General features: G+C 69.3%; 54 protein-coding genes, 3 pseudogenes and 1 riboswitch (1 of these 58 running past the window's edge). Of the genes and pseudogenes, 29 read left to right on the top strand and 28 right to left on the bottom strand.

The annotated features are described in order from the left end of the window. The 4 genes from groL to thrC form a co-directional block, all read right to left on the bottom strand. A protein-coding gene (gene groL / locus ACFXKG_RS14040; protein ID WP_384837184.1) for a chaperonin GroEL crosses the window boundary here: on the bottom strand, positions 1–678 show its 5' portion. It extends 948 nt beyond the left edge of the window; 678 of the gene's 1626 nt are visible here — the first part of the coding sequence; it begins with the start codon at positions 676–678; the stop codon falls past the left edge of the window. Between the two features lie 423 nt (positions 679–1101). Next, on the bottom strand, positions 1102–1305 hold the full coding sequence (locus ACFXKG_RS14035; protein ID WP_005315736.1) for a cold-shock protein: 204 nt from the start codon (positions 1303–1305) through the stop codon (positions 1102–1104). 359 nt (positions 1306–1664) lie between these two features. Next, a complete protein-coding gene (locus ACFXKG_RS14030) occupies positions 1665–1940 on the bottom strand; it encodes a MoaD/ThiS family protein (RefSeq protein ID WP_384837181.1) in 276 nt (91 codons plus the stop codon). 90 nt (positions 1941–2030) lie between these two features. Continuing rightward, positions 2031–3323: a threonine synthase gene (gene thrC / locus ACFXKG_RS14025; RefSeq protein ID WP_384837178.1), complete on the bottom strand. Its 1293-nt coding sequence runs from the start codon at positions 3321–3323 to the stop codon at positions 2031–2033. A 17-nt stretch (positions 3324–3340) separates the two neighbouring features. Further along, positions 3341–3468, bottom strand: a riboswitch (SAM riboswitch). Positions 3469–3693: 225 nt separating this feature from the next. Between thrC and ACFXKG_RS14020 the strand changes: the two genes are divergently transcribed. The 3 genes from ACFXKG_RS14020 to ACFXKG_RS14010 all read left to right on the top strand — a co-directional run bounded on the left by ACFXKG_RS14020 (position 3694) and on the right by ACFXKG_RS14010 (position 6516). Further along, complete coding sequence (locus ACFXKG_RS14020; RefSeq protein WP_384837174.1) at positions 3694–4650, top strand: glucosyl-3-phosphoglycerate synthase; 957 nt, start codon at positions 3694–3696, stop codon at positions 4648–4650. Between the two features lie 44 nt (positions 4651–4694). Continuing rightward, positions 4695–4853, top strand: a complete 159-nt coding sequence (locus ACFXKG_RS14015) for a hypothetical protein (protein WP_384837171.1) — start codon at positions 4695–4697, stop codon at positions 4851–4853. A 124-nt stretch (positions 4854–4977) separates the two neighbouring features. Continuing rightward, on the top strand, positions 4978–6516 hold the full coding sequence (locus ACFXKG_RS14010; protein WP_384837169.1) for a trehalose-6-phosphate synthase: 1539 nt from the start codon (positions 4978–4980) through the stop codon (positions 6514–6516). Between the two features lie 50 nt (positions 6517–6566). Here the strand turns inward: ACFXKG_RS14010 and otsB are convergent, their stop codons facing one another. The 3 genes from otsB to ACFXKG_RS13995 all read right to left on the bottom strand — a co-directional run bounded on the left by otsB (position 6567) and on the right by ACFXKG_RS13995 (position 9120). Beyond that, positions 6567–7421, bottom strand: a complete 855-nt coding sequence (gene otsB / locus ACFXKG_RS14005; protein ID WP_384837165.1) for a trehalose-phosphatase — start codon at positions 7419–7421, stop codon at positions 6567–6569. A 67-nt stretch (positions 7422–7488) separates the two neighbouring features. Then, positions 7489–7860, bottom strand: coding sequence for a DUF3263 domain-containing protein (locus ACFXKG_RS14000; protein WP_384837162.1), 372 nt, complete (start codon positions 7858–7860; stop codon positions 7489–7491). Between the two features lie 12 nt (positions 7861–7872). Beyond that, positions 7873–9120, bottom strand: a complete 1248-nt coding sequence (locus ACFXKG_RS13995; RefSeq protein ID WP_384837519.1) for an extracellular solute-binding protein — start codon at positions 9118–9120, stop codon at positions 7873–7875. Positions 9121–9483: 363 nt separating this feature from the next. Between ACFXKG_RS13995 and ACFXKG_RS13990 the strand changes: the two are divergent. The 3 genes and pseudogenes from ACFXKG_RS13990 to ACFXKG_RS13980 all read left to right on the top strand — a co-directional run. Then, positions 9484–10371 (top strand): annotated as a pseudogene (locus ACFXKG_RS13990) (ROK family protein); the annotation flags it as partial. 161 nt (positions 10372–10532) lie between these two features. Further along, complete coding sequence (gene nagA, locus ACFXKG_RS13985; RefSeq protein ID WP_384837159.1) at positions 10533–11705, top strand: N-acetylglucosamine-6-phosphate deacetylase; 1173 nt, start codon at positions 10533–10535, stop codon at positions 11703–11705. A 207-nt stretch (positions 11706–11912) separates the two neighbouring features. After that, on the top strand, positions 11913–12887 hold the full coding sequence (locus tag ACFXKG_RS13980; protein ID WP_384837156.1) for a 1-phosphofructokinase family hexose kinase: 975 nt from the start codon (positions 11913–11915) through the stop codon (positions 12885–12887). A gap of 63 nt (positions 12888–12950) precedes the next feature. Here the strand turns inward: ACFXKG_RS13980 and ACFXKG_RS13975 are convergent, their stop codons facing one another. Next, entirely contained in the window at positions 12951–13973 is a 1023-nt protein-coding gene (locus ACFXKG_RS13975; RefSeq protein WP_384837153.1) for a CBM35 domain-containing protein, read from the bottom strand. 175 nt (positions 13974–14148) lie between these two features. After that, entirely contained in the window at positions 14149–15954 is a 1806-nt protein-coding gene (cdgB, locus tag ACFXKG_RS13970; RefSeq protein ID WP_384837150.1) for a diguanylate cyclase CdgB, read from the bottom strand. Positions 15955–16301: 347 nt separating this feature from the next. Here cdgB and ACFXKG_RS13965 point away from each other — a divergent pair, with 347 nt between their 5' ends. Then, positions 16302–16871 (top strand): flavin reductase family protein, encoded by a 570-nt coding sequence (locus ACFXKG_RS13965; protein ID WP_384837147.1) that lies wholly within the window; start codon positions 16302–16304, stop codon positions 16869–16871. Between the two features lie 52 nt (positions 16872–16923). Here ACFXKG_RS13965 and arfB read toward each other — a convergent pair whose 3' ends face one another. Further along, positions 16924–17352, bottom strand: a complete 429-nt coding sequence (arfB, locus tag ACFXKG_RS13960) for an alternative ribosome rescue aminoacyl-tRNA hydrolase ArfB (protein WP_384837144.1) — start codon at positions 17350–17352, stop codon at positions 16924–16926. 181 nt (positions 17353–17533) lie between these two features. On the opposite strand from arfB, the gene ACFXKG_RS13955 reads away from it, so the two are divergent. Continuing rightward, positions 17534–18109 carry a TerD family protein gene (locus ACFXKG_RS13955; RefSeq protein WP_384837141.1) on the top strand — a complete coding sequence of 192 codons (576 nt, stop codon included), beginning with the start codon at positions 17534–17536 and terminating at the stop codon, positions 18107–18109. 238 nt (positions 18110–18347) lie between these two features. Further along, positions 18348–18845 (top strand): hypothetical protein, encoded by a 498-nt coding sequence (locus tag ACFXKG_RS13950; RefSeq protein WP_365815301.1) that lies wholly within the window; start codon positions 18348–18350, stop codon positions 18843–18845. 286 nt (positions 18846–19131) lie between these two features. Here the strand turns inward: ACFXKG_RS13950 and ACFXKG_RS13945 are convergent, their stop codons facing one another. Beyond that, a complete protein-coding gene (locus ACFXKG_RS13945; RefSeq protein WP_384837138.1) occupies positions 19132–19803 on the bottom strand; it encodes a pentapeptide repeat-containing protein in 672 nt (223 codons plus the stop codon). A 123-nt stretch (positions 19804–19926) separates the two neighbouring features. Here ACFXKG_RS13945 and ACFXKG_RS13940 point away from each other — a divergent pair, with 123 nt between their 5' ends. Continuing rightward, positions 19927–21129: an NAD(P)-binding protein gene (locus tag ACFXKG_RS13940; protein WP_384837135.1), complete on the top strand. Its 1203-nt coding sequence runs from the start codon at positions 19927–19929 to the stop codon at positions 21127–21129. Positions 21130–21213: 84 nt separating this feature from the next. Then, the gene (locus ACFXKG_RS13935; protein WP_384837132.1) at positions 21214–22224 is read left to right on the top strand and encodes a zinc-binding dehydrogenase; all 1011 of its coding nucleotides are present in this window, start codon (positions 21214–21216) and stop codon (positions 22222–22224) included. A 244-nt stretch (positions 22225–22468) separates the two neighbouring features. On the opposite strand, the gene ACFXKG_RS13930 is transcribed toward ACFXKG_RS13935, so the two are convergent. Continuing rightward, complete coding sequence (locus ACFXKG_RS13930) at positions 22469–22663, bottom strand: hypothetical protein (RefSeq protein WP_384837129.1); 195 nt, start codon at positions 22661–22663, stop codon at positions 22469–22471. A 348-nt stretch (positions 22664–23011) separates the two neighbouring features. Here ACFXKG_RS13930 and ACFXKG_RS13925 point away from each other — a divergent pair, with 348 nt between their 5' ends. Next, complete coding sequence (locus ACFXKG_RS13925; protein WP_384837125.1) at positions 23012–24694, top strand: MFS transporter; 1683 nt, start codon at positions 23012–23014, stop codon at positions 24692–24694. Position 24695: 1 nt separating this feature from the next. Here ACFXKG_RS13925 and ACFXKG_RS13920 read toward each other — a convergent pair whose 3' ends face one another. Beyond that, positions 24696–25169, bottom strand: a complete 474-nt coding sequence (locus ACFXKG_RS13920; RefSeq protein ID WP_384837122.1) for a GNAT family N-acetyltransferase — start codon at positions 25167–25169, stop codon at positions 24696–24698. Positions 25170–25194: 25 nt separating this feature from the next. Next, the gene (locus ACFXKG_RS13915; protein WP_384837119.1) at positions 25195–26109 is read right to left on the bottom strand and encodes an aminoglycoside phosphotransferase family protein; all 915 of its coding nucleotides are present in this window, start codon (positions 26107–26109) and stop codon (positions 25195–25197) included. Here ACFXKG_RS13915 and ACFXKG_RS13910 point away from each other — a divergent pair. Next, entirely contained in the window at positions 26108–26866 is a 759-nt protein-coding gene (locus ACFXKG_RS13910) for a rhomboid-like protein (RefSeq protein ID WP_384837116.1), read from the top strand. The genes ACFXKG_RS13915 and ACFXKG_RS13910 overlap by 2 nt on opposite strands. Here the strand turns inward: ACFXKG_RS13910 and ACFXKG_RS13905 are convergent. Continuing rightward, complete coding sequence (locus ACFXKG_RS13905; protein WP_384837113.1) at positions 26838–27008, bottom strand: hypothetical protein; 171 nt, start codon at positions 27006–27008, stop codon at positions 26838–26840. The two genes, ACFXKG_RS13910 and ACFXKG_RS13905, sit on opposite strands and share 29 nt — an antisense overlap. 50 nt (positions 27009–27058) lie before the next feature. On the opposite strand from ACFXKG_RS13905, the gene ACFXKG_RS13900 reads away from it, so the two are divergent. Further along, positions 27059–27688 carry a TetR/AcrR family transcriptional regulator gene (locus ACFXKG_RS13900; protein ID WP_382886625.1) on the top strand — a complete coding sequence of 210 codons (630 nt, stop codon included), beginning with the start codon at positions 27059–27061 and terminating at the stop codon, positions 27686–27688. 124 nt (positions 27689–27812) lie between these two features. After that, the gene (locus ACFXKG_RS13895) at positions 27813–28199 is read left to right on the top strand and encodes a hypothetical protein (protein ID WP_384837109.1); all 387 of its coding nucleotides are present in this window, start codon (positions 27813–27815) and stop codon (positions 28197–28199) included. A 62-nt stretch (positions 28200–28261) separates the two neighbouring features. Here the strand turns inward: ACFXKG_RS13895 and ACFXKG_RS13890 are convergent, their stop codons facing one another. Both ACFXKG_RS13890 and ACFXKG_RS13885 read right to left on the bottom strand, forming a co-directional pair. After that, positions 28262–29119: an SDR family oxidoreductase gene (locus ACFXKG_RS13890; RefSeq protein WP_384837106.1), complete on the bottom strand. Its 858-nt coding sequence runs from the start codon at positions 29117–29119 to the stop codon at positions 28262–28264. Between the two features lie 108 nt (positions 29120–29227). Further along, complete coding sequence (locus ACFXKG_RS13885) at positions 29228–30715, bottom strand: MFS transporter (RefSeq protein ID WP_384837103.1); 1488 nt, start codon at positions 30713–30715, stop codon at positions 29228–29230. Positions 30716–30935: 220 nt separating this feature from the next. Here ACFXKG_RS13885 and ACFXKG_RS13880 point away from each other — a divergent pair, with 220 nt between their 5' ends. From ACFXKG_RS13880 to ACFXKG_RS13860, 5 genes are all read left to right on the top strand, one after another. Then, positions 30936–31469, top strand: coding sequence for a MarR family winged helix-turn-helix transcriptional regulator (locus tag ACFXKG_RS13880; protein WP_384837100.1), 534 nt, complete (start codon positions 30936–30938; stop codon positions 31467–31469). Between the two features lie 125 nt (positions 31470–31594). Continuing rightward, entirely contained in the window at positions 31595–32311 is a 717-nt protein-coding gene (locus ACFXKG_RS13875; protein ID WP_384837097.1) for a response regulator transcription factor, read from the top strand. 100 nt (positions 32312–32411) lie between these two features. Continuing rightward, the gene (locus ACFXKG_RS13870; protein ID WP_365815334.1) at positions 32412–32615 is read left to right on the top strand and encodes an antitoxin; all 204 of its coding nucleotides are present in this window, start codon (positions 32412–32414) and stop codon (positions 32613–32615) included. Between the two features lie 329 nt (positions 32616–32944). Then, positions 32945–33280: a metalloregulator ArsR/SmtB family transcription factor gene (locus tag ACFXKG_RS13865; protein ID WP_365815349.1), complete on the top strand. Its 336-nt coding sequence runs from the start codon at positions 32945–32947 to the stop codon at positions 33278–33280. Then, on the top strand, positions 33277–33726 hold the full coding sequence (locus ACFXKG_RS13860) for an ATP-binding protein (RefSeq protein WP_384837093.1): 450 nt from the start codon (positions 33277–33279) through the stop codon (positions 33724–33726). The genes ACFXKG_RS13865 and ACFXKG_RS13860 overlap by 4 nt, the downstream gene beginning before the upstream one ends. 119 nt (positions 33727–33845) lie before the next feature. Here ACFXKG_RS13860 and ACFXKG_RS13855 read toward each other — a convergent pair whose 3' ends face one another. Further along, the gene (locus ACFXKG_RS13855; RefSeq protein ID WP_384837090.1) at positions 33846–34244 is read right to left on the bottom strand and encodes a pyridoxamine 5'-phosphate oxidase family protein; all 399 of its coding nucleotides are present in this window, start codon (positions 34242–34244) and stop codon (positions 33846–33848) included. A 261-nt stretch (positions 34245–34505) separates the two neighbouring features. On the opposite strand from ACFXKG_RS13855, the gene ACFXKG_RS13850 reads away from it, so the two are divergent. From ACFXKG_RS13850 to ACFXKG_RS13835, 4 genes are all read left to right on the top strand, one after another. Beyond that, positions 34506–35042 (top strand): EF-hand domain-containing protein, encoded by a 537-nt coding sequence (locus ACFXKG_RS13850; RefSeq protein WP_384837087.1) that lies wholly within the window; start codon positions 34506–34508, stop codon positions 35040–35042. A gap of 2 nt (positions 35043–35044) precedes the next feature. Further along, on the top strand, positions 35045–35941 hold the full coding sequence (locus ACFXKG_RS13845) for an SAM-dependent methyltransferase (protein WP_384837084.1): 897 nt from the start codon (positions 35045–35047) through the stop codon (positions 35939–35941). A 95-nt stretch (positions 35942–36036) separates the two neighbouring features. After that, a complete protein-coding gene (locus ACFXKG_RS13840) occupies positions 36037–36741 on the top strand; it encodes a restriction endonuclease (RefSeq protein WP_384837081.1) in 705 nt (234 codons plus the stop codon). Between the two features lie 129 nt (positions 36742–36870). Then, entirely contained in the window at positions 36871–37416 is a 546-nt protein-coding gene (locus ACFXKG_RS13835; protein WP_384837078.1) for a GNAT family N-acetyltransferase, read from the top strand. A 1418-nt stretch (positions 37417–38834) separates the two neighbouring features. Here ACFXKG_RS13835 and ACFXKG_RS13830 read toward each other — a convergent pair. Continuing rightward, complete coding sequence (locus tag ACFXKG_RS13830) at positions 38835–39218, bottom strand: hypothetical protein (RefSeq protein WP_384837075.1); 384 nt, start codon at positions 39216–39218, stop codon at positions 38835–38837. Positions 39219–39889: 671 nt separating this feature from the next. Between ACFXKG_RS13830 and ACFXKG_RS13825 the strand changes: the two are divergent. After that, positions 39890–40093, top strand: a pseudogene (locus tag ACFXKG_RS13825) (transposase); the annotation flags it as partial. A 302-nt stretch (positions 40094–40395) separates the two neighbouring features. Here ACFXKG_RS13825 and ACFXKG_RS13820 read toward each other — a convergent pair. The 4 genes from ACFXKG_RS13820 to ACFXKG_RS13805 form a co-directional block, all read right to left on the bottom strand. Next, positions 40396–40566, bottom strand: a complete 171-nt coding sequence (locus tag ACFXKG_RS13820; RefSeq protein WP_384837072.1) for a hypothetical protein — start codon at positions 40564–40566, stop codon at positions 40396–40398. 54 nt (positions 40567–40620) lie between these two features. Further along, positions 40621–41280, bottom strand: coding sequence for a TfuA-like protein (locus ACFXKG_RS13815; protein WP_384837069.1), 660 nt, complete (start codon positions 41278–41280; stop codon positions 40621–40623). Beyond that, positions 41277–42629 (bottom strand): YcaO-like family protein, encoded by a 1353-nt coding sequence (locus ACFXKG_RS13810; protein ID WP_384837066.1) that lies wholly within the window; start codon positions 42627–42629, stop codon positions 41277–41279. The genes ACFXKG_RS13815 and ACFXKG_RS13810 overlap by 4 nt, the downstream gene beginning before the upstream one ends. Before the next feature lie 329 nt (positions 42630–42958). Next, positions 42959–43528 carry a chorismate--pyruvate lyase family protein gene (locus tag ACFXKG_RS13805; RefSeq protein WP_384837063.1) on the bottom strand — a complete coding sequence of 190 codons (570 nt, stop codon included), beginning with the start codon at positions 43526–43528 and terminating at the stop codon, positions 42959–42961. Between the two features lie 592 nt (positions 43529–44120). Here ACFXKG_RS13805 and ACFXKG_RS13800 point away from each other — a divergent pair. Further along, positions 44121–45110 carry a beta-ribofuranosylaminobenzene 5'-phosphate synthase family protein gene (locus ACFXKG_RS13800; protein WP_384837060.1) on the top strand — a complete coding sequence of 330 codons (990 nt, stop codon included), beginning with the start codon at positions 44121–44123 and terminating at the stop codon, positions 45108–45110. A gap of 69 nt (positions 45111–45179) precedes the next feature. On the opposite strand, the gene ACFXKG_RS13795 is transcribed toward ACFXKG_RS13800, so the two are convergent. From ACFXKG_RS13795 to ACFXKG_RS13785, 3 genes are all read right to left on the bottom strand, one after another. Then, the gene (locus ACFXKG_RS13795; protein WP_384837057.1) at positions 45180–46232 is read right to left on the bottom strand and encodes an iron-containing alcohol dehydrogenase family protein; all 1053 of its coding nucleotides are present in this window, start codon (positions 46230–46232) and stop codon (positions 45180–45182) included. Positions 46233–47063: 831 nt separating this feature from the next. Beyond that, entirely contained in the window at positions 47064–47666 is a 603-nt protein-coding gene (locus tag ACFXKG_RS13790; RefSeq protein WP_384837517.1) for a class I SAM-dependent methyltransferase, read from the bottom strand. A gap of 668 nt (positions 47667–48334) precedes the next feature. Further along, positions 48335–49048: a sulfotransferase family protein gene (locus ACFXKG_RS13785; protein WP_384837054.1), complete on the bottom strand. Its 714-nt coding sequence runs from the start codon at positions 49046–49048 to the stop codon at positions 48335–48337. 699 nt (positions 49049–49747) lie between these two features. On the opposite strand from ACFXKG_RS13785, the gene ACFXKG_RS13780 reads away from it, so the two are divergent. Genes ACFXKG_RS13780 through ACFXKG_RS13770 form a run of 3 tightly spaced genes read left to right on the top strand, consistent with a single transcriptional unit; the run spans position 49748 to position 52723 of the window. Beyond that, a complete protein-coding gene (locus tag ACFXKG_RS13780) occupies positions 49748–51022 on the top strand; it encodes a hypothetical protein (protein WP_384837051.1) in 1275 nt (424 codons plus the stop codon). A gap of 53 nt (positions 51023–51075) precedes the next feature. Beyond that, positions 51076–51669: an adenylyltransferase/cytidyltransferase family protein gene (locus ACFXKG_RS13775; RefSeq protein WP_384837048.1), complete on the top strand. Its 594-nt coding sequence runs from the start codon at positions 51076–51078 to the stop codon at positions 51667–51669. 52 nt (positions 51670–51721) lie between these two features. Continuing rightward, entirely contained in the window at positions 51722–52723 is a 1002-nt protein-coding gene (locus ACFXKG_RS13770; RefSeq protein WP_384837045.1) for a PfkB family carbohydrate kinase, read from the top strand. A gap of 141 nt (positions 52724–52864) precedes the next feature. Here ACFXKG_RS13770 and ACFXKG_RS13765 read toward each other — a convergent pair. After that, a pseudogene (locus tag ACFXKG_RS13765) lies at positions 52865–53567 on the bottom strand (IS3 family transposase); the annotation flags it as partial. A 112-nt stretch (positions 53568–53679) separates the two neighbouring features. Then, a partial coding sequence (locus tag ACFXKG_RS13760; RefSeq protein WP_384837042.1) for an IS701 family transposase occupies positions 53680–54731 on the bottom strand: 1052 nt, incomplete at its 5' end.

Below are 54731 nucleotides of genomic sequence, written 5' to 3'. Positions count from 1 at the left end.
GCCGATCTTGGAGTTGGCGATCAGGATGTACGGGTCGTCGAGCGACGCCTCCATACGCTCCATGTCCGTGGCGAAGTACGCCGAGATGTAGCCCTTGTCGAAGCGCATGCCCTCGGTGAGCTCAAGCTCAAGTCCGAAGGTCTGCGACTCCTCGACGGTGATGACGCCTTCCTTGCCGACCTTGTCCATCGCCTCGGCGATGAGCTCGCCGATCTGCGTGTCAGCGGCGGAGATGGAGGCCGTCGAAGCGATCTGCTCCTTGGTCTCCACGTCCTTGGCCTGCTCCAGCAGGGCGCCGGAGACGGCCTCGACGGCCTTCTCGATGCCGCGCTTGAGGGCCATCGGGTTGGCGCCGGCCGCCACGTTGCGCAGGCCCTCGCGGACGAGCGCCTGGGCGAGGACGGTCGCGGTGGTCGTACCGTCACCGGCGACGTCGTCCGTCTTCTTGGCGACTTCCTTGACCAGCTCGGCGCCGATCTTCTCGTACGGGTCCTCGAGCTCGATCTCCTTGGCGATGGAAACACCATCGTTGGTGATCGTGGGGGCGCCCCACTTCTTCTCGAGGACGACGTTGCGGCCCTTGGGACCAAGGGTGACCTTGACGGCGTCGGCGAGCTGGTTCATCCCGCGCTCGAGACCGCGCCGTGCCTCCTCGTCGAACGCGATGATCTTGGCCATGTGAAGTGGTCCTCCCGGACGGATGGGGTCTCCCCTGCTCGAACGCAGTTGAGAGCTTGGGGAAGGATTGCTCCGGACCGCGCTGGCGCCCGCGACGGACGGCCTGAGAGTCGCTGGTTCCTTGCCCCACCGACTCTTCGGGCCTCACCGACCCGGTCCTTAAGTTGTCACTCTCACTCGCAGAGTGCTAACGCCAATAATTAGCACTCGACCCATGAGAGTGCAAGCGCCTACAGGGGTCATCGAGGGGTGGCGGGTGGGCGCAAGGGCCTGAGGACTTCGCCCCCGGAGCCGACCGGAGCCGAGGGGACACGCATGAGGGGCCCGTATCCCGGTGCGGGATACGGGCCCCTCATGCGTGAGTGGGTGCAGAGTGCGTACTGACTGCGTACGTGAGTGCGTCGGTGGCCGATCGCGCCGGGATCAGACGGCGAGCTTGACCATGTCCGCCTGCGGACCCTTCTGGCCCTGCGAGATCTCGAACTCCACTCGCTGACCTTCTTCAAGGGTGCGGTAACCGTCCATCTGGATCGCGCTGTAGTGGACGAATACATCCGCACCACCGTCGACCGCGATGAAGCCGTAGCCCTTCTCCGCGTTGAACCACTTGACGGTGCCCTGAGCCATGCCAACTCCCCTATTACTGGCCCTTGGACGGGGCCACACTTCGCGCCGGAACGCGTCGACCGCGGCTGAATGTATCTGCCCAACTGCCCTCTGCAACAGGTCAATCGGACGAGAAATCTGGGCATGGCCGAACACGCATAGTGCTGAATCCACTGCGTTCCGGGGCAAGTCGGGCCGGGCAAAGGGTACGTACACCACATACGGCGCCAGGACTTTGCCCTCATGTTGTCGCGTTCTCGCTCGCGTTGGGAGCGGGCGACGGCGGGGCGTTCCCTTACTCTACCGTGCTCAACCATGTAGAACGGCCCCCTCCGCTTCTGTCGCGGAGAGGACCGTTTCCCTTACGGAGCGCGGCTGTGTCAGCCTCCGGCGACCGCCGGGATGATGGAGATGCCCGCGCCCGCCGGGGTGGCCGTCTCCAGGCCCTGCTCGAAGCGGACGTCGTCGTCGTTCACGTACACGTTCACGAAGCGGCGCAGCTTGCCCTCGTCGTCCAGGACGCGCGCGGCGATGCCCGGGTGGCTCGTCTCCAGGGACTGGATGACCTCGGAGAGGTTCGCGCCCTCCGCGGGGACTTCGGCCTGGCCGGCGGTGTAGGTGCGGAGGATGGTGGGGATACGGACCTTGACGCTCATGATGGGACCTTTCTGCGAAGTCGGAGTCGGAGCGGGTGATCGGCCTGACGGATCACTCGGTTCGTCAGCGGGGTCAGCTTGGCCGCGTGATCAGCTCGCGGCAAGACCGGCTTCGCGGAACGCGTCGAGGCTCGGGCGGATCGTCGCCGTCGGACCGGTCGTCGGCGCCACGGCGTCCAGCGTCTTGAGCCCGTCACCGGTGTTGAGGACGACCGTGGTGAGGGCCGGGTCGAGGACGCCGGCCTCGATGAGCTTCTTCGTCACGCCGACGGTCACCCCGCCCGCGGTCTCGGCGAAGATGCCCTCGGTGCGCGCCAGCAGCTTGATCGCGTCGACGATCTGCTCGTCGTTCACGTCCTCCACCGCGCCGCCGGTGCGCCGGGCGATGTCCAGGACGTACGGTCCGTCGGCCGGGTTGCCGATCGCCAGGGACTTGGCGATGGTGTCCGGCTTCTGCGGCCGTACGACGTCGTGCCCGGCCTTGAAGGCGGTGGAGACCGGCGAGCAGCCCTCGGCCTGGGCGCCGAAGATCTTGTAGGGGCGGTCCTCGACGAGCCCCAGCCTGATCAGCTCCTGGAGCCCCTTGTCGATCTTCGTGAGCTGCGATCCGGAGGCGATCGGGATGACGATCTGGTCCGGCAGCCGCCAGCCGAGCTGCTCGCAGATCTCGTACGCGAGGGTCTTGGAGCCCTCTCCGTAGTACGGCCGCAGGTTGACGTTGACGAAGCCCCAGCCCTCGCCCAGCGGGTCGCCGATGAGCTCGGAGCAGAAGCGGTTGACGTCGTCGTAGTTGCCCTCGATGCCGACCAGGTCGCCGCCGTACACCGCGGCCATGACGACCTTGCCCTGCTCCAGGTCGTGCGGGATGAACACGCAGGAGCGGAAACCGGCGCGGGCCGCCGCGGCGCCGACGGCGCCCGCGAGGTTGCCGGTGGAGGAGCAGGAGAGGGTGGTGAAGCCGAAGGCGCGCGCGGCCTCGACGGCGATGGCGACGACGCGGTCCTTGAAGGAGTGCGTCGGGTTGCCGGAGTCGTCCTTGATGTGGAGCGAGCCGGTGATGCCCAGCTCACGGGCGAGGTTGTCGGCCTTGACCAGCTTCGTGAAACCCGGGTTGATGTTGGGCTTCGAGGCGACGTCCGCGGGGACGGGCAGCAGCGGCGCGTACCGCCAGATGTTGTCCGGGCCCTCGGCGATGCGCTTCTTCAGCTCTTCGGGGTCCCCGCTCGGCAGGTCGTACGCGACTTCGAGCGGCCCGAAACAGCTCGCACAGGCGAAGATGGGGCCGAGGTCGAAACGCTCTCCGCATTCGCGGCACGAGAGCGCGGCGGCGGGTCCGAGGTCGACGGTCGCGTCGGTACCGCTCCGGACGGTCTGCACAGCCATGATGGCGAGGCCCTTTCTCCTCATCTTCCTCGCGACGTACTTCGCCACAAGACGGAATTGGCACCTTCCCCACCGTGACCTCATGGTCGGCGGGAGGGTTGCCGGGACTTCAACGGGCCGTTCCCTCAGTCCCTCTGGATGAGCGCTATGACGCCGGAGCCTTGGTCCGGTGTGTTTGTTCACGTGCTGACCCCGGCATGCCGTGGTCATTCGCGTTGTTCAAGACTGTAACCGAAGGGGCGGAGGGTTGAGATAGTCGTCCGCACCGCGAGATGGATCACGTTGCGGCATGTACGCCGGCGTGCGTGCCGACGTACGAGCCATGAGACATCACGCACCTGACAGAGAACGCGCGCAGGGAGTACCGAACGTGCTGGAAGAGGTGGAGCACTGGCTGACCAGGCGTTCCTGGTCGGCGGGGGACCGTACGCTCGACCGGCTCCTGGCGGCGAAGGCGGCACGCGGCGCCACGGTGAGCGTGGTCCTGCCGGCGCTCGACGAGCAGGAGACGGTCGGCGCGATAGTCGCCGTCATCCGGCGCGAGCTGATGGAGCGGGTCCGGCTGGTCGACGAGCTGGTGGTGATCGACTCCGGCTCCGCCGACCGTACGGCCGAGGTCGCCGCGGCGGCGGGCGCGCGGGTCGTCCACCGGGACACGATCCTGCCGCGGCTGCCCGCGCTGCCCGGCAAGGGCGAGGTGCTGTGGCGGTCGCTGCTGGTGACGCGCGGTGACATCGTGTGCTTCGTCGACGCCGATCTGCGGGAGTTCTCGCCGGACTTCGTCTCGGGGATCGTGGGCCCGCTGCTCACCGAGCCCGAGGTGCAGTTCGTGAAGGCGATGTACGACCGCCCGCTGCGCCAGGGGCCGGCGCCGGAGGCCGGCCAGGGCGGGCGGGTGACCGAGCTGGTGGCGCGCCCGCTGCTCAACCTGCACTGGCCCCGGCTGGCGGGCTTCGTCCAGCCGCTGGGCGGGGAGTACGCGGCGCGCCGCTCGCTGCTGGAGCGGCTGCCCTTCCCGGTGGGGTACGGCGTGGAGCTGGGCCTGCTGGTGGACGCGCTGCACACGGTGGGGCTCGACGCGCTGGCCCAGGTGGACGTGGGCGTACGGCTCCACCGCCACCAGGACGACCGGGCGCTGGGGCGGATGGCCGCGGCGATCTACCGTACGGCGCAGCTGCGGCTCCAGCGGGGCCATCTCGTACGGCCGCTGCTGACGCAGTTCGAGCGGGGTGAGGACGGCTTCGTACCGCGGACGCACACGGTGGACACGGAGGAGCGCCCGCCGATGCGGGAGATCGCGGAGTACACGGCCGGACGCGCGGCGTAACGTCGGATCATCTCACTATTTGCCTACATTGCTCCCTCATGGGAATGAATCGCACGTTTTCGGGGGCTTCGGAACTCACGTGGGTGGTGCTGGCACAGGTCGGCACCACGGCCGAGCGGCTGTGGCTGCTGGGCGGGATGGCGTTCGCGCTGACGGGCGCGGGGGTGGTCGCGCTGGCCGCCGCGCGCGGGAGGCGCGACTAGAGAGCCCGCCGGGTGCCCTCCGGGCGGCCTCCGGGCGGCTTCCGAGCGGGGGAGGCTCCCGGGGCCGGGTACGTCACACGAGCCGTACGTTTGAGCGTTTCCGGGACGGGCTAGGTTTCGCGACATGGTTACCGAGCCGTCAGAAGCTTCCGGCACCCCCGCGCCCGCCCGTGTCCTCGTGGCCTCCAACCGCGGCCCCGTCTCGTACACGCGGCGCGACGACGGGACGCTGGAGGCCCGGCGCGGCGGCGGCGGACTGGTGTCGGGGCTGTCGGCCATCGGCTCGGACGACGACGCCCTCTGGGTGTGCGCGGCGCTCGGCGAGGGCGACCGGGAGGCCGTGCGGCGCACGGAGGGCCGCCTCGACCCGGCCGACACGGGCGGGCAGCGGGTACGGATGCTGGGCATCGAGCCCGAGGTGTACGCCGCCGCGTACAACGACGTCGCCAACTCCACGCTCTGGTTCGTCCACCACATGCTCTACCAGACCCCCCTGGAGCCGTCCTTCGGCCCGGAGTTCCGCGAGCGGTGGGCGGCGTACGAGACGTACAACCGCGCCTTCGCCGAGGCGCTGGCGCAGGAGGCGGCCGAGGGCGCGGCGGTCCTCGTGCAGGACTACCACCTGGCGCTGGTCCCGGGGATGCTCCGGGCGCTCCGCCCCGACCTCAGGATCGGGCACTTCTCACACACCCCGTGGGCGCCGCCGGAGTACTTCCGGCTGCTGCCCGACGACATCGCGGAGCGGCTGCTGCTGGGCCTGCTCGGCGCCGACCGGCTGGGCTTCCTGACCCGGCGGTGGGCCGGGGCGTTCAAGGAGTGCGCCCGCGCCGTGCTGGCGGGCCGCGGGCTGACGGCGCACTGGCCCGAGGACGGCGCCGTGGACGGCGGGCCGCCGTACCTCACTTACCCGCGCGCCGGTGACGGCCCGGCGGACGGCCGGACCTACCTCGCGGTCCACGGGCTGGGCGCGGACGGCGACTTCCTGCGCGAGCGCGCGCACCGCCCGGACGTGGCCGAGCGGATGGTGACCCTGCGCGAGCAGATCGGCCGGACGGCGGACGGGGCCGACCGGAAGACGATCGTCCGGGTGGACCGTACGGAGCTGTCCAAGAACATCGTCCGGGGCCTGCTCGCCTACCGGCAGCTCCTGCTCGACCACCCCGAATGGCGCGAGCGTGTGGTCCACGTCGCCTTCGCGTACCCCTCCCGGCAGGACCTGGCGGTCTACCGCGACTACACGGCGGAGGTCCGGCGGACCGCCGACGCGGTCAACGCGGAGCTGGGCACGCCCGGCTGGACCCCGGTCGTGCTGCACGTCCTCGACGACTTCGCCCGCTCCCTGGCCGCGTACCGCCTGGCCGACGTGGCGCTGGTCAACCCCATCCGCGACGGCATGAACCTGGTCGCGAAGGAGATCCCCGTCCTCTCGGAGCGCGCCTGCGCGCTGGTCCTCTCCCGGGAGGCGGGCGCCTGCGCGGAGCTGGGCGAGGACGCGCTGGTGGTGAACCCGTACGACATCGGCGCGACGGCCGACGCCCTCCACGAGGCCCTGACCATGCCCGCCGCCGACCGCGCGGACCGCGCAAAGCGCCTGGCCGCTGCGGCGACGGCCCTGCCGCCGCAGCGCTGGTTCCTGGACCAGCTGGAGGCGCTGCGGGCCTGAGGCCCCGCTCCGCCCATGGACCTCAGCCCACGGGCCTCAGCTCACGGTCCTCAGTCCATGGACGGAACCAGAGCGGCCAGGAAGTCAGCCAGGGCCGCCGGGCCCGGGAGGACGAGGTCGGCGCGTTCGGCCAGTTCGGGGACTTCGGTGCCGCTGGCGATCAGCAGGCCCGGGTGGCCCTCCGAGCGGAGCTTCTCGACGGCCGCGTAGGCCGGCAGGTCGCCCAGGTCGTCGCCCGCGTACAGGACGGTCTCGGCGCCCACCTCGCGGACGTACTCCAGCAGCGCCACGCCCTTGTCGACGCCCGGCGGGCGCAGCTCCAGGACCATGCGGCCCGGTTCGACGATCAGGCCGTGGCGCGCGGCGAGTTCGGCGAGGGGGTCGCGCAGCGCCTCGAAGGCCGCCTGGGGGTCGGTGGCGCGGCGGGTGTGGACGGCGACCGCCCGGCCCTTCTCCTCGATCCAGGTGCCGCGCCAGGCACTGAACTGTTCGAGGAAGCCGGGGAGTTCGGCACGTACCGCCGCGACGCCCTCGTGCGGGGCGGGGGCGTGGACCGTACCGGAGGCGGCGTCCCAGCGCTCGGCGCCGTAGTGGCCGAGGACGACGAGGTGTTCCAGCCCGGGCACCCCGGCGAAGCCGCCGTACCGTACCGCGACCTCGGCGGGGCGTCCGGTGACCACCGCGACGGAGGCGACGCGCGGCGCGAGGGCGGCGAGGGCGGGGAGCGCGCGCTCGTGGGCACGGGCCTGTTCGGGGTCGGGGACGATGTCGGCGAGGGTGCCGTCGAAGTCGAGCGCGACGACGGCTCCGCCGGGCCGGGCGAGAAGCGCGGCCAGGCCGTCGGCGCCGGCGGGAGTGGTCGGCTGCGGCAGGGAGTACGAGTGGGAGTACGAGTGGCTGCCCATGCTCCGACCTTATCCACGTCGACCGCCGTACGGGCCCTACGGGCGGAAACCCGGCCCGCGCCCCGGGTCAGCGGCGTTCGCGGCGCGCCGCCCTGACCCGGCGGAGCCGGTTGACGGTCACCGGGTCGTGCTCCGCCGCCGCCGGGTCGTCCAGCAGCGCGTTCAGGAGCTGGTAGTAGCGCGTCGGGGAGAGGCCCAGGCGCTCGCGGATCTCCCGCTCCTTGGCGCCGGGGCCCGGCCAGCCGCGCCCCTCCATGGCGAGCACGGCCCGGTCCCGCGCGGAGAGCCCGGGGGCGGGGGCCGGCTCGGCGGCGGGAGCGGTCCCGGTCCCATGCTCGACGGCAGGGGCGGTCCCGGTCTCGGGATCGGGGTCGGGAGCGGTCCCGGGCTCGGCGGCGGGGGCGGGCTCGGGGTCGGGGTCGGGATCGGGTGTGGTCATGTCGGTGACACGCTACTCGGACGCCTCAGCCGCCGACGCGTCCCTGGCGATCCGCCCCAGCACCGCCTGCGGGCTGGCGCCGCGCTCGACGGCGTTGCCGATATTCTTCTTGAAGCTCTCGCTCACCTGCGACCACGAGTTCTTGCCGTACGGGAACAGCTCCGAGTCGGGCAGCGCCGTCAGGAACGTCTTCAGGTCCTTGTGCTCCGGGTCCGCGAGCATCGTCTCGTTGGCGCTGTAGGTGACCGGCAACAGGTCGTACTGGCCGGCGAAGCTCAGCACGTTCTTGTCCTCGTACGAGAAGTTCAGGAACTTGCCGATCTCCTCGCGGTGGCCGTTCTGCTTGAACCCCATGATCCAGTCGGCGACACCGACCGAGGGTGCCGCCTTGCCGTCCGCGCCGGGCAGCGGCACCATGCCGACCTTGACGCCCCGCTTCGCCGCGTCCTTCATCAGCGTCGGATGGCCGTTGAGCATCCCGACCTGGCCGCTGGTGAACGCCTTGAAGGCGGTGGCGCGGTCCAGGTCCTTGGGCGGGACCGGGCCGGTCAGCCCTGCCCCGACGAGGTCCTTCTGGAGCCAGGTGAAGGTCTTGACGTTCGCCGGCGAGTCGATGCTGTACGAGCCGTCCGCGTTGTCCGTGTAGCCGCCCCCGCCGCTCAGCAGCCACATCAGGGTCTCGCCCTGCGCCTCCTCCGTGCCGAGCGGCAGCGCGAGCGGGGTCGTCACGCCGTCCGCCTTGAGCGCCTCGGCGTCCGCCTTGAGGTCGTCCCAGTCCTTCGGGGCGCTCACCCCGGCCGATTCGAAGAGGTCCTTGTTGTAGAAGAGCAGCCGGGTCGAGGCGACGAAGGGCATCCCGTACTGAATACGGTTGACCTCTCCGGCCTCCGAGAGCTGGTCGAGGAAGTTCGACTGGGCGGGTATGGAGAGCAGATCATCGGCGGCGTAGAGCTTGCCGTCCTTGGCATAGTGGGCGTACGAACCGATCTGCGCGATGTCGGGGGCCTTGCCCTCCTCGACCATCCTCGCGACATCGGTGTCGATCGTCTTCCACGGCCGGATGGAAACCTGGATCTTGATTCCGGGATTGTCGGCCTCGAACGAACTCGCCAAGGACTCCCAGTAATTCTTGGAGCTGTCCTCGGAGTTGGTGCCGTACTCCGCGGCGACCACCTTGAGCGTGACATCCCGGGCCGCCGGGGTCCCTCCGCACCCCGCCAGCGCCGCCGTCAGGCCACACGCGGCCACCGCCGCCGCCATTGTCCGGTAACCGTGGTGACGCTGTCGTACAGGTCGCACAGGTCTGTTCCCCCGCCTTTGTTGTTCTTTCGCTGCGCGTAAGGCCCTGACCGGTCCCCCATGACGCACTGTTGTGGACTGCCGAGTGCTGACTATCGAACAAGTGATTTTTCCTCATAGGAAGTTTGAGGTCTACCGGGCGGCGGTTGCGCTTCCGCAACGTCTGATTTCCCGGGTCCACACGGCGTGAATGTTCTGTTCTTTTGTATGCGCAGGCAACAATCCGGAGGCTGCGGGCGTAGTGGACTAGACCTTTCAGGATCCGCAGGCGAGACTGTCCACGTGAGATCCGACAGGCACGTCAGACACGTCATCGCCCTGGACGTGGGCGGCACCGGGATGAAGGCCGCCCTCGTCGGCGCGGACGGCACGCTGCTGTACGAGGCGCGGCGCGCGACCGGCAGGGAACGCGGCCCCGAGGCCGTCGTCGAGACCATTCTCGGCTTCGCGGCGGAGCTGCGCGCGTACGGCGCCGAGCACTACGGCGCGGGCGCGGTGGCCGCCGGGATCGCCGTACCCGGCATCGTCGACGCGGAGCGCGGCATCGCCCGGTACGCCGCGAACCTGGGCTGGCGCGACCTGCCGCTACGGGACCTGCTCGCGGCGCGGCTGGACGGCGTACCGGTGGCGCTGGGCCACGACGTACGCACCGGCGGCCTGGCCGAGGGGCGGCTCGGCGCGGGCCGGGGCGCGGACCGGTTCCTGTTCGTACCGCTGGGCACGGGCATCGCCGGGGCCATCGGCATCGGCGGCGCCATAGAGGCCGGCGCCCACGGCTCGGCCGGCGAGATCGGCCATGTCGTGGTCCGCCCGGACGGGCGCGTGTGCAGCTGCGGGCAGCGGGGCTGTCTGGAGACCCTGGCGTCCGCCGCCGCGGTGACCCGCGCGTGGCGGCGGGCGAGCGGCGACCCGGAGGCGGACGCGGCGCAGTGCGCCCGGGCCGTCGACTCCGGCGACCCGGCGGCCGTACGGGTCTGGCACGACGCGGTCGACGCCCTCGCCGCCGGCCTGGTCACCGCGGTCACGCTGCTGGACCCGGGCACCCTGATCATCGGCGGCGGCCTCGCGGAGGCGGGCGACACCCTGTTCACGCCGCTGCGCGCGGCGGTGGCCGAGCGGGTGACGTTCCAGAAGCTCCCCGAGATCGTCCCGGCGGCGCTCGGGGACACCGCCGGGTGCCTGGGGGCGGGGCTGCTCGCCTGGGACCTGCTCGACGGCGGCCCACCGCCCACATCGCCCCTGTCACCCATGTCACCCCTTTCGGCCACGTCGTCCCCTTCGTCCCGCCCGGCGGCTACCTCGTCCGCCCCCGCTCCCTCCCACCCCGACGGGCCGTCCGTCGGGCTTCCACTCGCCCCGGAGGTAACCGCCTGATGGCCGCTCGCGCCACATCCGCCGTACGCGCCGAACCCGTCGTCCTCACCGGCGCCCGGGTGGTGCTGCCCACCGGGACCGTGGACGGCGGGCGGGTGATCGTCCAGGGCGGCCGGATCGCGGGCCACACCCCGGCGGACGCCGCCACGCTGGATCTGACGGGCCACTGGCTCGTCCCCGGCTTCGTCGACCTCCACAACCACGGCGGCGGCGGTGCCTCCTTCACCTCCGGTTCCGTGGACGACGTGCTCAAGGGCATCCGGACGCACCGCGAGCACGGCACCACCACGCTCGTCGCCTCCACCGTCACCGGCGAGATGGACTTCCTCGCCCAGCGCGCCGGGCTCCTCTCCGAACTGGTCGAGCAGGGCGACCTCGCCGGGATCCACTTCGAGGGACCGTTCATCTCCCCCTGCCGCAAGGGCGCCCACAGCGAGGAGCTGCTGCGCGCCCCCGACCCGGCCGAGGTGCGCAAGCTGATCGACGCGGCGCGCGGCACGGCCAGGATGGTCACCCTCGCCACCGAACTCCCGGGCGGCATCGAGTCCGTACGGCTGCTGGCGGAGCACGGCGTGATCGCCGCGATCGGGCACACGGACGCCACGTACGAGCAGACCGTCGAGGCCATCGACGCGGGCGCGACCGTCGCCACGCACCTCTTCAACGCGATGCCGCCGCTCGGCCACCGGGCACCGGGGCCGATCGCCGCGCTGCTGGAGGACGGGCGGGTCACCGTCGAGCTGATCAACGACGGTACGCATCTGCACCCGGCCGCCCTGGAGCTCGCGTTCCACCGCGCGGGCGCCGACCGGGTCGCGTTCGTGACGGACGCGATGGACGCGGCGGGCTTCGGCGACGGGCGCTACGAACTCGGCCCGCTCGCCGTCGAGGTGACGGACGGTGTGGCGCGGCTGGTGGACGGCGGCTCGATCGCCGGCTCAACGCTGACGCAGGACACGGCGTTCCGGCGGGCGGCGACGGTGGACCGGCTGCCGGTGGAGGACATCGTCCGGGCGATCTCCGCGAACCCGGCGCGGCTGCTCGGCGCGTACGACCGGATCGGCTCGCTGGAGCCGGGCAAGGACGCCGACGCGGTGGTGCTGGACGCGGAGTTCGGGCTCAAGGGCGTGCTGCGCAAGGGGGAGTGGGTGGTCGACCCACGCGTCGCCTGACCCGCGCGCACGGGTCAGTGGGTACGCGGGGTCGGCGGGTGCGCGCGCACGGGTACGCGGGTCGGTCGGTACATCGGTACAGAAGCGGTCGGTAGAGAAGCGGTCGGTACGGAAGCCGTCGGCCCGGGGTCTGGGCCAAGGGCGCTCTTTTTGACATGATCGCTTCGGCGCTCCATCACGCGACCGCGTACCCAGGCAGGGGGATGGATGATCCTCACGGTGACGCTCAACACCGCCCTGGACATCACGTACCGCACGCCCGCGCTCGTCCCGCACACCACCCACCGCGTCAGCGAGGTCGTCGAACGCCCCGGCGGCAAGGGCGTCAACGTCGCGCGGGTGCTGGCCGCGCTGGGGCACGAGGCCGTGGTCACCGGGTTCGCGGGCGGCCGGACCGGCGACGTACTGCGGGAACTGCTGAGCGGCACCGGCCGGCCGGCCGCCCGGAGCGGCCGGCCCCGCGCGGCGCGGCCGGTCGACGCGCTGCTGCCGATCGCCGGGGCCACCCGCCGCACCATCGCCGTCGTGGACGCCTCGACCGGCGACACCACCCAGCTCAACGAGCCGGGCCCGGTCGTCTCCGCCGCCGAGTGGACCGGCTTCCTCTCCCACTACGACCGGCTGCTGCGCACCGGCGCCGAGGCCGTGGCGCTCTGCGGCAGCCTGCCGCCGGGCCTCCATGTCGGCGCGTACGCGGAGCTGATCCGCCGGGCACGCGCCGCCGGGGTCCCGGCGCTCCTCGACACCAGCGGCGAACCCCTGCGCCGGGGCGTCGCCGCCCGCCCCGACCTCGTCAAGCCGAACGCCGACGAACTCGCCCGGCTCACCGGCTCCCGCGAGCCGGTGCACGCCACGCACGACGCCCGGCGGCGCGGCGCCCACGCGGTCGTCGCCTCGCTCGGCCCCGACGGGATCATCGCGATCACCCCGGACGGCGCCTGGCGCGCGGCGCCCCCTGGACCGGCCAGCGGCAACCCGACGGGCGCGGGCGACTCGGCGGTGGCGGGACTGCTCTCCGGTCTCGTGGAGCGCCTGCCGTGGCCGGCCAGGCTCAGCCGGGCGGTCGCGCTGTCGGCGGCGACGGTCCTCGCCCCGGCGGCGGGCGAGTTCGACGCGCGGGTCTACGAGGAGCTGCTGCCGCGCGTCACGGTGACGGAAGTCCCCCGCCACGCGGGCGAATGAGCCGGACCGGACCATGAGCCCGACCGGACCATGAGCCGGACCTGACGGGGGGGGACGGACCCGTCACGTCTTCGGGGGCGTGACTTCCAGCCAGTCGAGGATGGCGTCGCACTGGTTGCCCTGCTCGCAGGAGATCTTGAGGGTGTTCTTCCCCGCCTGGAGCTCGACCGGCGCCCACGTGGTCTGCCAGTTCTTCGCCAGATCGGGGTCGTCCGAGTTGATGAAGTTCTTCAGCCCGAGAGGGGAGTTGTTCGCCTTGCCGTTGACGGTCAGCGTGGCGTTGGCGTCCTTGGCCGGGATGGCGTAGCGGACGGAGAGCGCGTAGCTGCCGGCCTCCTTGACCTCGGCGGTCCAGGTCACCGAGGCGCCGACCGCGTTGAACCCGGTCACGTACGAGCCGTTGGTGCCCTCGGCTCCGTCTATGTCCGTGGCGAGCGCGGCGGGCGGCCCCAGCTTGAGGGTCGCCGCGTCCTGCTTGGGCAGTTCGATGCCGTCGGCGGACGAGTCGTCGCCGTCCGTCTTGTCCTTGCCGGACGACTCGGAGGCGCTCGCCTCCGGAGACTGGCCGGTCGACACGGACGGGTCCGAGGGCCCCGCGTTGTCGTCCTGGCCCTTGTCGTCGCCGCCGGAGAGCAGCGCCGCTGTGATACCGATCACCACGACCGCGACCACCGCGATCGCGCCGATCAGCAGGCCTCTCGTGTTCGGGCCGCTGCCGCGTCCGCCGCCGCGCTGGGCGGGGATCTGATTCGTGGCGGCGCCGTTCTGGCGGCCGTGACCGTGCGCCGGGGCGCCGTGCTGCGGGGGTGCCTGCTGGCCGTGCGGAGCCTGGCCGTACGCCTGCTGCTGGCCGTAGCCCTGCTGCTGGCCGTACGCCGCCTGCTGACCGCCGTACTGGCGCTCGCCGACCGTCCTGACCTGGTTGTACGACGTCCTGGGGACGCCCGGCTGAGTGGCCGGACCCGGGTAGCCGTAACCGCCTTGGCGCCGCTGACCGGCGCCCGCCGCCGCCTGTCCGTCTTCGTACAGGTAGCCGAACGGGTCGTCGTCCTCGGGCTTGTTCGCGCCGTTGTTCCCGGCCGTCATCGGTGGTCACTCCTTACCATCTCGCCAGCGTCGCCGACCGGCCGAGCCTACCTCGTACGGGCAAGCCTACGAACGGGTCTTGACGGGTGGCAGCCAGTCTGGGGCCCTCGGGTGAACTTCCGATCGCGGGCTTGTCGCAGCCCTGTCCCGAACGGTCCCGGCCTGAGAGGTCCTCTCATCCCGCCCGCCGGTGGACCTGCTTGCGCGAGCGCTTCTCGACGTACATCCGCTGGTCGGCGGATTGCAGGACCTCCTCGACGGACATGCCGCAGCTCGCCCAGCTGATGCCGAAGCTCGCGCCGACGCGGACGGCCCTGCCGTCCACCCGGATCGGCGGAATGATCGCGTTCCGCAGCCGCACCGCGAGGTCGGCGGCATCGGCCGAGCCGAGGCCGTCCGCGAGGACGACGAATTCGTCACCGCCGAGCCGGGCCACGGTGTCGCCGTCCCGCACTCCGGTGGTGAGCCGGCGCGCGACCTCGATGAGGACCTCGTCGCCGGTGTTGTGGCCGAAGCGGTCGTTGATGGACTTGAAGCCGTCGAGGTCGCAGAAGAGGACCGCGAGCCCCTTCGTGCCGTCGTCCGCCGCGCCCTCGCCGGGCGCGACCAGGTGGACGTGGCCGTCGAAGCCCCCGGAGCCGAGCGGCGGCATCCCACCGCTGCCGGCGCGTACGCCGCCTCGGTGGCCCGCGCTCTCCTCGTACCCGTCGTGGGTGGAGTACCCGTCGCCGGGGCCGGCGGTGGCCGCGTACCCCTCGCCGCCGCCACTGCCGTCGTACGCGTCGTAACCGGGCTCGTACAGGACCGTGCCCTCGTACCCCCCGTACGCCGCGTCCAGGGCCTCGACGGCGGTCTCCCGGACGCCGAACGGGCGCGAACAGAGCCGGGAGCTGAGGCGGGAGCGCAGCTCCGCGCTGTTGGGCAGGCCGGTGAGGGAGTCGTGCGAGGCCCGGTGGGCGAGCTGGAGTTCGCGGCTCTTGCGCTCCTCGATGTCCTCGACGTGGGTGAGGAGGAGGCGCGGGCCGTCCGTCGTGTCCGCCACGACGGAGTTGCGCAGCGAGACCCAGACGTACGTGCCGTCCCGCCGCCCGAGGCGCAGCTCGGCGCGGCCCCCCTCGGCGGAGGTGCGCAGCAGCGTGCCGATGTCCTCGGGGTGGACGAGGTCGGAGAAGGAGTGGCGGCGCATCGCGGAGGCGGGGCGGCCCAGGAGGCGGCAGAGCGCGTCGTTGGTGCGCAGCAGCCGGCCGTGCTGGTCGCCGCCCATCTCGGCGATGGCCATGCCACTGGGCGCGTACTCGAACGCCTGGCGGAAGGATTCCTCGCTGGCCCGGAGCGCCTGCTGCTCGCGCTCCAGGCGGACGAGGGCACGCTGCATGTTTGCTCGGAGGCGGGCGTTACTGATCGCAATGGCCGCCTGGGACGCGTACATCTGGAGCGCTTCCTGCCCCCAGGGTCCGGGCCGCCTGCCGCCGCGCGGCCGGTCGACGGATATCACGCCGAGCAGCTCGCCCCCGCGCCCGGCGGCGTGCGCCGGCGGGTCCTTGCGCGCGGCCGAGTACATCGGGGCGTAGAGGCGGTCGGCGGGGTGCCATTCGTCCTCGAAGCGGGGCTCGGGGCCTTCGGTGTACCACTGGGGTACGTCGTCCTCCAGCAGCACCCAGCCCTCGGTGTGCGGTATGAACCGCAGGTCACCCCAGGTCTCCCCCATGGCGAGCCGACGATCCCAGGAGATACGGGAGCCGACCCGGCCGGTGATCAGAGCCTCGGCGGCGGCGCTCCCCGCGAAGGCGGCGACGACGAGGTCGCCGTCGGCCTGGACGACATTCACACAGGCGAGTTCATAGCCGAGGCCCGTGACGACGCCGTCGGCGACGGTCTGCAAAGTGTCCGCCAGACTGCGTGCGGTGTTGAGCTCTGCGACGGCTTCGTGCAGCTGCCGCAGGGTCGCAAGACGGACGTACGGCTCCGACTCGGTCTCCATTGCTCGCTCTCCCCGAGACCTCGACAGCAACTCCAGGATTCTCATCGGCGCTTGTGTGGCACTGTCCCCGCCACTGAATCACAGCGAGCTGTTCGCCAGGTACACAGGGTCAACAATTACCTCTCTCTGTGTCTCAAGTCACATGGTCCGGAGAGGGGTGGAATGCCTGATGGAAGCGCTCCCGCGCCTTTGCGGAAGACAAGTCCGGGCCCCGGGGGAGCAGAGCGGAGCGTGACGGGGAAGAGGGCGCCGGGACGGTACGGAACATGGTCCCGGCGCGGTCCTAGGACCTGGCTGGTCCCCTGGTCCGATGCGGGCGCGGGGCCGCCGGGACTAGCGTCTCCCCCGTGTCCCAGACGAGTCCCGCACCCCGCACCGAAGCCGTCCCCCATGCTGAGGGGGTGAGCAACGACGAGTTCCGCGCGGCCCTCGCCCGGCTGGCCGCGGGCGTGGTGCTGGTGACGGCGCACGAGCCCGCCCTGACCCTCGACGGCCCGCGCGGCGAGGACGCCGGCATGACGGCGACGGCCTTCCTCTCGGTCTCGCTGGACCCGCCGCTGGTCCTGGTCAGCGTCCGAAACGGCTCCCGGATGGACGACCTGCTCGTCGAACAGCCGCTGTGGGCCGCGTCCTTGCTCTCCGAGAACCAGCGGCACATCGCGGGCCGGTTCTCGATGAAGGGACGGATCAGCGACCGGCTCCTCTTCCAGGACCTCCCGTACCGGCGGGGCGAGGTGAGCGGCGCGCCGCTGATGGAGGGGGCGCTGGCGACGCTGGAGTGCCGTACGGAACAGCGGGTGGAGGCGGGTGACCACACGCTGGTGATCGGGCGGGTGCTGACGGCGGATCTCACCGCCGGGGACGGCGGCCCGCTCGCGTACTTCAAGGGCCGCTACCGCCAGTTGAGCCAGGGCTGACCGCAGAGGCCCGCCCTACGCCCCCTACGCCCCGTCCGGCCCCTTCCAGCCCTTACCAGTCGCGGCCGGTACGACCACGCTTCGTCTGGGCGCGCTGCTTCTTCTCGCGCAGCCTGCGCTCGTTGATCCCGCGCGGGATCTTCGTCTTGCGGCGGGCGCGCGGCGGCGGGGCCGTCGCCTCGGCGAGCAGGGCGGCGAGCCGTACGGACGCCGTCTCGCGGTTGCGCCACTGGGAGCGGTGCTCCGACGCGCGTACGGTGAGCACGCCGCCCACCAGCCGGTTCGCCAGCCGCTCCAGCGCGCGCTCCTTCCAGACCGGCGGCAGTGCCTCCGTCCCGGCGAGGTCGAAGCGCAGCTCCACCTGCGAGTCGCTGGTGTTGACGTGCTGGCCGCCGGGCCCCGACGAGCGCGAGAAACGCCACATCAGCTCGGCCTCCGGCAGGGAGACCGAACCACGGATGACATGAGGAGGCCCGGACATGCCCCCATGGTCGCCCGCCGGCGCCCCTCGCGTCATCTCCTTAAACGGTGCCGCCGTCACCCTCCTCGGTAAAGAAAGTAAAGAGGGGCGGAACCTCCGGGACCTCTGCCCGCGTTATGCCGGATGACGGTAGCTTCGGGGCCGACTCGAAGCCCGCACACGACAACGAAAGGGACATCCCATGGCTGTAAGCCTGTCCAAGGGCGGCAACGTCTCACTCACCAAGGAGGCGCCCGGCCTCACCGCCGTCACGGTCGGCCTCGGCTGGGACGTCCGCACGACCACGGGTACGGACTTCGACCTCGACGCCTCGGCGATCGCGGTGAACGACGGCGGGAAGGTCTTCTCGGACGGTCACTTCGTCTTCTTCAACAACAAGGCGACGCCGGACCAGACGATCGTCCACACCGGTGACAACCGGACGGGCGAGGGCGACGGCGACGACGAGGCGATCAACGTCAACCTGGCGGGCCTGCCGGCGGACATCACCAAGATCGTCTTCCCGGTCTCGATCTACGACGCCGAGACCCGCAGCCAGAACTTCGGCCAGGTGCGCAACGCGTACATCCGCATCGTGAACCAGGCGGGCGGCGCCGAGCTGGCCCGCTACGACCTGAGCGAGGACGCGGCCACGGAGACGGCGATGGTCTTCGGCGAGCTGTACCGCAACGGCGCGGAGTGGAAGTTCCGCGCGGTCGGCCAGGGGTACGCCTCGGGCCTGGTGGGCATCGCGACGGACTTCGGCGTCAACCTCTGACCATGGTTCATGGTTCATGGGTCGGGGACACCGATCCCTGGCCATCGGTCACCGACCATTGGTCGCTGATCCCTGGTCACCGATCATTGGTCACTGATCCTGGTCACTGATCCCTGACGTCCGGCGCAGGGCCCCGGCTCCGGCCGGGGCCCTGCGCGGTCCCGGCCGGACGGCCGCGCCCGGGACGCCGGGTCACTCGCCGATACGCGGCGCCACCCGGCCGTGGGACCATCGGGGCGTGCTCGACATCGGCTACTCCCTCTCCCGGCGCTTCCCGGATCCCCCGCAGACCGACTACCGCCGCGCGGAGGTCAAGGAGCTGCGGCACGATCTGTTCTGCGGGGACGTCTATCTCGCCGACACCTCCGCCGACCGTGAGGTGTCCACCGCGTGGGGATGGGTGCCCGTGCTCGACTTCGCCTGGGCCCTGTGCGACATCGTCGAGCGGATCGACCAGGACCCGCGCGGCAGCCGCTCCGCCACCCCGCAGTACGCCGAGCTGGACTTCACGGAGTCGGCGGACCGGATGTTCTTCCGGCGGCGCTTCGGGTGGGTCGACATCGAGGCCGACTGGATGCACGGCGACGAGCCGCCGCTCACCTTCAGCCACCGGCTGCTGCGCCGGGAGGCGCGCGACTTCCTGCACGACCTGATCGCGGACCTCACCGATCTGCACGACGGACTGGCCGACAACCCGGCCGTCTGGGACCTCCAGAGCCGCTTCCCCCGCTGCTGAACACAGCCACCACAGTCACTCACCCCAGCCACCACAGGGCCGCCGCACAGTCGTCACACAGCCCACTCATGGTTCCGGGCGTCCGCATGCGTACATCGCGTGTCCCGGGGCAGATGCAGTCTGCCGGGGCACTGCCAGGGACGCGGGCGACCGCATCCTCCCCCCACCCACATGGCGTGCCACTGGAGTAGCGCGTGGGCCTCGACCTCTCCCCCCAGGTCGGGGCCCATGGCGTTTCCCTACGACCGGGCGGCCGGGCTACCGGGGGCCGGGCGGCCCGGACCGGTCAGTCCTCCACCCGTACACCGATCTGCGCCGCGAACGCCGGTGCGAGATGCAGCAGTTGCGCCGAGCTGATCACCGCTCCCGCCAGCCGGTCCAGCCCCCGGGCGATGTCCAGCTCGGCGACCGTCCGCAGATCGACGTCCTTCATCCGGACCCCGCTCAGATCGGCCCGCCGGAGCACACAGTCCCGGAACTCCACCCGCTCCAGCTCCGCTCCCCCGAAGTCCGGCTCGGCCAGCACACACCCCTCGAACACCACATCCTTCAACCGCGCCTTGCGCAGATTCAGGTAGTCGATCTTCCCGCCCCTGATCAGCACCCGCTCCAGCGTCGCGCCGTGCAACTGCGTGCCGCCCAGCCGCGCGTCCGCCACCTCCACATCGCGCAGGGACGCCCCCGACAGGTCCGTACCCACGCCCCGGACACCCGACAGGACACAGTCGACGAACCGCGCCCGCGCCAACCCCGTCTCGTCCAGCGCGCACTCCCGCAGCGCGCAGTCGATGAACCGCCCGCCCGGCCCGTCCTGCCCGCCCAGGTCCAGGCCCTGGAACTCCAGGCCGTCGTAATCCCCGTCCGGCTCCAGATCACCGCCGTACGGGCTCAGCGGCGGGAGCCGCACCTCCGCCCGCCGCGCCGCAACCGTCCCGCTCTTCGCCGTCTTCCTCGCCATGCCCCCATGGTGGCCTACGGCACTGACAACGCCCCCGATGTCACATCCGACAGGCCACCGCACGTCACCTGGGTGAGCGCGCCGCCCGGCACGCGATCACGCGAACGAGGGAGAGAGGCCACCATGGGCAGCAGCCCCAGCCCCAGCACCGGCCGGAGCCCGAGCACCGGCATCACCGTCGTCGGCGGCGGACTCGCCGGGCTCACCGCCGCCATCACCGCCGCCGAGGCGGGCGCCCGCGTCACCCTCCACGAGGCCCATCGCACCCTCGGCGGCCGGGCCAGAACCGCCGAAGGCCCGTACGCGGCCAACGACGGGCCGCACGCCCTCTACCGGCGCGGGCCCCACCGGCACTGGCTCAAGCAGCGCGGGCTGCTCGGCCCCCTGGCGAACCCGCCCCTGCACGAGGCCGCCCGCTTCCGCTTCCACCACGGCGGCGCGCTGCGCCGTACCCCGCCCGTCGGTCTGTTCGCCCTCGCCCGCCGCAGCGCCGAACGGGCCCCCACCGACGTGGACTTCCTCACCTGGGCCGCCGAGCGGGCCGGCCCCGCCACCGCCCGCGCCGCCGCGCACTACGTCGCCGTGGCCCTCTTCCACCACGACCCGGGCTCGCTCTCCGCCGCCTTCGTCCAGGAGCGGCTGCGGCGCGCCGCCGCGCTGCCGCCGGAGGCCACGTACCCGGCCGGCGGCTGGGGAAGGCTCACCGAGCGGATGGCCGGACATGCCCGGAACCTGGGCGTACGCATCGAGACGTCCACCCGGATCGACACCCTGCCCGACGGCCCCGTCATCGTGGCGACGTCCCTGGACGCGGCCCGGCGCCTCCTGAAGGACGACGGGCTGCGCTGGCCCGGCGGGCGTACGGTCCTCCTCGACCTGGCGCTCCGTACCCGCCGGGGCGACCCGTTCGTCGTCTCGGACCTGGACGCCCCGGGGTGGCTCGAACGGTTCACCGCGCAGGACCCGTCCCTCGCCCCGGACGGCGAACAGCTCGTCCAGGGGCAGATCCCGATCGGCCCCGGCACGCCCCGGGCCGAAGGACTCGCCCGCGCCGAGCACCTGCTCGACCTCGGGTTCCCCGGCTGGCGCGAACGCACCGTCTGGCGGCGCGAGGCGCTGGCCAACGGCCGTACGGGCGCGGTCGACCCGCCGGGCACCACCTGGCGGGACCGGCCCCGCATCGACCGGGGCGGGACCGGCGTCTTCCTCGCGGGGGACCAGGTGGCGGCGCCGGGAGTCCTCTCGGAGGTGGCGTTCACCAGCGGGATCACGGCGGCGTCGCTGGCGCTCAAGGCGCTCGCCGGGATTCCCGCCGGCGGCGCTTGACCTCAAGGGAACTTGAGGTCGGAGGCTGGTTGCCGCCCGGGCCGCCCGTACGCGCGCCCGCCCACCGACCCCAGGGAGCCCGCCATGCACGCCGTCCGCCTCCACGCCTTCGGCCCGGCCGAGAACCTGACGTACGAGCACACCCAGGACCCCGTCCCGGCCCCCGGCCAGGTCCGTATCGCCGTGGCCGCCGCCGGGGTCCATGTCCTCGACACCGCGCTGCGCCAGGGCATGACGGGCCCGTACCCCGCCCCCGTCGAACTGCCCACGATCCCCGGCCGGGAGGTCGCCGGAACGGTCGAGTCACTCGGCGAGGGCACGGACCCGAGCTGGCTCGGCAAGCGGGTCGTGGCACACCTGGGGATGGTCCCGGGCGGCTACGCGGAACTCGCCGTCACCGACGCCGCCCGGCTCCACGAGATCCCCGCCGGGCTGGACGAGGCCGAGGCCGTCGCGATGATCGGCACGGGCCGTACGACATTGGGCATCCTCCAGTTCACCCGGCTCGGCCCGGACGACATCGCCGTCGTACCGGCCGCCGCGGGCGGGATCGGCACGCTGCTCGTGCAGTACGCGAAGAACGCGGGCGCCGCCGTCATCGGCCTGGCGGGCGGCCCGGCCAAGGTCGCCCGTACCGCCGCGAACGGTGCGGACCTCGCCGTCGACTACACGCTCCCCGACTGGTCCGAACAGGTCCGCGCCCACCTCCGCGACCGGCTCGGCGGCCGGGGCGCCACCGTCGTCTTCGACTCGGTCGGCGGCGCGACGGGCCGCGCGGCGGTGGATCTGCTCGCGGAGGGCGGGCTGCATCTCGTCTTCGGCTGGTCGGGGGAAGGGCTGCTCGACGGCTCGCCGCTCACCTTCACGGAGGAGGAGCTGGCGGAGCGCGGCATCACCTCCGAGTCCGTACTGGGCCCTGTCATGATCCGGAAGGCGGGCGGCGACCTCCGCGTCCTGGAGGAACGCGCCCTGGCAGAGGCGGCGGCCGGCCGCCTGCGCCCCGCCGTACAGCGCTTCCGGCTGGCCGACGCGGCGTGGGCACACGGCGCGCTGGAGACGCGCGGCACGATGGGCAAGGTGGTCCTGGAACCGTAGTTGCCCCCGGCTTCCTGCCCGACCGTCCCTGACACGCGGTCAGGCGGCCCAGCGGCGCGGGGTGTGCACCAGGGTGGCCCAGGTACACGTACCGACACCGGAACCCCCGCGCGCCCGAGGCGGCCGTCCCTCGCGGATGAGGGTGGCGAGGGCTGGTGAGGTGCGCGGCGTCCCTCCAGAACCGCACCCGAGGTCGAGCACGCTGCCTCCGGGGCCGAGGGTGGGCCGGTGTGCCCGGGCAGGGTCAGGAGGGCGAGGCTCCGCGCCGCTCGGCGCCGCGGAGCAGGCCGATCCACGCCCCGAGCGCCACAAGGCCCATACCGATGGCGGTCGCGACGCCCTGCGCTCCGTCCACGACAAGCGGGGCGATCACGGCTACGGCCAGGTTGAACAGGAAGAGGAACCAGAGGACGGGACGGGAGGAGAGCAGCGACTTCATGACGTTTCCCTGGATGCTCGGGGGCGGCGAACGGTGCGTTCGGAGGCGGTGAACCCGCTGCCTTCAACCCTCCCGGCGCGCCCGCGCCCCCACGAGGGACCTCGCTCCCGAACCGATGGTGCAGCGGGCTACACCACGGCTGGGACGTGCGCGCTTCCGGATGCCGTGCCTCCCGTACCGTACGGTCCGCCGTGCCCCCCGACGTACGAGAGGCGGGCGGGGCGGATCCGTGGTCTCCTGTCCAGAGATTGTCCGAGCTCGCCATGGATCATCCAGATATTTCTGCGGAGAACTGCGCAGTGATCCTCATGCGGCGCCGCTGCGGAGCCACTGCGAGGGAAGTACGCGATGAGCGACCCGGCGACACCCGGCGCCCCGGACGGCTCAGGGCCTGGCACCCCGGACGGCTCGGGCGCCCGGGCCGGCTCGGGATACGGAGCCCGGGCCGACTCGGGGGCCGACGTCCCGGCCGGATCGGGATCCGGCGGCCGGGACGGCTCGGGATCCGGCGGCCGGCCCGGTACCTCCGACACCGATCCCGAGGCCCACCGCTGGTGGGGCCTTGCCGTCATCGCGATGGCGCAGCTCATGGTCGTGCTCGACGCCACCATCGTGAACATCGCCCTGCCCTCCGCCCAGCGCGAGCTGGGGCTCACCAACGGCAACCGGCAGTGGGTGATCACCGCCTACACCCTCGCCTTCGGCGGGCTGCTGCTGCTCGGCGGCCGGATCGCCGACCTCGTCGGGCGCAAGCGCACCTTCATCATCGGCCTCATCGGTTTCGCCGCCGCCTCCGCGCTCGGCGGCGCCGCGCAGGGACCCTCCATGCTCTTCGCCGCCCGCGCCCTCCAGGGCACGTTCGCGGCGATCCTCGCGCCCTCCGCGCTCTCCCTGCTCACCACCACCTTCCGCGACGGCAGGGAACGCGCGAAGGCGTTCGGGATCTACAGCGCCATCGCGGGCGGCGGGGCCGCCATCGGGCTGCTGCTCGGCGGCGTACTCACCGAGTTCCTGTCCTGGCGCTGGTGCCTGTACGTGAACGTCCCCATCGCCGTGGTCGCCGTCACCGGCGCGTTCACCCTGCTCCACGACCGGGCCGGGCACAAGGAGTCGCGCCTCGACATCCCCGGCGTCCTCCTCGGCTGCGGCGGGCTCGTCGCCCTCGTCTACGGCTTCAGCGAGGCCCAGTCCTCCGGCTGGTCGTCCCCGCTCGTCCTCGGCCTGCTCTGCGGCGCCGTGGCGCTCCTCACCGTGTTCGCCTGGTGGCAGACCCGCGCGCCGAGCCCGCTGCTGCCGCCGCACGTCATCCACGACCGCAACCGGGGCGGCTCCGTCCTCACCATGTGCCTGACGACGATCGGCATGTTCGGGCTGTTCCTGTTCCTGACGTTCTTCCTGCAGAACATCCTCGGCTACTCGCCGCTCAGGACCGGTCTGGCCTTCCTCCCGATGTGCGCGATGATCATCATCGGCTCGACGCAGATCGCCGCCCGGCTGCTGCACTTCGTACCGCCGCGCCTGCTCATGGGGCCCGGACTGCTGCTCGCGGCGGGCGGGCTGTTCACGCTCACCTTCATCGACCCGCACTCCAGTTACGCGGCCCACATCCTGCCCGGCACGCTGATGCTCGGCCTCGGCATGGGGCTGACCTTCCTGCCCGTCATGTCGGTCGCCACGTCAGGGGTCGCGCCGAAGGACGCCGGGGTGACCTCCGCGACCGTCAACACGGCGCAGCAGGTCGGCGGCTCCATCGGTACGTCGCTGCTCAACACGGTCGCGACGACCAGCACCACCGCCTATCTGACCGGCCGCCTCGCGGCGGCGGCGCGCGCGGGCGGGCTCACCCCGGCGGAGCGGACCGCGCTCGTGAAGACGGGGACGGTCCACGGCTTCACGGTCGCCATCGGCTGGGCGGCGCTCATCCTGGTGGTGGCGGCGATCCTCGCGATGGTGCTGGTCACCGCGGACGCACCGCGCCGGCGGGAGCGGAGCGCGGGCACCGCCCCGGCCGTCGTCCCGGGTCGCGGGTGAGTCAGCCGCGCCCCAGCGCGGCCAGCGCCGCGTCCGTCAGCCGGAACACCGTCCACTCGTCCTGCGGGAGCGCCCCCAGGGACCGGTAGAAGGCGATCGACGGCTCGTTCCAGTCGAGCACCGACCACTCCAGGCGCTCGTAGCCGCGCTCCACGCAGATCCGGGCCAGCTCCGCCAGCAGCGCCTTGCCGTGGCCGCCGCCCCGGCGGTCGGGGCGTACGTACAGGTCCTCCAGGTAGATGCCGTGCACCCCACGCCAGGTGGAGAAGTTCAGGAACCAGAGCGCGAACCCGACCGGCTCGCCGTCCGCCGTCTCCGCGAGGTGCGCGAAGGCCGCGGGGCGCTCCCCGAAGAGCGCCTCGTGGAGCTGTTCCTCGGTCGCGCGCGCCTCGTGCGGGACCTTCTCGTACTCCGCGAGCTCCCGGATCATCGCGTGGATCACCGGTATGTCGGCGGGTGTGGCGGTGCGGATCATGTGCCCAGCTTGCCCTCTCCCCCGGTCAGCGCGCCAGCAGCGCCCGGCCGATGGACACCTGCACGGGATCGAGCTCCCGGTCCCCCTCCCGCAGCTGCCAGAGCAGGTTCTGGAGGACGCGCCCCAGCGTCCAGGCCCTGGCGGCGCCCCGGTCCAGGCCCAGCGTCTCCGTCAGCAGGTCGAAGCGCCACAGGGTGTCGTCCGGGTCGAAGCGGTTGCGCAGCGCGGGCATCAGCTCGAAGCCCGGGTCGCCCGCCAGGGGCTTCGGGTCGATCGCCAGCCAGGGTTCCCGGTCCGCCGCGAGGATGTTCTCGAAGTGCAGGTCCCAGTGGAGCAGCCGGTCGCCGGGCGCGTCCGCGACCTCCCGTACCGCCGCCGCGCAGTCCAGCACCAGCCGCCGGTCGGGACCGGCCGGCAGGGCCGCCGCCCGCGCGGGTGTCTCGTCGAGCATCCGCGCCGCGATGTCCCCGAGGCGGCGCAGCTCCGGCGGGGCGGGCGCCGCGCTCAGCCGGGCCAGCAGCCCGGCGAGGACCGGCATGGCCGCCCGCGGTTCCAGCGTTTCGAGGTCGCGGGTGCCCAGCCGCTCCAGCAGCAGGGCGCCCGTCGTACCGTCGTACCGCAGCAGCCGTACGGCGCCGTCGCCGCCCCAGGCGCGCAGCGCCACCGGCTCGCCGGCCGTCTCGTCGTCCACCGCCTGGAGTTTGAGCATCGCGGGCGTGCCGTCCTCATCCGCCACCGGCAGCACCAGCGCGCATCTGCCGCTCAGCGAGGGGCCGTCGACCCGCAGCCGCCAGCGCGCCAGCAGTTCGGCGGCCATGCCCGGCAGAGCGGCGACGAACGCCCGGCCCTCGGGGCCGTGCCACGTCGCCTGCCTTTCCGCGAACTCCTCCGGGATGTCAATCACGGCTCCGATCCTAGAGCCGTGGGTGAATCGCCCCATGCGCCGTTTTCTCAAGGCCTGGGCCAGGATCCGCGGCTGGATCACGAGTGCTCCCGGCACCTATCTCTGGCTGGCCGCGCTCTTCGTCACGACGGTCGCGCTGCACCAGATGTCGCCGGATTTCGAGGAGGACTTCCTGCGGCAGCGCTCGACCAACATCCACGAGCTGTCCACCGACCCGCTCCGGGTCCTCATCGCCAGCGCGTTCTGGATCGACGGCGGTACGTGGCTCCCGTACGCCGTGCTCTACACGGTGTTCCACGCCCCGGCCGAGCGGTGGCTCGGGACGCTGCGCTGGCTCGCGGTCGTCCTCCTCGCCCATGTCGGCGCCTCGCTGATCAGCGAGGGGATCCTCGGCTGGGCCGTCCGCCACGGGAACGCGCCGCAGTCGGCGGTCAACACCCTGGACGTCGGGGTGAGTTACGCGCTCGCCGGGGTGATCGGCGTTCTGGCGTACCGGATTCCCCGGCCCTGGCACCTGCCGTATCTCGCGGTGGTCCTGATCTTCTTCGGCACGCCGTTGTTCGTCGGGCGTTCCTTCACCGATCTGGGCCACTTCGCGGCCGTGCTCATCGGTCTCGCGTGCTACCCGCTGACGCGGGTGGCGGGCCGGCCCGCCACCTTCCGCCTGGCCGGCCGGTCCGGCGGCCGACGGACCGGGTGCCCGGCCGGGCACCGGCGCGGGTGCCGTGCCGGGCGCCGTGCCGGGCGCCGTGCCGGGCGCCGGATCAGGAGGCGCCGGACCGGCCGACGGTGAACGTGGCTCCGGGCTCCGCGTGCTCGACCGGCCCGGCGAACCGGGCGGCGGCGCGCGTCACCGCCTGCCGCGGGGTGAGGAAGCGGCCGACGAGCGGGAGACGGGCGGGACGCGACCAACGGACCGGCCCTGAACTGGTCATGACGGTCCGACTACGCTGGTCCCGTGGTTCCCGGACGATGGAGTGTAAGCATGAGCGCTGGTCGGACAGCGGCGGTCCAGCAGGCGGCGCCGGTACGGGCCGGGCACCGGCTGGAAATCGCCCGCGCCGCCACCGAACTGTTCACGGCCAAGGGGGTCGAGCACACCTCCCTCGCCGACATCGCCGACTCGGCCGGCATCCCGACAAGCACGCTGTGGAGCCACTTCACCTCCAAGGAGGAGTGCGTCGCGCCCCTCTACTCCTTCGGTACGGAGCGGATCGCCCGGCGGCTCGACACCTGGCCGCCGGACCACCCCCTCATCGACGCCTTCGACGCCTTCGACGGCGAGGACTGGCTGACACCGCCCGGCAGCAACGGCGAGGTGACCCTGCTCGCCGTTCTCGACGCGCTGCGGCTGACCCGTGACGAGCCCGGTCTGCACGCGGTGTGGATACGCGAGAGCTTCGCCGCGCTGCCGCTCGTCGCCCGCGCCCTCGCCGCCCGCTCGGGCCGCGCGGAACCGGGGCTGGACGCCACCGTGCAGGCGGGCATGCTGCTCTCCGCGCTCCAGCTGGCGCTCCGGGCGTACGCCTGGACGCCCCCGGAGGCGCGCCATGTCGACCTCGTGGAAACCCTCCTGGAAGCGGTACGGGTCGCGATGCGCGGCCTGCCCGCCTGACGAACCGGCTGACGAACCACCGGACGACCCGACTGACGATCCGACCGACGCCCCGACTGACGATCCGACTGACATTCGGCCGATCTGCTGGCTGCGCCCCTTTCCTGTCGCTACGGTGCCTGACATGGACTCCAAGGACGAGCACTCCGAAGAGCACGTCAAGGACGAACGATCCGCCGAGGACTGGCCGCTCCCTCCCTCCTGGATGTGGGGCTGCGCGGAGTGCACCGTGTTGTACAAGGCGATGAAACGGGCCCCCGAAGTGGTGGACGCGGCGCGCGCGGCGGGCGGACCTGGCATCGACTACGACCCCATGGACACCGTGGTGACCACGCAGATCCGGCTCGCGCGGCACATCGCCACCGACCACGCCCAGGATGTCCCGGCCGTGGACGAGAGCTGCGACCGGTGTGTGTCGGACATCAGCGCCAAGCAGTTCCCCGCCGTACTCATGCTGGAGCACCGGGCCCGCCACCTCTTCGCGCCACCGAGCATCGCCGGCCTGATCTGACGACCGCGAGCGACGTACGGCCCGGGCCCACCGGCGACCGGCCGGTGGCGTACCGCGACCGGTCACCGGAAGGCGGCGGCGTTCTCCTCGGCCCACTGCCGGAACGTCCTGGCGGGGGCGCCGGTGGTCCGTACGACGGTGTCGCGCACCTTCAGCAGCTCGTCGTTGACGTCGCCGCCCGTCACGTCGAGCACCGCGTCCGCGGCCTCGTTGCCGAAGAAGGCGGCCAGCCGGCGGTGTGCCTCCCGCCGGCCGGTCTCCACGCACGGCACGTCCCGCCCCAGGGCCGCCCCGATGTCCCCGACCTGCTGCCGGGCCGAGACAGGCGCCGGTCCGGTCAGCTCGTACGTACGCCCGTGATGCCCCGGGCCGGTCAGCGCCACGCGGGCCACCGACGCGATGTCCGCCGGGTGGACGGTCGGGAGGCCGGTGTCCGCGTAGGGCACGCGGACCGTTCCGCGGACGCGGACGGTGTCCGCCCACAGCAGGGCGTTCGAGGCGAACTGCGTCGGCCGCAGGATCGTCCACTCCATGCCGCTCCCCTTGAGCGCGCGCTCGACGGCCAGGTTCTCCCGGGCGGGGCCCAGGTGCGGGTGGGTCAGGGCGGTGATGGACGACACCAGCACCACCTGTTCCACACCCGCCGCCCGGGCCGCCGCGAGGATCTCCGCGTCCGCCCCGGCCCGTGGCACGACGCGCGACACGAGGAAGAGCGCGCGCACCCCGGCCAGCGCGGGCCCCAGCGACTCCGTACGGGCGAGGTCGCCGCCGAACGCCTCGACTCCGTACGGGATCCCGCCCCCGGCGCGGGCCCGTTCGGGATCCCGGGTGAGCGCGCGCACCGGCCCCGCGCCCGCCGCCCGGAGCTGCCGGAGGAGGGCGCTGCCGACGTTTCCGGTGGCGCCGGTCACGAGGATCATGAGGTTGCTCCCGTCGTCGGGCGGTGTTCGGTACGCCACGAACGTAGAACCTCGACCAAACTTCAGGTCAAGAAGCCCTCGGCCCCTCGGACCCTTGCCCCCTCAGCATCACTTCGTCGCCCCGGAGACCTCCGCCGGCTCGGCGGCGTGTCCCGCGGCGGCCGATCCCGCCGCCGGGGCGGCCGCGCGGTGGCGCGGGAGGAAGAGGCAGAGGGCGAAGGCGAGGAGGGCGGCGCCGCCGCCGATCGCCATGACCACCTTGAAGCCGTCCTCGGAGGGCAGGGCGGTGGTGCCGAGGGTGATGGTCATCTGGGCGAGGACGACACCGGCGACCGCGCTGGCGAACGACGTACCGATGGACCGCATCAGGGCGTTGAGGCTGTTCGCCGCGGCCGTCTCGGACGGCGGCACGGCGCCCATGATCAGGGCGGGCATGGCACCGTACGCGAAGCCGACACCGGCGCCGATGACACAGGAGGCCAGGATGAGGTGCCACACCTCGGACATCAGCAGGATGTTGAGGCCGTAGCCGGTGGCGACGATGAGGGCGCCGATCATCAGGGTGACCTTCGGCCCCTTGCTCTTGGAAATGCCCGCGGACAGCGGGGCCATCGCCATCATCACCAGGCCCTGCGGGGCGAGGACCAGGCCGGTGTAGAGCATCGACTTGCCCAGGCCGTAGCCGGTGACCTCGGGGAGCTGAAGGACCTGCGGCATGACCAGCGACATGGCGAACATCGAGAAACCGAGCGCCACCGAGGCGAGGTTGGTGAAGAGCACCTGACGGCGGGCGGTGGTACGGAGGTCCACCAGCGGCTCCGCGGTCCGCAGCTCGAAGAAGCCCCACGCCACCAGGTCGACGACCGCGAAGGCGAACAGACCGAGGACGGTGCCGCTGGTCCATCCCCAGTCGCCGCCCTTGGAGATGCCCAGCAGCAGGGTCACCAGGCCGGCCGCCAGTCCGAGAGCGCCGAGCAGGTCGAAGCGTCCGCCGGTGCGCACCTTGGACTCGGGCACGAGCACCACGACGAGTACGGCGGCGACGGCACCGAGGGCCGCCGAGGTCCAGAACAGCACATGCCAGTCGAACCGGTCGGCGATGAGCGCGGCCGAGGGCAGGCCGAGCGCGCCGCCCACCCCGAGCGAGGCGCTCATCAGCGCGGTCGCCCCGGCGAGCCGCTCGGGGGGCAGCACGTCCCGCATGATGCTGATGCCGAGCGGGATGACGGCGCCGGCCATGCCCTGGAGCACCCGGCCGACGATCATCGGGACCAGGGTGTCGCTCAGCGCGCAGACGACCGATCCGGTCACCAGCAGGGCGACGCTGACCAGCAGCATCCGGCGCTTGCCGTACATGTCACCGATGCGCCCGGCGACCGGGGTGGCGACGGCGGCGGCGAGCAGGGTGGCGGTGACCGCCCAGGCGGTGTCCGACGCCGGGGCGTCGAGGTACTTGGGCAGATTCGGGACGATCGGGATCACCAGGGTCTGCATCAGCGAGACGACGATTCCGGCGAAGGCCAGGACCGCCACCACGGCGTTCGCCCTCGGCGGGGCGGCGCCCCCGGGGACGGGTCGGGCAAGAGTGTCGGACATGGAAGTTTTCCTCCGCGGAAGTCATCGGTCGAAGAGCCGTCGGACGGGATCCCACCCGTCCTGCTTGACTCAGGCAACCATATTCCTATTGATTGACTTAAGCAACTTTACTTAACCGTGACCGACCCTTCGACAGCCACGCCGACCCTTCGGCAACCGCACCAGCGGCCGGAAATCGACACTCTTGCTTAACTCAGGCAAGTAGCTCTACGGTGGTCCCATGTCCACACCCCCACCCGCGGCGGAGCCTCCGGGCCAACCCGTACCGGCGGACCTGACGAACGAGATCGAGCGCGGCCTCACCCGCCTCACCTATCTGACCGGCCGGATCCGGCGGCACGAACACCTGAAGGCCGGGACCGGGCTGCCGCTCGACCGGGCCGCCGTGGCGATCCTGCGACACCTCGCCACAGCCACCGAACCGCCGCGCCCCGGCGCCCTCGCGGTCCGGCTCTCCGTGGAGGCGTCCCATGTCGCCCGGCAGCTACGCCACTTGGAACAGGGCGGTTACGTGCTCCGCGCCCCCGACCCGGCCGACCGCCGCGCGCAGCGCATCCGGCTCACGGACACCGGGCTGGCCGCGGTCGACCGCGTACGGGAGGTGAGCCGCCGGAGCATGGCGGAGGCCCTGGCCGACTGGTCGCCGGAGGAACTGCGGCAGTTCGCCGCCCTCTTCCGCCGGCTGGTCGACGACTTCACCGCCGGCTCCGAGGACAGCTCCGAGCACCGTGCCGATGCCCGGCCCCCCGCCTGACGCCGGAACCGCGCCCCGCGCGGACCGGCCCTCCTACCGGCCCTCCTACCGGTCGCCTCACCGGCCTTCTCACCGGCCTTCTCACCGGTCGCCTTACCGGCCCCTCTTACACGAATGGCCTTGTCATGCAGAGCAGCCTCGAAGAGAAACCCTCGCCGCGCCGAGCCGGCGGGCAGCACGTCCTGGTTGTCGCGGACGACCCCGGTGTCAGCGAACTGCTCGCCACCACCATGGAGTTGGCGGGCTACCGGGTCGGCACCGCATACACCGGCGCGGAAGGGATGGTACGGCTCACACAGCACCGTTTCGATCTGGTCGTCTGGGACGCCACGCTGCCGGACCTGGCGGGTTTCGCGCGGGGGCGCCGTGTCGTACCGGCGGACCGCCCTCCGCTGCTCTTCCTGGCCGCGTGCGACGCGCTCCCCCGTCTCGCCCGCGAACTGAGTCCGGGGGCCGAGGACTACGTCACCAAGCCGGTACGGATCGCCGAGGTGCTGGCCAGGGCCGAGGCCCTGCTGGGCGCCCGCCGTCCCGACCGGTACGAGGGGCCGCCCTGCTACGGCGACCTGGTCCTGGACGACGCCACGTGCCGCGCCCGGCGCGGGCCCCGGCCGCTCGGCCTCACACCCGCCGAGTACCGGCTGCTGCACCACCTGATGGCCAACGCGGAGCGCGTCCTGTCGAAGGAGCAGATCAGCCGGCACGTCTGGGGCGAGTTCCGGGCCGGACAGGCGATCGAGAAACTCGTCTCGCGGCTGCGGCAGAAGGTGGACCAGGAAGAGCCCGCGCTGGTGCACACACACCGGGGCTTCGGCTACTGGCTCGGCTGCCCCGGCCACTGAACCGGCCGGTCCCGGCCATACACCGTATCCGCGCGCGCCGGGGTCGATATGATCCAGTGTTGACAATGGCTTTGGGCAGCTCACACCGGAGGTCGGCCCCATGTTTGACGCGCTGAAGGACCTGAAGGACAAGGCCACGGACCTCGCGAGCGAGCATGGCGAGGTGATCGGCAACGGACTGGAGAAGGTCGCCGACGTGATCGACGACAAGACCGACGGCAAGTACAGCGACCACCTCGACACCGGCGTCGACAAGGCGAAGGACTTCCTGGAGGGCCTCCAGGACAAGAAGTCCTCGGACTGACCCACCCCGCGGACCGCCCCGGGGAAGACCCGGGGAAGTCCTGGGACCGACCCGGCCTGCGAACCGCCCGGCCCGACCGCCCCGGGCCGCCCGCCCCGCGCGGCGGCGTCGCACCGGGACCGCCACGCGTACCCGGCGGTCCCGGAACACCCGGCCCCTCGCGGCCCCGTAACCCCGCACCCCTCCACCCCCGTAACCCCCTGGTCCCGTAATTCCTCAGCCCGTTGACCCTTCCCCAGGAATTGCAAACTTCTGCAATTGCCTACATGCTGTACGGGCCGCGCGCCCCGCCGTGGGAGCGGTGCGGCCGGAGGGAGAGCGAGGGTTTCGTGGGGGTTCCGCTGTACCAGGCGAAGGCGGAGTTCTTCCGGATGCTGGGGCACCCGGTGCGCATCCGGGTGCTGGAACTCCTGCAGGACGGCCCGTTGCCCGTACGGGACCTGCTCGCCGCGATCGAGATCGAGCCCTCCGCGCTCTCCCAGCAACTGGCGGTGCTGCGCCGCTCCGGGATCGTCACCTCCAGCCGCGAGGGCCCGACCGTCGTCTACGAACTGGCGGGCGGAGACGTCGCGGAGCTGCTGCGGGCCGCGCGGCGGATCCTCACCGAGATGCTGGCCGGTCAGCACCAACTCCTGGAGGAACTGCGGGAGGCGGAGGTCCGGTGACCCGCCGCATCGCCCCGCTGCCCCACCGCCACGTACTGACCCTGCCCGCCAGACCCGCGTCCGTACGCACGGCGCGCGAGACCACCCAGCAGCTCCTAGCCGAGTGGGGCATCAGCCCGCACCACCCCGCGGTCGACCCGGCCCTGCTGATCCTGAGCGAACTGGTCACGAACAGCGTCCGGCACGCCGCGTCCCACTCCCCCCACGTCACCGTCAGCTACGCGGCGGGCTATGACACCCTCGTCTTCGCCGTCCACGACCGCCACCCCTACCAGCCCACCCTCCGCACCACTCCCACCGGCACCACCGCGGGTGCGGCCACGGGCGGCGCGAGCACGGGGCTGGCCACCGTCGCCGAACTCACGTCGAGCCTCGCGGGCAGCGCGGCCGTACACCAGGACGGGGACGGCGGCGGCAAGAGCATCTGCATCACGCTCCCGCTCTAGGGCCTGCCCGGGCTAGGGCCTGCCCGGGCTAGGGCCTGCCCGGGCTAGAGCCTGCCCGGGCCTGTCGCGGCGGTCGGCGCTCCAGGGCGCCAACCCTCCCCAGCCGTACGGCGCCTCCCTCAGACCCGGCCCATGGCCCTGGTCACGGTGATCTCGATGACCACCCGCTCCGGGTTGACCCGGGGCGGCTTGTAGCGCCGGGTGTAGCGCCGTTCCGCCTCGGCGACCGCCTCCGGGTCGCGGCTGACCACGGCGGTCCCTTCGAGCGTGGCCCATCGGGCTCCGTCGGCCTGGCTGACCGCGACGTACGCGTCCGGACCGGCCGCGACGACGTTCCTGGCCTTCGTCGTCCCACCGCCGGTGATGACACGGGCGAGGCCCGCCTCGGGGTCGTAGGTGACGCCGACGGGCACCAGATGCGTCGTACCGTCCGGCCGGCGCGTGGCGAGCAGGCACACGTGCCGCTCCTCCCAGAACGCGAGGAAGGCCGGATCCGCGAGCAGGCCGGGTGGTGCCATGGTGGAGGTCCTCCGGGTGGTAGCAGTGGAAGCATCGGTTCCGCGGCGGGTCGGCGGCCCCGTACCCGCGATGCTACGTGCGGCCGGGGAGACGGGTGTGTCCGCATTCCGGGGCCGCGGCGTTTCATGCGCCGGTCCCCTCGATGCCCCCCGATGGTGTGCACACGACCGCTTTTCCGCGCCGCCGCCCCCGCACCGCCCGGATAGTGAAGTCGCGCCCGGACACGGGCCGCGGAGGACCGGAAAGCAGAGGTGAGCGTCATGCGTACCGTTGAGGCGACCGACCGGGTCGAGCTCGTCTTCTCACTCTTCGACGCGGACGGGAACGGCTACCTGGAGGCCGGCGACTTCGACCTGATGGGCAGGCGGGTGGCCGAGGCGGCGACGGCCTCGGGCGACGCCGGGAAGAGCGCGCTGCTCGACGCCTTCCACCGCTACTGGACCACGCTCGTCACCGAGTTGGACGCCGATGACGACGGGCGGGTCAGCCGGGAGGAGTTCACCGCCTGCGTCCTCTCGCCGGAGCGGTTCGAGGCGACGATCGACGCGTTCGCCGTCGCGCTCGCCGCGCTCGGCTCCCCGGAGGGGGACGGCTTCGTCGCCCGGCCCGTCTTCAGGGACCTGATGATCGCCATCGGTTTCGAACGGCCCAACATCGAGGCGCTGTTCGACGCCTTCGGGCCCACGGACGACGACCGCATCGCGGTGGACGTCTGGGCGGAGGGGATCAGGGACTACTACCGCCCCGAGAAGGCCGGCATCGCCGGGGACCACCTGACCGGGCGCGTGACGCGGTGACCGTGGCCGGCGCCCCCGAACTGGACCCCGGTGTGGCGGAGGGCGTCGGCAGGACCGCCCTCATGGTGGCCGCCGCCCGCGCCATCGAGACCCACCGCCCCGACTCCCTGGTACGGGACGAGCTGGCCGAGCACTTCGTCCGGGCGGCACCGGCCTCGGCGGGCTGGCCGGTCAGGCCCGACCAGGTGCCCGGGGACGGCGCGGACCCCCTCTGGGACCGGCTCGGCCGGTACTTCGGTCTGCGCACCCGGGTCCTGGACGACCATCTGCTCCGCTCGACGGCGGCCGGCGTACGCCAGGTGGTGCTGCTGGGCGCGGGCCTGGACTCCCGGGCGTTCCGGCTCGGCTGGCCGCCCGGCTGCGTGGTCCACGAGATCGACACCGCGGCGGTCCTGGCCTTCAAACAGGCGGTGCTCGACCGGTCGGGGGCCGTCCCCGCGGCCGACCGCCGACCGCTCGCGGCCGACCTGCGGCACGACTGGGCCGACGCCCTGACCGGCGCCGGCTTCGATCCGGCCGTACCGACCGCCTGGCTCGCCGAGGGGCTGCTGCTGTACCTCCCGGCGGCGGCCGAGCGCCGGCTCATGGCGACGGTGGACCGGCTGAGCGCGGCCGGGAGCACACTGGCGTACGAGATCAAACGGGTGACCGAGTCACCGGAGGTACTCGCCAGTCCCGTCTACACCACGGCGAAGCAACGCATCGCCGTCGACATGCCGGCCCTCTTCGACCCGGACCCCCGCCCCGACTCGGCCGCCGAACTCACCCGGCGCCGCTGGTCGGTATCGGTCCGCACCCCGTACGACTTCACCCGCCACCACGGCCGCGGCCCCCTCCCCGAACCCGACGACGCCCTGGCGGTCAACCGCTGGATCTTCGCCCGCACGACTCGCTCGTAGCGGCGGGGCCATCGGATGTCGGCCAGTGGCCGACGGGCGCCCTTACGGTCCTCCCCGGCGCATCCCGAGACTGCTGTCCGGACCCGGGGAGGATCATGGCAAGGGCAAGGAAGCGACGAGGACCGGCCGCGTGGAAGCGTCGCCGGCGGCAGCTCAGGACCGGCCTCGTCGGTGGGGGCGTGACCGTCCTCCTGCTCGTGGTGTTCCGGGCGGTGATCTGGCCGTATCTCGTGGGCGCGCTCGTTCTCGGCGGCGCCGCCGCCGGCGGGTGGTGGCTGTGGCGTACGGACCGGCTGATCAAGGGTGGTGACCGGCGATGGCGACAGGACGAGGCGGTGAAGGCCGGGCACCGGACGCTCGCCGAGGTCGATGTGATGACGGGGACGGAGTTCGAGGACTTCGTCGTGGAACTCTGCCGACGGGACGGCTGCACCGGAGTACGGAGGGTCGGCGGCTCCCACGACAACGGGGCCGACGTGCTGGGGCGGCTTCCCGACGGCCGCAGCATGGTGATCCAGTGCAAGCGCTACACGCCCAGGAAGAAGATCCCGAGCCGGGAGGTCCGTGACCTTCTCGGGGCGAGAGTGCACTTCAAGGCCGACGTGGCGATCTTCGTGGCCACGACGTACTTCAGCGGGCCGGCTGAGAACTTCGCCACGGAGAACGACGTCCTCGCCGTCCACCGTGACCACCTCGGGCTGTGGAACAACGGTGCGTCGCTGGTGTCACTCGGCGCGGTGAACGGCTCGGGGCAAGGGGACCGCCGGCACCGGGCTCGCTGGAAGGAGACGTACGAGTAGCGGCGGAGGACGGCCGGACAGAACGCCGGCACCGAGGACGCCCCGCCGAAGTCGGCGCCGAAGTCTCCGACGAACCAAGGATTCCTGATCACGGCGCCCTTGTCGGACCCCTCTGACAGGCTCCTTCGCATGCCGCACGAAACCCTCTTCGATTTCGTCCAGATCACCGATCCGCACGACGTCCACCCCGAACTCCGACAGGAGCTGATCGACTGCTGGATCGCCGTCACCAACGCGGGAGGCGCCGCAGGTTTTCCGTTCCCGCCTGTCGGTGCGGACGACGTCGTGCCTGTCGCGGACAAGCTCCTCGGCCGCCTCGACCCACAGCAGAGCCGACTCCTCATCGCCAGGAGTGACAACGTCCTCGCCGGATGGGTCGTCCTCAACCGTGACCCCTACCGACTCGTCGGGCACTGGGGCACCGTTCACCACCTCCAGACCCATCCCCACTGGCGCGGACGAGGCATCGGCGTCGCCCTGGTCCATGAGCTCCGGAAGATCGCCCGGGACGAGCTGGGGCTGGAGCAGCTGCATCTCGCCGCCAGGGGAGGCGAAGGGCTGGAGAACTTCTACGAGCGGCTCGGATGGCGCGAGGTCGGTCGCTGGCCCGGAGCCCTCCGGCTCGCCCCCGACGACACCCGTGACGAGGTCCTCATGGTCCTCGCCCCACTCTGATCACAGAGGCACGGGGCCGCGGCGCCCCGGCCGTGCCCGCTGCCGCGCACCGGGCCGCAGCAGACAGCTTTTCCCAGAATTCAACATGGTCGCCCGGCCACGACGGAGCCGAGACAATCCGGTCCGCCGGACCCACAAACAGAAGAGAGTGTGGACACGTGGCGACGACGACCAGATATGCGCCGGTATCTCCCCAGGTCCCACCAGCGCCGATTCCCGTACTGAACCGGCGGCCGCTGCTCGCCGTCTGTGCCGGGCCGGGTTCGGTACTGCCGGCCCTGTCGGCGCGACACGGATATCACGTCGACGAGCTGTACAACCGGGCGTCCAGGGAGCACATGCCGGGACCAGCCCTGGTGCCCGGTCACGGGCCGGTTCGGGAAAGCCGATCGCGATGAGGCCGAGCGGGGAAACGCTGGGAACGGGCGACTTCGTCAGCGAGACGCTCATGCCGAGGAGCAGGGTCTGGAACAGGAGGTTACGAGATCTTGATGGTCACCCCCTTTTGGGCGAGGTGATGAGGAGCATCGAGCAGTACCGTCACGCTTTCGGGGAAGCGCGGGGAGCACCGGAGGAGAATCTCGCGCGCCTGTCGGGGACGATGGAAGAGGCATCCGCGATGGTGGCTGTCCTCACGCGCAACAAGCAGGCCCGGGAACTCAGTCGGGAACGCTTCACGAGCGCGGTACGGCAGACACTCGGTACGCCACCGTGGCCCAGTAGCTCAAGCGGGAAAGGGCGCCGGCCGAGACCAACGGAGGGGCCAGATCACCAAGCGGAGCAGGCGCACCCCGTAAGCCCTGGCCCCCTCCGCTCACGGCATCGCTCACGCAAGTCGACCCACGGCTCCTCGACCGCCCCTCACGTCATGCGTCGAGCAGCAGAGAACCCCAGGCCAGAAGCTGTCTGACCTGGGGTTCACGCAGAGCCCCCTGTCGGATTCGAACCGACGACCTACGCATTACAAGACCGTGAGCGATCGTGCCGCCTGGTGCCCGGTCGTGTTGCCGAGTGACGTTTTGCCTGACCAGTGCATGTTCGGCTGCTTGACCTGTGCTACCTCGTATTTCGTCGTCCAAAGGCGTCCGGCCACCGGCTGGCCACCGGAGGGGCGACCGATGAGGCTGCAAAGGGGCGCCAACGGGTTGTAGGTCTTCCACAGTGCCTCCTGTGGCCGAAAATTCCTCGGCGACATCTTCGAACACAGCCAGAACCAGTTCGCTGAGGCTGACCCGAAGTCCATCCCTACGATTGTTGTCATCAAGGCGGCACGGTCTGCCCTCGGTGAATCTAGCGTGAAGTTCGTAGGCGGCGGAGGCATACAAGGCTGCAGGCGACTTCGAGTACGCCCTAATCTAGGACAGGTACTGTCTTGATCAGACATCCTCTCGCTGCAGGAGCCGGAGACGGCCAGGCCCTCAATTCGGGCCCGGTGGAGGGGTGTGTAGTCGCGATGACCGCCAATTCTTCAATGGCGCGGCGCCGGCACCTTTGGCTAGTGAGCCGTCTTCGTTGTGGTCGGGCATGCCGAGGAGTTGCCGCACGATGGGGTTGGTCGTGGGGTCTGTCATCAGGTCGGTGGCCGGGTCGTCGACGGGGTGGAGCCAGCGGTAGCCGTACTGGAACATCAGGGCGATGCGGAGGTGTCCGGAGAGGTTGACGCCGCCAGCGTGCCAGGTGCGGTTCTCGAGGAGGACGGCGTCGCCTTCGGTGAGGGCAGGGGTGAGGGCGCCGGGGGGATCGATCGTGCCGGCGGGGATGGCGGGTTCGTGGGTGAGGGTGTGGCTGCCCGGCAGGAACATCGTGAGTCCGCAGTCGTCCGTGATGGGGGTGAGGTAGGGGCGACTTTGATGGCCATGCGGGGGGGGTGTGGGCGAGTTCGAGGTCGGTGGTCACTCCGTACATGTCGCGGTGCCATCCGGGGTGCGCGGGGGTGCGGATGGTGCGTGGCCGGCCGGAGGGAAGTGCTATGCGGTGGGCGGAGAGCAGGTGCAGGTTGGGGCTGAGGAGCTCGACGACGGTGGGGAGGGTGCAGGGGTTGGCCAGGAGCGGGAGGAAGGCGCGGTCGAGGGCGAGGCATCCGCAGAAGCCGTCCTTGCCATCGCCGCCGCGGTCGCGGCCTCGGGCGATGTCGCCGGCGAGCGGCGGTCAGCAGGCTGTCGCGCAGTTCGAGGGTGATGGCGTCGCGGATGACGGCGTATCCGTCGGTGTCGAAGGCGTTCACGACCTTCGGGGCGGGGACCTGAGAGGGCTGGAGGGAAGTGGTCATGATGTGGTCGCCTTGGGGCTTGCAAAAACCCCATCACCGCAGGTCAGATCTCTCTGGTGGAAGCTGCCGAAAACGCTTCCCCTGCTCCCGCGAACCGCACCGCTCATCGCCGCAGTCAGAGACGTCACCTGTCCGCTCCGGATACGACCGAGGCGGCGACGGGTCAGAGGCCGTCGAGCAGCCCCGCCAAGGACAAGGGGCAAGCTGGTAGTCGTGGACCCGCCAGCCTCGATCGATGCTCTGCCGCTGGCAGAGGCCCGGGACATGGTCTGCCCGGTGGCCTATCTGCCAGGGCTGACGATGACGCGGATCGCCGGTCTCGATCCGAGCGAGGCCAAGACCGATGCCCGCGACACGTTCGTCATCGCGGACACGGCCCGCCTCACGCCACACAGGCTCCGCTCGATCAATCGGATCGCCGACGTCCGCCTCAACGGCGAAACGGGAACTACGCACCCTGGCCAGCGGCATGCGACGCGACCAGGCAGCCATCCAAGCCGCCCTCACCACCACCTACACATCCGGCGCAATCAAAGGCAACGTCACTAGAATCAAAATGCTGAAGAGACAGATGTACGGCCGAGCCACCTTCGGCCCACTCCGACGCCGCATCCTTCTCTCAGCATGATCAAACAGCCACTACCCCCGAAATGGAGACAGAGCCGAAAGATCGAGCCAGAACGTATGGCCATATCGTGCGGAGGATCCCATCATTCGATGGACGTCATGATCGTCGTGGTCAAAGAGTCCATGGTGCCAAGGACTTGCCCTTCCGACGTGTCCTTCACCTGATCCAGAAACTGCTGGAGTTCCACTGGGGTGAGACTGGCCAGGTCACTCAGCGAGCGCCTGTTCGAAGCGGCGGTTCCGTTCTCCGACATGTTCATCCTTAGCCGAGGTAGGAGTATTACGTACCAGCTGGCGCGTTCGAGCTGTCACGGAACCTGATGCAAATACTCACGCATCCGCGCCAACAGCAGCAGCGCATCGCTCCGCTTGGTGTCAGGCGCGGAGGTCGCGAAATATCGTTCGATGCGGGCGTGTTCACTGGATGAGACTTCCCCGCGAAGCAGCATCAGCACCGTGCGCGTGTTGCGCTGCGGGAAATATAGCTCTTTACCGATCCGCAGGAATCGCTCTCCTGTATCGTCTGCGAATGCGCCAGCCGTAAGCCCGGATTCGATGGCGAACCTGTAGTTGATCATTGGCTCGGACAGAGCGTTCAGATTCACCTCGTCATAGATTACTGCGACCTCGTCGTCCGCATCGATACGCCCGGTGAAGTACTCCTCGTATATCTTGCCGACACCCACCATGCCGAACGGTGAGCACTCCGCAGCGCGCAGCGCCCCCATACTGGAGGAACCGAAGACCGTCACGCCAGCATCGATCGCCTCCAGCACTTCCTTGGGCGATATACACAAGCTCTGCAAAAATTTGCCGTCGACTATCCCGATAGCTTTGGGCGGTTCATCCCTTGCCAGCAACTCTGCGATGTCGCCGCGCTTCACAGGTGGCACAAATTCCGCATCGAGTTCATATGCAGCGGCGGCGGTTTCGATGCTCGGTCCGATGAAAACTACAGCCGTACTCATGCTCCGGCCTCCTGCCGCTGCCCGTCACGATCGTCCACCTGACGCTTCATCTGGGACAGCTGAGCGACGGCTTGGTTCCAAGCGCGTGCTCCCCGTCCGCCAATCCTGCTGTGATCCACAGCCCAAGATTCGAGCTGGGGCACCATCACCCGTACTACTTTCACCGGGATCCCGGGCGGTGAGAGGTCGACAACCATGACGCGCGGAATCCCGGCTTCCAGTAGACGATCGATGATCAGACGGACGTCATCCATCACATCCCCGGACTTCCAGGTGGGAATGTCGGAGAACTTGACCACTCGATGCTGCGGTCGCCAAGCCCACGCACCCTGGTCGATGGTCGACGACCGCTGTACGTGCTTCTGGTACTTGCTAACCAGCTCGTTCGGCAGCCTGATGTCCTCACGCATCGCCTGGATGTCGACAGCCCTACTCTGCGCGCATTCGGTGATGGCGCGGATCAGCGCCACTTCGGCATCGGGGTGGGTACCGAAGCCACCGTGCCCCTTGGACATGGTGGGACCGAACTCCTCGGCCACGGCTGCGAGGAAGCTCGGGATCCCGAGGTCCGACGTAATGTGAACGATACGGATGTGCAGCCCCGCGTCCCTGAATTTCTGCACAAGTTGCTGGGCGAGTTGCGGCAAGGAGTCCAAGTCGAGGTGAGGGTGCATCTCCTTGAGCCAACGGGTGAGTTGCGCCGGCTGAGGGTCGACCAGGAGCCCCTTCTCCAAGATCTGGCACAGCTGGTTGCTCACGAGCTCCGCGTTGGTCATCGAGTCGCGCTCTATGAGTTCCGTCAGCGCGTGGCAGACCGCTTCCTCCAGGCAGTTACCGGAGGCCAGGCCATTAGTCGTGCTGACCTCGTAGGACGGTGGCTCATGGGAGTGGAGCGAGTAGACCACGCAGTCCTGCGGAACCAGCACCGACTCCTCATTCATCAGGTCATACGCCTCCACCCAGGAAAGAGGCGCGTCATCCCGGTAGTGACGTGACAGCAACACGTTGCTGTCACGCGGGTTAAAGACCTTGCGGCCGGCCTTCAGGAGCTCTTCGTAGGATGCGACGGCCGCCGGACGCATCGGCAGGCCGGCGGAGAATCGTTCTATGGCCTCCATGACCGCTGACGTCCTCGCGTCCTGTGGCGTCAGGCCCTTGCCGTTGTAGACCGAGATGATGTCGTTGGAGCGGGGGGCTATCGCGTTGTAGACGGGTATCCCCACGCGATCGAGCCAGGTGACGTCCGATATCCGGGTCACCCCCGCACTGCGCAGATAGGGCCGCACGCGTTCAAACGTCTGGGCTGAGGTGAACTCTCTGTGCACACCGCTACCGTTGACCTTGCGCACTGCACTCCTGAGCTTCACAAGTGACCTTCCCAGTTGGACTGTTCACCGGATCTTCATGCAACTGCCGCAGCCTAACTGACGATTCCCTGGTTTGATTGAGATTCGAATCTCAACGACCCTACGGCTGCGCAGGTTTCATGCTGCAAAAAGGGACTTGTCTGCTGACTGACGTTTGACATCTCAGTCCGTCGCAAAGGCTCGCTTCCTGCTGTACGAGCCAGGACGGACGTGGCGTGATCGAAGGTGGCCCGACGATGCGACGAGCCGAGAAGTTGAGCTTTTTCGCCGTTCAACCCGTCAGGGTCAGCAGTGTGCCCATACGCATGGAGTCAGGGAGCACCGATGGTGTGCGTGCCCTCACCATCAGGTCGCTCGGGATGGTGCAGTTGGAACCACTCGGTGACCAAGACTGCTGGTACGCCGCCGACAACGATGGCGTAGGTACGCCATGGCATTGCCGTCGCGTCGCCTGCACCCGTCGTCGCCGGGGCACGGCCGTGCCCCGTGGTGAGGATCTCCCTGTGCTGTTCGACACGGTGGGTGCGCAACGTGCGACCGAGCAGCTCACAGCCTTCGCTTATCTCGGTACGGGACCGCTCCGGCAGACGATCTAGAACAATGAGCGACCTCGCGTGGACGACCAGACGCCCTGTACGGCTACCAAACAGTTTCGCGTCCCTGACCAGAATGCCGGACTGGGGCAGCGTGCCGGGCCATTCTGCTAGTTCAACGGCGTTGGCAGGCCGCTGGGGGACGACTTCGACGCGCAGTGGCTCGCCGAGGAAGGACTCCAACAGGCTCGTTGTAGTGCCATCACTTGCCATAAGTACGCGATTGAGGCGGGTAGCCAGTGCTGCGTCTTGACTGATCTGGCTGCCCGCTCCGGGACCGGCCTTCATGCAATCTCCCCTGGATCTTGCTGGCAGGCATTGAGTCGACATGGCTGTCGGCTCAGGCGCCCTGGTGTGAGGAACCTTCGACGCCCGGTTCCGGAATCAATCAAGGCTGACCCCGTCCCGCGCGTTGTACTTGGTCGCCGACAGGCCACGGCTCCGATGCCAATTGTGCGCGGGTCGTGCTCTGGTACCGACCCGTCATACCCGCCCCATAGTGCTCGTTCGGGCCGCCCTCAGGCTCCGCCCAGACACCGCTGGGCGATGGAAGCGTGGATCACTGGCAGCCACTGAATATCGGAGGCTAGCTCGTCTCCCCTGGTCAGTCCAGCCCCTTTCAGCCACGTCCTAAAGGCCAACTAGGCCTGGTAGAGGCCAGCCTGACGGATCATCGTGCTATCGTCCAGCGCCGTGATCAGTGCCCTACACATGATGTCACTGGCCGCTGTTTTACCGCGCGATCTGATCAGGTACGCCCGAATGGTCCGGCCACATCACCATCAACTCCTGGTGAAACGATGCCAATACGACAAGCCCTCGCGCTCGGACGACGACGCCCTGCGTCGCACCGTGCACTCGATAACTGCCGGAAGTGTTGATGTCCAAAGTAGTCGCCTATCCTCGTCTGCACCTCGGACTGCTGGACTGCGGTCTCAGCACCTCTCGCAGATTCGGTGGCCTCGGCTTCGCCGTACAGGGACTGCCGCTGACCCTGTCGGTGCGCACCGACAAGTCGGCGAATTCCCGCCCACGCCTAGCCGGCCTCTTCGATAGCCTTGACGAGAATGCCTGCCGCGACGTCGAAGCGGTGCTGTGCCGACTCAGCCAAGACGTTGCCCTGCCAGGACTGACCCTCACACTGGAATCCGTGCCACCTCAGCACGTCGGACTCGGGAGCAAAACGACTCTCCTGCTCGCAACGGTCCGGGGAGCGTGCGCGGCAGCCGGGATACGCATGACCCCAGCGGCCATGCAGCGCGTTAGCGGCCGCGGCGGCGCCTCCGGCGTTGGTCTGACCACCTTCTTCCGCGGAGGGTTCGTGGTCGACGCAGGCCACCCACGTACTGATGGCCACGGTCTGCGGCCCTCCGGAGCGATTCACTCCGGGCGAGTCCCCACTGTCTCCGTACGCTCAGCCATGCCCAGGGAATGGGTCGTCACCTTGGCACTCGCCAACGCCAGCGGCCTGTCCGGAGCGGCGGAGGTGAAGTTCTTTGAGGAACACACTCCCATCGCAGAAGAGGATGTCCGCCGGGCGATCACCCTCGCGTACCACGAGGTAGTGCCCGCTGTCCTCGAACGCGACTTGGCTGCCCTCGGCAGAGGGCTGACCATGCTGCAGTCGGTCGGTTTCAAACGCCACGAGATCGAGGCGCAGGAAGACGCCACTCGTGACCTACTCGATGGACTGCAGTCCATCGCGGGTGTCGCGGCCGGCATGTCGAGCATGGGGCCCATGGTCTTCGCCATCCATGCCGCCAAGGACATAACCGCGGCCAGCTCCATCGTCGACCACGTACAGAAGCTCGGCGGAGAGGTGTTCGGACCCTTCCCGATGCGCAATCGGGGATACGTTCTGCACCCCTGAGCGAGGCGCAGCCGGTCGCTGAAGTTAGAGCCCTTTGGCCACGTCGGACTTGGGGCTCCCTCAGCGCGGCTATCCCATGACAGCTTTGTGATACGCATCCACACGCTCACCGATCTCCCGCTCGGACAACTCAAGACGTTCGAGGATGGTGTACCTGCCAGGCCGAGTCCGTGGCGCGTACGCAACTGCCTGGGCGAACTCGGCGTGCGACAAACCGAGATCGGAGGGCGTCCGGGGCAGGCCATGGCGCCTCAGGCATTCGGAGATCAGCTCAGCCTGCTCAAAATCCTCACGAAGGTGAGTACAGAACAGCGCCCCTACGCCCGCGAGTTCACCATGGCTGGCCGTGCCCGGGTGCAGCTGGTTGATAGCGTGCATGATCTCGTGATCGCCGCCGCTTGCCGGACGGCTCGAACCAGCCACTCCCATTGCCATGCCGGACAAAATGAGTGACTCCGCGAGTACCTTGAGGAACTGGTCGGACCGGGCGTGACCGGGTTGATGCAGGACCGATAGAGCGGCAGACCTGGCCATCGCCACGGCCAGGCCGTCCACCGGCTCTCCAATATCGACTGCCGCCAGCTCCCAGTCGGCCACGGCGGACAGGTCGCTAATGGCATCACCAATTCCGGCTGTGGACAGCGACGGCGCCGCATGCCGGACTCGGTCAAGGTCGACGATGACAGCCACGGGCATAACTACGCCGTAGGAGCCTGTTCCCGACTCGTGATTCAGAGTACTGACTGGTGACGCGATGCCATCGTGCCCCAGGCTCGTCGTCACGGCGACCATCGGAATGCCTGCCATGTGCGCGGCGAACTTGGCAACATCGATAGTCTTTCCGCCGCCGATGCCCGCGATGGCTTCGAACTGGCTGGAACGCAACTGTCGCCCCAGCGTAACCGCGCTGTCCAGTCGGCCGTCGGGGACCCGGAAGGCCTCCGCCCCTTCAATCCGCAGTTCTCCGAGAATATTGTCCCCTTGACCGGGACCAACAGCGACGGCAATCCGCCCTTGCCTTGCGATCCGAAGCTCGGCAAGGAGCGCGCCCAGACCGGCTACCGCTCCTGGCCGGATATCGATGAATACTGGCGCGACAAGCATCCGGGCCAACAGCGGCACAATTCTCCTTAGATGATAGGGGTGGCGGATCGCAACCGACCAGGGATCGGACGCCGCACACGAGGGCAGGAGCCTGGCGACCCCGCGTTGTCCGGACGAGCATTCGGACACAGAGTTCGGCGACTCACGATTTCCGCGGCTCCCTCTGGGCGCGGTCACGGTGGCGCACCGCAGCCGACCGCAGAGCGAGAGCGTTTGCAATTATATCAGAATTCGACATAAGTGACGATGACCCACCGAGCCACATCGCCAGTCAGGCAAGCCGCACAAAATGGCATCATTTGTCAGAAATCGAATAAAGGCGCGACTTTAACATCACCCTCCGGAAATGACCGTAAGATCTTCACAGTATGGATCACCTTGTCCTCTCGAATTTCTGCCGTGTAGCTACTTTCTCAGTCGGCGTGAAAATTTGCCTCCTTGAAGAGATATCTGTTCAGCCCCGTAGGTCGTAGATGGCCAGCGACCCAATTCGCGAAACAGTCGATGACGGTAACCAGATACAGCCAATCATCGCCGGATGTCTCCGGAAATCGTCATCTCCCGGAGCGCTGGCGGAGAGGTTGCGGCCCACGAGGTTCCGCGCAGGGCTGGGAGCTCTCTGAGGTGAGGCCGAAGCGTTTCGGGTACGACTGGCTGACTCAAGAACCAGTTGCCAAGATGAGCGAGAAACCAGCTTCGGTCCTCGATGGTGTCGCAGCGCTGCAAACGCGCCTAGACACGCCCCGATAGCCGCAGGTACTTGCCGGAGGCCTCGGATGCCTTCACGTTGAGCACCGTTCCATTGCTTCCAGGCCGGCGCCAGGCCGCATAGAACGAGCGAGGGGCCACTCACGGACCTGAAGTCCGTTGCAGCGCCAATCGGCTCCAATGCACACCCGCCCGCTGATGCAGGTCTTCAGCTTGTGACCCGTGAAGGATGTCGAGACCGGACGCGGCTCCGAGGGCGCATGTCTCCTTTGCGGAGACTGCGAACATGCGACGCCCGGCCGGCACCGGCCCGTGCCGTAGGGAAAGGAATAGACGGCCACGAGCGGACAGGAGGCTGGCGAGGTGATTCATCGCCAGCCTGCGTTCCTGTCCGTCCAAGTGCATCCATACCGCGCTCAGCAAGATGGCGTCGAACCGCTGCCGCCGCTCGCGCAAGACCCGCAAGTCGGGCAGAGCGTCATCGATCCACTCGATCGGCTGGTCGCCATGAATGCGACTGCCCAGCGAGCGCAACTCGGCCGTCGGTTCGACGGCCACAACGCGGTGGCCCCGGGCCGCCAGCGCCGCGGCGTCACGACCGCTGCCCGCGCCAATGTCCGCGATCAAGCTCGGACCGGAGGGGAATAGATGCAGCATTTCACGATAGACATCGGAAAATGCCACGGCTTCGTACTGGGCTACGAGTTCGCTAGCGCCTTCGGCGTACCCAGCAGTGCCGGGCACGGATCTCAAGAGAAGGACCCTGGAATGGGATGCGAGAAGGGGCCGTAATGCACAGGGGAATAATCGAGGGAATGTTCGGGCGCCAGGCGGTCAGAATCTGGGGCCGAGTATTCGAATAGGCCTTCAGGTAACTGCCCTATAGACCACGCCCCCCAGTCACCGACTGATTCCTCGAACGCGACGATATTGCTCGTGGCGGTCTGGAGGGGCGCCTCCGATGTAGCGCATACGCCCCGGTGGAGGTCACTTACGGAGAGGCCCTTAGTATCACCTCTTCCGAGTGCACCGATAGCTCGCGCTCCTCCGCCATCTCGTGAACCCCAGCCCGTTCCCAGTGCCGAGATCTCCGCCTCCCCCGCGTACAGCTCCCAAGCATCATGGCTCTCTATACCCAGCAGCAGTACCTGCAGAGACACCACGATGGCATCTACGCTGAACTTCGCCTGTACCCCAGGCGACAGCAGGCTTGGTGGCCGGCTGGGCAGTGGGCGGTTCCCGAATCGCTGTTGGGTGGAGCGAGCACGCTTTTCGCGAGTTGCCAGGTTCATTTTATCGCCCTCACCGAATGGGGTGCTGGCACGATTTGCAATAGGCCCAACCGGCTAACCGCGATCACTCATTACCCTCCGTAATCCTGGCCCCGCTTTGAGGCGCCGTCGGGGGCCGGCTCAGCTCTTGTGCAGTATCTCTTGGCTCGACTGCCACTGGTTCAGGAAGTCGAGCGATGCCCGTCGGGATTGGTCGCCGAACCCGGACTCGTTGTTGACCCGTGGCGTGTCCACCTTCTGGATCGGCACGTCGAGGAACTTACACACAGGCTCCAGCCCGTCGTACGGCGACCACACGAGGAGACGCTCAGGCGCGATCGTCTCGCGGACCTCGTCGTTGTGGGCCTCCATGGCAGCCGCGAGAGCAGCCGCATCGAAGCCGTTTTCGACCGCGCCAAGCAGGCCGCTCTTCTCCCACATCGCCTTCATCAGGTCGCGGAACTTGGCCCAGTCAGGGTCTACCTTCGCCCGCGCCGAGGAGAGATCGTTGAGAAGCGTGTCGTCGTAGAGCTCCGCCCAGATCGTGGTGTGCATGCTCTCGGCCCAGCTCTCACCGCTGCGCACGCTGAGAATCACCTTTGCGTCCGGGTATACGTCCACCAACTCCCGCCAGTGGAAGGAACCAGGCCAGTCGACGGTGGCCTCGAAGCCCTCGAAGATCCTGCCCCAGTCGGCATTCCCCTCGAACGCTTCGCTCCACTGCTGGATACGGGGGCTCAGGTCGGCCCAGACATCGGCCATGTGGTAAGTCGGGCCGAGCCCGATGATGTCCTCGAGGGCGGCCTTCTGTGCCCGCGTCCCCGTGCGCGGCAGACCCGCTCCTATCAGCTTCATCTCAACTCTCCAGCTTCGGTGTTTGGTTCGGTATCGCGGGGCAGACAGACACCTGTTGCGCCATCAAGGTTCGGTTCAGGCTTAGTCTCTGCACAGCCGGCAGCACTTGGAGCAGTCGAACGGCCGCTCCGTGCCAACCGTCCTCTGTCAGACTCTTGCCATGCCGCTTGCCATACACCTTGATTGACTGCACATCACATAGGTGCCCAACTACACAAATGATGGGCCGTCAGCCGACTGGCGGCGCACTCGCGTGCGCTGCGTCAGAGTAGGCCTCTCGCCCCGGCCCCCTCGCCCGCAAGTGTGCCCAAGTGCCCCTCGACCAGGGGATAGTAGTGTCACGCTACAGCAGCGAGTGTGGGATGTGCTTCCGCTCCGTGAGTCTCGGAGGGCGCCGCGTCTTCGTCAATAGTTCACCGCTGATTGTGATGAAGAGAGCCTGGTAGCTGACGCACCTGCCCGTGCTTGGCGCCTTTTGCGCGTCCAGGTAGGTTGACAAGCCCAGTTGAAGCGACTTAGCGTCAACGATCATGTACTGCGGGTTGGCCTGTGTACTCGACAGTGATCGCGGGACTGCGTTGCCGCGCCACGGTGCGCCTGACCGGTTGCCACGGACGCACCTGAGCATATCGAGTCGACCGATCGAACTGAGGCTCCAGAGGACTTGCCGGCACTCGGTCTGCGCGAAGGAAGCATGGAATGACCGCCATTACCGATCGGTTCGCACCGCTCTACCCTGAATCTACGGCGGATCTACTCGTAGTCGACCGGCTTCCCGCTCCGGCGCATCCGAGCCCGCCTCCCTTCGCGCCTCACCGCGGTGGCACCTTCTTTCAGTGCTACCGCAAGGAAGAGGTGCTGGGTGCCCTACCCGTCGAGCACTCAGACGATCGATTGATGCTGATGGACAAGGCATTTCCACACAGTCGATACGACCTCATGCTCATGGTCGCCAATGACGACGTCCGGAACAGTCCGCTGGACATCGACCCCAGGACCCTACAGAGGATAACGAGCTTAGCCGCATCGTTCGTCGATCACGTAAGCGACACACGTGCCGCAGAAGAATTCGGCCTTGACTGGGCAGCGATTTCGATCGGCTACAATCATAATCGTTACACCCGCGACCGCGACAACGCTCAGTGGTTCGACAAGCGTATGCACTGGCATCTCATTTGCTGGCCGGACGAAGATGTCCGGAAGAAAAAGCCGAAAAGGCTTGCGGATGTTTCCAGTGTTCGAGAGAAACGCTGGCTCGTGGATCCGATCGGTTTCCTCGGCCCGGATCTCCTTTACGCGGCTGTCCGGAAGGACTCTCAGTTCAGCTGGGTTGGAAAACCTGATCTCGAACGGGACCGAGCATTGCGCCTGCCCGTCGGTCTAAAAATCGCCCTGCCGAACGGCTGGGATTTCCTGAGGTCCGGCGACTGCGCCGATTGGATTACACGTCTTCATTTGCGCGCGGAAGAGGCCTTCCGCACAGTCCGCAGCGCCTTGACGGGGTCGGAAGACGCCCCTGGGCTCTGGATGCGGCCCCGCATACTGCCCGCGAAGGAAACCGAGCGCCGACTCCGCAATATCGGCTGGATCACCCCGGAGCTGCGAGAGCGGCTGCTCGTGCTGCGTGGTCTTCTGCGCGACGTGTCGGCAGAAGAAATGCTCAATTTTCGAGCGGATCCCTCCGCAGCAAACCATCGACTGTCCATAGCTGACCTCGATTATCACATGGGATTCTGCACTCCGAGCCAAAACCAGCCCGGCGACCGGCTCCGCTCTGCGAACGACGTATATATGTTCATGCAGTTCAAGCTCTTCAGCTCGCCCGGTCCAGTACCCGCTGTCGGCGGGGCCAACGCAGTGACCTTGGAACGCCAGCACGGGCCGGTCATGACCACAGAGCAGCTGGATCGCCGTTCAGCTTTCCAAAGCGCGTACGTGCGGCGTATCGGCGCCGAACCAGGGGCCCCGGGGTGAAGGGTCGGGCACCAGTCGCAGTAATCTGAACACAGTCAAGGTGGGAACCAACAGTGCAAACTGCTACCGTCATGATTCATGGGCGCTATCAGCCCTTCCATTTGGGACATGCCGATGTACTGACCGAGGCACTAAACACCGCGGACCGGGTCTGCATCGGGATCACGAATCCTGATCTGGAGTCGTGGGTTTCGCACAGCGGCAGTACTCACCGCCACTTGCCGGAATCGAATCCGTTCACATTCCTCGAACGCCTTCAGATGATTTCCTCGGCTGTGACCGAGATCGACCCCACGCCAGGCCGTGCAATGGTTGTCCCCTTCCCCCTTGACAGGCCGAAATCTTGGCCTTCCTATTTCCCTGAAGGCACGGTTCATCTTGTCCCGGTATTTTCCGAATGGGAGGCAGCCAAGGTCACCAAGCTCCGGGAACTCGGGCATGATGTGACCGTCATGGATCGTCGAGGCGAAGACAAGCTCAGTGCATCAACGATTCGCCGGCTCATTCTGGATTCGGACGAGTCCTGGGAAAAGCTCGTGCCTCGCACTGTCGCCAAGCTAGTTCGCGAGTTTCACGCCACGAGACCTCTCCAGCAACGGATTCAAGCGTCACTCAGAGAAGTGACCTCACCAGATAAGAAGTGGTAACTTCCGGATCCATGATTCTAGTTGAGATCGACGGCTCTGAAGAGGTATCGGAATGACGGGCGATGGTGACGTTTCTGCGGTCGGTCTGGGCAGAGTATGCCGGGATATTTACTTCGTAAGCGAAGGGTCTGCCGCCAGGTTCGACTCCCGAAAGACAAGCGTCCGGTATGCCGGGGAGCAGCTCGGAGGCTCGGTGCCAGCCATCATTGAGGTTCTAGCGACCCAGGGAATCCGAAGCCGGCAAGTCGCAGGCATCGGAACGCAGGCATGGGCGGAAAAGTTCGTGCTGGACGGCCTCGCCAGGAAGAACCTTGAACTCATTCGCGTTGACGTCAATCGCACGCCGGAGTCTGCGGTCATGCTTCGCCAAGACCTCACCCTAGCGGAAATAGCGGTAGAGGCCGAGGAGGCCAGCCTCAGTCTCATCACAGCGCCCGACGTCTCGAATGTTGCGCTGCCGAAGCAGCCTGGCGCCTTTGTCTACGATACTCGTCACGCAGAGGCCGCGTATGCCCTTGCGCGGCGTGCGCGCAGGGAGGGCCTTGTCACGTTCGCCGATCCCGGGACGCTGGGAGGGATACCGGACAGGCGCGAGGCAACACTCAGAGCACTGGGCGAAGCTCACATTGTTTTCGCCGCAGCCAATACACTCGAGATGATGGCTGAAGACTCGACCGCAATGTCGATCACCAAGGACTTGCTGAGCCGGGACACAGAAATCGTGATCTCCACACGTTCCGACGGCGGATGCGATGTGTATGGACGATCCGAGCAGGCATCGCTCCAGCCGATAGATGTTCGTCCCGTGGGCTCCTCACTCGGAGCAGGCGATCTCTGCCGTGGGTTCACGCTCGCAGCCATTATGGAGAGCGTGACGAGGGCAGCCTTGCCGCCCTTCCCGTCCATACTCAATGCCGTCATCACGGGGTTGGCCGCCGCCGCATGGCGCATCGAGGATCCGAATCTGTTCCCCTCCGTGCCTGCTTGGGAAACGCTCCAACCGTATCTGCACCGAGCACAGGTGGCCAACGGGAGCGCTCCTAAGGGACCGTAAAGAATCAACACGTTGGTTCGGTCTCTGTCGTGAGGGTCGCGCCGTGTGCGGCGGCGTGGACGAGGAGTCCGGCCAGGGTGTTGAGGTGTGCTGCTGGGGGCCGGGGTGTGTGGGGCCTTGACCCCGTATCCTGAAAACGGGTTATGCGGCTTGTGTCAGCGTAGTTGGTGTGAGGTGGAAGGTGTTTTCGAAGGCGATCGGTGATCGTTGTCCGAGGCGGGAGTGTCGGCGTCGGGTGTTGTAGCGGTGGAGCCATCGGAAGGCGTCGAGGTGGGCCTCGCGCTCGTTGGGCCAGCTCTTTCGTCCTTGCAGGGTCTCGCGTTTGAAGGTTGCGTTGAAGGACTCGACGAGTGCGTTGTCCGCGCTGGACCCGACCGCGCTCATGCTTCGTTGAACCCCTGCTGACCTGCATGCTTGTGCGAAGGCCCGGCTCGTGTACTGGGCTCCGTGGTCGGTGTGCGTGATCGATCCGGCGAGGCTGCCGCGGGTGCGGATCGCCGCCGCCAGAGCATCGGTGACGAGGTCCGCGCGCATGTGGTCGGCGATCGCCCAGACGGCGCGAGGCGAGGTCGATGACGGTCGCCAGGTAGCAGAACTTACCGCCGTCGATGGGCAGGTAGGTGATGTCGCCGACGTACTTCGTGTTCGGCTTGTCCGCGGTGAAGTCGCGGCCGATCAGATCCGGAGCCTTGGCCGCGGCCGGGTCGGGGACGGTGGTGCGGTGCCGGCGGCGCAACCGGACTCCTTCAATTCCGGACGCCCGCATAATTCTGGCGACCCGCTTGTGGTTGACCGCCTCACCGCTCGTCTCGCGCAGCTCGGCGGTGATTCTCGGGGCTCCGTAGTAGGGCTTGGTCATGTTGGTGCGGGGTCTGGCATGTCGCGGTGACAGGTGGGGCAGGCGCCGGTCCAGGTCGCGAGGAGTATCTGCAGTTCGCGGACGACTCGGTAGAGGCTCAGGCCGGCGCCGTCTCTTTTGGGGATCGGTTCAGTCGCTGCAGGGTGCAGAAGGCGTGGGCGACGGAGACGAGGGTGACGTGGTGGTGCCAGCCTGGCCAGGTTCGGCCTTCGAAGTGGGCCAGGCCGAGCGCCTGTTTCATCTCGCGGTAGTCGTTCTCGATGCGCCGGCGGAGCTTCGCGGTGCGCACGAGAACCGGCAGCGGAGTGGACTCGGGCAGGTTGGAGATCCAGAACTGCACGGGCTCGTCCTGGTCGGCGGGCCATTCGGCCAGCAGCCAGCGGACCGGAAGCTCGGTGCCCGCTGTGGCCTTGCGGATCTCACGTCCGGCGGGCCGGACCCGCAGGGCCACGAAGCGCGAGTACATGCGCTTGTGTCCACTGCGGCCACTGCCCGGCCGCGAGCCCTCCCGCCACTGCACCGGCCGCGCGGCGCGTTTCCCGGCCGTGGTGACCAGGTCCTTCACGGTCGGAGCCGGCTCAGGGTAGGCAGCAACCGGACGTCGTCCCCGGCCTGTACAGGCCGGGGTGCACGGCTGTGCGTCCTCAGGTTGCGCGGTGGTCGTGGTCGAGATGCCCACCACGTAGTCGAGACCGCGTTGCTCCAAGCCGATCCGGAAAGCCGCAGTGTCCCCGTAACCGCCGTCGGCGATGACCTGAGGCAACTCGACGCCCCAGGACCGCGTCTCGTCGATCATGTCGAGGGCCAGCTGCCACTTCTCGACATGGCCAACCTCAGCGGGGATGGCGCACTTGTCACGGCGGGCCACCTTGACCGGATCTGCCTTGGGCGAGGCGGGATCCCAGCTCCCGGGAAGGAACAGACGCCAGTTCACCGCCACCGAGGCGCCGTTGGAAGCCAGGTGCAGCGAGAGGCCGGCCTGGCAGTTGGTGACCTTGCCCGCGGTGCCGGTGTACTGCCGGGTCACGCACGCCGACGCGTCCCCGTCCTTGAGGAGTTGGGTCGGGGACGGGACGCCGTGCACCCTCTCGGGTGTCGGTTTTCCCATCCCCGCCCGCCGAACCGGACGTGCCCGTTGGCCGAGCATCC

It is taken from the genome of Streptomyces sp. NPDC059255 (assembly GCF_042752355.1).
Classification (GTDB): domain Bacteria; phylum Actinomycetota; class Actinomycetes; order Streptomycetales; family Streptomycetaceae; genus Streptomyces.
The sequence above is the reverse complement of the archived record's forward strand: the minus strand, read 5'-3'. Positions and strand labels throughout refer to the sequence as shown.

What these genes read in the sequence shown, in the direction of transcription:
- cdgB (WP_384837150.1), bottom strand. Translation starts at nt 15,954, where the DNA reads ATGGAGACCGAGTCGGAGCCGTACGTCCGTCTTGCGACCCTGCGGCAG.
- ACFXKG_RS13820 (WP_384837072.1), bottom strand. Translation starts at nt 40,566, where the DNA reads ATGTCGGAGAACGGAACCGCCGCTTCGAACAGGCGCTCGCTGAGTGAC.
- ACFXKG_RS13920 (WP_384837122.1), bottom strand. Translation starts at nt 25,169, where the DNA reads ATGATCCGCACCGCCACACCCGCCGACATACCGGTGATCCACGCGATG.
- ACFXKG_RS13835 (WP_384837078.1), top strand. Translation starts at nt 36,871, where the DNA reads ATGCCGCACGAAACCCTCTTCGATTTCGTCCAGATCACCGATCCGCAC.
- ACFXKG_RS13780 (WP_384837051.1), top strand. Translation starts at nt 49,748, where the DNA reads ATGACCGCCATTACCGATCGGTTCGCACCGCTCTACCCTGAATCTACG.
- ACFXKG_RS13935 (WP_384837132.1), top strand. Translation starts at nt 21,214, where the DNA reads ATGCACGCCGTCCGCCTCCACGCCTTCGGCCCGGCCGAGAACCTGACG.
- ACFXKG_RS13995 (WP_384837519.1), bottom strand. Translation starts at nt 9,120, where the DNA reads ATGGCGGCGGCGGTGGCCGCGTGTGGCCTGACGGCGGCGCTGGCGGGG.
- ACFXKG_RS13875 (WP_384837097.1), top strand. Translation starts at nt 31,595, where the DNA reads ATGCAGAGCAGCCTCGAAGAGAAACCCTCGCCGCGCCGAGCCGGCGGG.
- ACFXKG_RS14010 (WP_384837169.1), top strand. Translation starts at nt 4,978, where the DNA reads ATGGTTACCGAGCCGTCAGAAGCTTCCGGCACCCCCGCGCCCGCCCGT.
- ACFXKG_RS13915 (WP_384837119.1), bottom strand. Translation starts at nt 26,109, where the DNA reads ATGGGGCGATTCACCCACGGCTCTAGGATCGGAGCCGTGATTGACATC.
- ACFXKG_RS13870 (WP_365815334.1), top strand. Translation starts at nt 32,412, where the DNA reads ATGTTTGACGCGCTGAAGGACCTGAAGGACAAGGCCACGGACCTCGCG.
- ACFXKG_RS13925 (WP_384837125.1), top strand. Translation starts at nt 23,012, where the DNA reads ATGAGCGACCCGGCGACACCCGGCGCCCCGGACGGCTCAGGGCCTGGC.
- ACFXKG_RS13880 (WP_384837100.1), top strand. Translation starts at nt 30,936, where the DNA reads ATGTCCACACCCCCACCCGCGGCGGAGCCTCCGGGCCAACCCGTACCG.
- ACFXKG_RS13855 (WP_384837090.1), bottom strand. Translation starts at nt 34,244, where the DNA reads ATGGCACCACCCGGCCTGCTCGCGGATCCGGCCTTCCTCGCGTTCTGG.
- ACFXKG_RS13770 (WP_384837045.1), top strand. Translation starts at nt 51,722, where the DNA reads ATGACGGGCGATGGTGACGTTTCTGCGGTCGGTCTGGGCAGAGTATGC.
- ACFXKG_RS14035 (WP_005315736.1), bottom strand. Translation starts at nt 1,305, where the DNA reads ATGGCTCAGGGCACCGTCAAGTGGTTCAACGCGGAGAAGGGCTACGGC.
- thrC (WP_384837178.1), bottom strand. Translation starts at nt 3,323, where the DNA reads ATGGCTGTGCAGACCGTCCGGAGCGGTACCGACGCGACCGTCGACCTC.
- otsB (WP_384837165.1), bottom strand. Translation starts at nt 7,421, where the DNA reads ATGGGCAGCCACTCGTACTCCCACTCGTACTCCCTGCCGCAGCCGACC.
- nagA (WP_384837159.1), top strand. Translation starts at nt 10,533, where the DNA reads ATGGCCGCTCGCGCCACATCCGCCGTACGCGCCGAACCCGTCGTCCTC.
- ACFXKG_RS14000 (WP_384837162.1), bottom strand. Translation starts at nt 7,860, where the DNA reads ATGACCACACCCGATCCCGACCCCGACCCCGAGCCCGCCCCCGCCGCC.
- ACFXKG_RS13975 (WP_384837153.1), bottom strand. Translation starts at nt 13,973, where the DNA reads ATGACGGCCGGGAACAACGGCGCGAACAAGCCCGAGGACGACGACCCG.
- ACFXKG_RS13895 (WP_384837109.1), top strand. Translation starts at nt 27,813, where the DNA reads ATGGACTCCAAGGACGAGCACTCCGAAGAGCACGTCAAGGACGAACGA.
- ACFXKG_RS13955 (WP_384837141.1), top strand. Translation starts at nt 17,534, where the DNA reads ATGGCTGTAAGCCTGTCCAAGGGCGGCAACGTCTCACTCACCAAGGAG.
- ACFXKG_RS13910 (WP_384837116.1), top strand. Translation starts at nt 26,108, where the DNA reads ATGCGCCGTTTTCTCAAGGCCTGGGCCAGGATCCGCGGCTGGATCACG.
- ACFXKG_RS13900 (WP_382886625.1), top strand. Translation starts at nt 27,059, where the DNA reads ATGAGCGCTGGTCGGACAGCGGCGGTCCAGCAGGCGGCGCCGGTACGG.
- ACFXKG_RS13800 (WP_384837060.1), top strand. Translation starts at nt 44,121, where the DNA reads ATGTCCAAAGTAGTCGCCTATCCTCGTCTGCACCTCGGACTGCTGGAC.
- ACFXKG_RS13840 (WP_384837081.1), top strand. Translation starts at nt 36,037, where the DNA reads ATGGCAAGGGCAAGGAAGCGACGAGGACCGGCCGCGTGGAAGCGTCGC.
- ACFXKG_RS14015 (WP_384837171.1), top strand. Translation starts at nt 4,695, where the DNA reads ATGAATCGCACGTTTTCGGGGGCTTCGGAACTCACGTGGGTGGTGCTG.
- ACFXKG_RS13885 (WP_384837103.1), bottom strand. Translation starts at nt 30,715, where the DNA reads ATGTCCGACACTCTTGCCCGACCCGTCCCCGGGGGCGCCGCCCCGCCG.
- ACFXKG_RS13805 (WP_384837063.1), bottom strand. Translation starts at nt 43,528, where the DNA reads ATGAAGGCCGGTCCCGGAGCGGGCAGCCAGATCAGTCAAGACGCAGCA.
- ACFXKG_RS13850 (WP_384837087.1), top strand. Translation starts at nt 34,506, where the DNA reads ATGCGTACCGTTGAGGCGACCGACCGGGTCGAGCTCGTCTTCTCACTC.
- ACFXKG_RS14030 (WP_384837181.1), bottom strand. Translation starts at nt 1,940, where the DNA reads ATGAGCGTCAAGGTCCGTATCCCCACCATCCTCCGCACCTACACCGCC.
- ACFXKG_RS13830 (WP_384837075.1), bottom strand. Translation starts at nt 39,218, where the DNA reads ATGTTCCTGCCGGGCAGCCACACCCTCACCCACGAACCCGCCATCCCC.
- ACFXKG_RS13930 (WP_384837129.1), bottom strand. Translation starts at nt 22,663, where the DNA reads ATGAAGTCGCTGCTCTCCTCCCGTCCCGTCCTCTGGTTCCTCTTCCTG.
- ACFXKG_RS13890 (WP_384837106.1), bottom strand. Translation starts at nt 29,119, where the DNA reads ATGATCCTCGTGACCGGCGCCACCGGAAACGTCGGCAGCGCCCTCCTC.
- ACFXKG_RS13905 (WP_384837113.1), bottom strand. Translation starts at nt 27,008, where the DNA reads ATGACCAGTTCAGGGCCGGTCCGTTGGTCGCGTCCCGCCCGTCTCCCG.
- arfB (WP_384837144.1), bottom strand. Translation starts at nt 17,352, where the DNA reads ATGTCCGGGCCTCCTCATGTCATCCGTGGTTCGGTCTCCCTGCCGGAG.
- ACFXKG_RS13980 (WP_384837156.1), top strand. Translation starts at nt 11,913, where the DNA reads ATGATCCTCACGGTGACGCTCAACACCGCCCTGGACATCACGTACCGC.
- ACFXKG_RS13785 (WP_384837054.1), bottom strand. Translation starts at nt 49,048, where the DNA reads ATGAAGCTGATAGGAGCGGGTCTGCCGCGCACGGGGACGCGGGCACAG.
- ACFXKG_RS13815 (WP_384837069.1), bottom strand. Translation starts at nt 41,280, where the DNA reads ATGAGTACGGCTGTAGTTTTCATCGGACCGAGCATCGAAACCGCCGCC.
- ACFXKG_RS13940 (WP_384837135.1), top strand. Translation starts at nt 19,927, where the DNA reads ATGGGCAGCAGCCCCAGCCCCAGCACCGGCCGGAGCCCGAGCACCGGC.
- ACFXKG_RS13945 (WP_384837138.1), bottom strand. Translation starts at nt 19,803, where the DNA reads ATGGCGAGGAAGACGGCGAAGAGCGGGACGGTTGCGGCGCGGCGGGCG.